65 protein-coding genes, 1 tRNA gene and 1 other annotated feature (2 of these 67 only partly in view) are annotated in these 57,065 nt (G+C 47.4%); of the genes, 7 read left to right on the top strand and 59 right to left on the bottom strand.

What is annotated here, in order from left to right; genetic code table 11:
• The 35 genes from HP401_RS02145 to HP401_RS29780 all read right to left on the bottom strand — a co-directional run.
• Nucleotides 1-495, bottom strand: partial view of a zf-HC2 domain-containing protein gene (locus HP401_RS02145; RefSeq protein WP_012686167.1) — the 5' portion only. Its footprint begins 156 nt before the window's first position; the window shows 495 of its 651 coding nt (coding positions 1-495); it begins with the start codon at nt 493-495; its stop codon lies off the left edge, out of view.
• On the bottom strand, nt 492-1,082 hold the full coding sequence (locus HP401_RS02140) for an RNA polymerase sigma factor (RefSeq protein WP_007716581.1): 591 nt from the start codon (nt 1,080-1,082) through the stop codon (nt 492-494). The genes HP401_RS02145 and HP401_RS02140 overlap by 4 nt, the downstream gene beginning before the upstream one ends.
• A 148-nt stretch (nt 1,083-1,230) precedes the next feature.
• On the bottom strand, nt 1,231-2,352 hold the full coding sequence (locus HP401_RS02135) for an amidohydrolase family protein (RefSeq protein WP_173603887.1): 1,122 nt from the start codon (nt 2,350-2,352) through the stop codon (nt 1,231-1,233).
• A 316-nt stretch (nt 2,353-2,668) separates the two neighbouring features.
• Nucleotides 2,669-3,949: a 3-phosphoshikimate 1-carboxyvinyltransferase gene (aroA, locus tag HP401_RS02130; protein WP_173603886.1), complete on the bottom strand. Its 1,281-nt coding sequence runs from the start codon at nt 3,947-3,949 to the stop codon at nt 2,669-2,671.
• A 90-nt stretch (nt 3,950-4,039) separates the two neighbouring features.
• Nucleotides 4,040-5,143: a prephenate dehydrogenase gene (locus HP401_RS02125; RefSeq protein WP_142496162.1), complete on the bottom strand. Its 1,104-nt coding sequence runs from the start codon at nt 5,141-5,143 to the stop codon at nt 4,040-4,042.
• 71 nt (nt 5,144-5,214) lie between these two features.
• Nucleotides 5,215-6,309 carry a histidinol-phosphate transaminase gene (gene hisC / locus HP401_RS02120; RefSeq protein ID WP_012686163.1) on the bottom strand — a complete coding sequence of 365 codons (1,095 nt, stop codon included), beginning with the start codon at nt 6,307-6,309 and terminating at the stop codon, nt 5,215-5,217.
• Nucleotides 6,310-6,338: 29 nt separating this feature from the next.
• Entirely contained in the window at nt 6,339-7,157 is an 819-nt protein-coding gene (gene trpA, locus HP401_RS02115; RefSeq protein WP_173603885.1) for a tryptophan synthase subunit alpha, read from the bottom strand.
• Between the two features lie 2 nt (nt 7,158-7,159).
• Nucleotides 7,160-8,380 (bottom strand): tryptophan synthase subunit beta, encoded by a 1,221-nt coding sequence (trpB, locus tag HP401_RS02110; protein ID WP_173603884.1) that lies wholly within the window; start codon nt 8,378-8,380, stop codon nt 7,160-7,162.
• Nucleotides 8,343-9,011: a phosphoribosylanthranilate isomerase gene (locus HP401_RS02105; protein ID WP_012686160.1), complete on the bottom strand. Its 669-nt coding sequence runs from the start codon at nt 9,009-9,011 to the stop codon at nt 8,343-8,345. Before HP401_RS02105 ends, trpB begins: the two co-directional genes overlap by 38 nt.
• Complete coding sequence (trpC, locus tag HP401_RS02100; protein ID WP_173603883.1) at nt 9,008-9,808, bottom strand: indole-3-glycerol phosphate synthase TrpC; 801 nt, start codon at nt 9,806-9,808, stop codon at nt 9,008-9,010. The genes HP401_RS02105 and trpC overlap by 4 nt, the downstream gene beginning before the upstream one ends.
• Nucleotides 9,798-10,823 (bottom strand): anthranilate phosphoribosyltransferase, encoded by a 1,026-nt coding sequence (gene trpD / locus HP401_RS02095; protein WP_173603882.1) that lies wholly within the window; start codon nt 10,821-10,823, stop codon nt 9,798-9,800. The genes trpC and trpD overlap by 11 nt, the downstream gene beginning before the upstream one ends.
• Nucleotides 10,817-12,331, bottom strand: coding sequence for an anthranilate synthase component I (gene trpE, locus HP401_RS02090; RefSeq protein WP_173603881.1), 1,515 nt, complete (start codon nt 12,329-12,331; stop codon nt 10,817-10,819). The genes trpD and trpE overlap by 7 nt, the downstream gene beginning before the upstream one ends.
• A 287-nt stretch (nt 12,332-12,618) precedes the next feature.
• Entirely contained in the window at nt 12,619-12,996 is a 378-nt protein-coding gene (aroH, locus tag HP401_RS02085) for a chorismate mutase (RefSeq protein ID WP_173603880.1), read from the bottom strand.
• 2 nt (nt 12,997-12,998) lie between these two features.
• Nucleotides 12,999-14,099: a 3-dehydroquinate synthase gene (gene aroB / locus HP401_RS02080; RefSeq protein WP_173603879.1), complete on the bottom strand. Its 1,101-nt coding sequence runs from the start codon at nt 14,097-14,099 to the stop codon at nt 12,999-13,001.
• Nucleotides 14,099-15,262 (bottom strand): chorismate synthase, encoded by a 1,164-nt coding sequence (aroC, locus tag HP401_RS02075; RefSeq protein WP_173603878.1) that lies wholly within the window; start codon nt 15,260-15,262, stop codon nt 14,099-14,101. The genes aroB and aroC overlap by 1 nt, the downstream gene beginning before the upstream one ends.
• A gap of 231 nt (nt 15,263-15,493) precedes the next feature.
• The gene (locus HP401_RS02070; protein ID WP_007716564.1) at nt 15,494-15,652 is read right to left on the bottom strand and encodes a hypothetical protein; all 159 of its coding nucleotides are present in this window, start codon (nt 15,650-15,652) and stop codon (nt 15,494-15,496) included.
• Nucleotides 15,653-15,728: 76 nt separating this feature from the next.
• Entirely contained in the window at nt 15,729-16,502 is a 774-nt protein-coding gene (locus HP401_RS02065) for a CheR family methyltransferase (RefSeq protein WP_012686153.1), read from the bottom strand.
• Nucleotides 16,503-16,629: 127 nt separating this feature from the next.
• Nucleotides 16,630-17,073: a nucleoside-diphosphate kinase gene (gene ndk / locus HP401_RS02060; protein WP_007716560.1), complete on the bottom strand. Its 444-nt coding sequence runs from the start codon at nt 17,071-17,073 to the stop codon at nt 16,630-16,632.
• 104 nt (nt 17,074-17,177) lie between these two features.
• Nucleotides 17,178-18,143, bottom strand: a complete 966-nt coding sequence (locus HP401_RS02055) for a polyprenyl synthetase family protein (RefSeq protein ID WP_012686152.1) — start codon at nt 18,141-18,143, stop codon at nt 17,178-17,180.
• A 9-nt stretch (nt 18,144-18,152) separates the two neighbouring features.
• A complete protein-coding gene (locus HP401_RS02050) occupies nt 18,153-19,016 on the bottom strand; it encodes a menaquinone biosynthesis protein (protein ID WP_173603877.1) in 864 nt (287 codons plus the stop codon).
• 4 nt (nt 19,017-19,020) lie between these two features.
• On the bottom strand, nt 19,021-19,617 hold the full coding sequence (locus HP401_RS02045) for a UbiX family flavin prenyltransferase (RefSeq protein ID WP_012686150.1): 597 nt from the start codon (nt 19,615-19,617) through the stop codon (nt 19,021-19,023).
• Complete coding sequence (locus HP401_RS02040; RefSeq protein WP_016740022.1) at nt 19,614-20,483, bottom strand: UbiA-like polyprenyltransferase; 870 nt, start codon at nt 20,481-20,483, stop codon at nt 19,614-19,616. Before HP401_RS02040 ends, HP401_RS02045 begins: the two co-directional genes overlap by 4 nt.
• Before the next feature lie 47 nt (nt 20,484-20,530).
• The gene (locus HP401_RS02035) at nt 20,531-21,250 is read right to left on the bottom strand and encodes a demethylmenaquinone methyltransferase (RefSeq protein ID WP_041749390.1); all 720 of its coding nucleotides are present in this window, start codon (nt 21,248-21,250) and stop codon (nt 20,531-20,533) included.
• Between the two features lie 4 nt (nt 21,251-21,254).
• The gene (locus tag HP401_RS02030) at nt 21,255-22,091 is read right to left on the bottom strand and encodes a heptaprenyl diphosphate synthase component 1 (protein ID WP_016740020.1); all 837 of its coding nucleotides are present in this window, start codon (nt 22,089-22,091) and stop codon (nt 21,255-21,257) included.
• Nucleotides 22,092-22,216: 125 nt separating this feature from the next.
• Nucleotides 22,217-22,732, bottom strand: coding sequence for a hypothetical protein (locus HP401_RS02025; RefSeq protein WP_016740019.1), 516 nt, complete (start codon nt 22,730-22,732; stop codon nt 22,217-22,219).
• 76 nt (nt 22,733-22,808) lie between these two features.
• Entirely contained in the window at nt 22,809-23,039 is a 231-nt protein-coding gene (gene mtrB / locus HP401_RS02020) for a trp RNA-binding attenuation protein MtrB (RefSeq protein ID WP_012686146.1), read from the bottom strand.
• Between the two features lie 37 nt (nt 23,040-23,076).
• Nucleotides 23,077-23,787, bottom strand: a complete 711-nt coding sequence (locus HP401_RS02015) for a lytic transglycosylase domain-containing protein (RefSeq protein WP_173603876.1) — start codon at nt 23,785-23,787, stop codon at nt 23,077-23,079.
• A 112-nt stretch (nt 23,788-23,899) separates the two neighbouring features.
• A tRNA-Pro gene (locus tag HP401_RS02010) sits at nt 23,900-23,976 on the bottom strand.
• Between the two features lie 69 nt (nt 23,977-24,045).
• The gene (gene folE / locus HP401_RS02005) at nt 24,046-24,609 is read right to left on the bottom strand and encodes a GTP cyclohydrolase I FolE (protein ID WP_012686144.1); all 564 of its coding nucleotides are present in this window, start codon (nt 24,607-24,609) and stop codon (nt 24,046-24,048) included.
• A gap of 236 nt (nt 24,610-24,845) precedes the next feature.
• Complete coding sequence (locus tag HP401_RS02000; RefSeq protein WP_005831316.1) at nt 24,846-25,118, bottom strand: HU family DNA-binding protein; 273 nt, start codon at nt 25,116-25,118, stop codon at nt 24,846-24,848.
• A 237-nt stretch (nt 25,119-25,355) separates the two neighbouring features.
• A complete protein-coding gene (gene spoIVA / locus HP401_RS01995; RefSeq protein WP_026133991.1) occupies nt 25,356-26,834 on the bottom strand; it encodes a stage IV sporulation protein A in 1,479 nt (492 codons plus the stop codon).
• A gap of 180 nt (nt 26,835-27,014) precedes the next feature.
• Nucleotides 27,015-27,743: a hypothetical protein gene (locus HP401_RS01990; protein WP_173603875.1), complete on the bottom strand. Its 729-nt coding sequence runs from the start codon at nt 27,741-27,743 to the stop codon at nt 27,015-27,017.
• A 16-nt stretch (nt 27,744-27,759) separates the two neighbouring features.
• The gene (locus tag HP401_RS01985) at nt 27,760-28,107 is read right to left on the bottom strand and encodes a 2Fe-2S iron-sulfur cluster-binding protein (RefSeq protein ID WP_173603874.1); all 348 of its coding nucleotides are present in this window, start codon (nt 28,105-28,107) and stop codon (nt 27,760-27,762) included.
• Nucleotides 28,108-28,123: 16 nt separating this feature from the next.
• Nucleotides 28,124-28,420 carry a 2Fe-2S iron-sulfur cluster-binding protein gene (locus HP401_RS01980; protein ID WP_012686140.1) on the bottom strand — a complete coding sequence of 99 codons (297 nt, stop codon included), beginning with the start codon at nt 28,418-28,420 and terminating at the stop codon, nt 28,124-28,126.
• A 12-nt stretch (nt 28,421-28,432) separates the two neighbouring features.
• Complete coding sequence (locus HP401_RS29780) at nt 28,433-28,597, bottom strand: DUF2768 family protein (protein ID WP_256435327.1); 165 nt, start codon at nt 28,595-28,597, stop codon at nt 28,433-28,435.
• Between the two features lie 158 nt (nt 28,598-28,755).
• On the opposite strand from HP401_RS29780, the gene HP401_RS01970 reads away from it, so the two are divergent.
• Nucleotides 28,756-29,241 carry a hypothetical protein gene (locus tag HP401_RS01970; RefSeq protein WP_173603873.1) on the top strand — a complete coding sequence of 162 codons (486 nt, stop codon included), beginning with the start codon at nt 28,756-28,758 and terminating at the stop codon, nt 29,239-29,241.
• Between the two features lie 120 nt (nt 29,242-29,361).
• Here HP401_RS01970 and HP401_RS01965 read toward each other — a convergent pair whose 3' ends face one another.
• The 17 genes from HP401_RS01965 to prsW form a co-directional block, all read right to left on the bottom strand.
• Nucleotides 29,362-29,628 carry a stage VI sporulation protein F gene (locus tag HP401_RS01965; RefSeq protein WP_007716506.1) on the bottom strand — a complete coding sequence of 89 codons (267 nt, stop codon included), beginning with the start codon at nt 29,626-29,628 and terminating at the stop codon, nt 29,362-29,364.
• 78 nt (nt 29,629-29,706) lie between these two features.
• Nucleotides 29,707-30,759: an NAD(P)H-dependent glycerol-3-phosphate dehydrogenase gene (locus HP401_RS01960; RefSeq protein WP_012686137.1), complete on the bottom strand. Its 1,053-nt coding sequence runs from the start codon at nt 30,757-30,759 to the stop codon at nt 29,707-29,709.
• Between the two features lie 13 nt (nt 30,760-30,772).
• A complete protein-coding gene (gene plsY / locus HP401_RS01955; RefSeq protein WP_142496175.1) occupies nt 30,773-31,375 on the bottom strand; it encodes a glycerol-3-phosphate 1-O-acyltransferase PlsY in 603 nt (200 codons plus the stop codon).
• A gap of 15 nt (nt 31,376-31,390) precedes the next feature.
• On the bottom strand, nt 31,391-32,704 hold the full coding sequence (gene der, locus HP401_RS01950; RefSeq protein WP_012686135.1) for a ribosome biogenesis GTPase Der: 1,314 nt from the start codon (nt 32,702-32,704) through the stop codon (nt 31,391-31,393).
• Nucleotides 32,705-32,757: 53 nt separating this feature from the next.
• Entirely contained in the window at nt 32,758-32,940 is a 183-nt protein-coding gene (locus HP401_RS01945; RefSeq protein ID WP_173603872.1) for a capping complex subunit for YIEGIA, read from the bottom strand.
• A 3-nt stretch (nt 32,941-32,943) separates the two neighbouring features.
• Nucleotides 32,944-33,849, bottom strand: coding sequence for a YIEGIA family protein (locus HP401_RS01940; protein WP_173603871.1), 906 nt, complete (start codon nt 33,847-33,849; stop codon nt 32,944-32,946).
• A gap of 7 nt (nt 33,850-33,856) precedes the next feature.
• Nucleotides 33,857-34,492 carry a YphA family membrane protein gene (locus HP401_RS01935; RefSeq protein ID WP_087348362.1) on the bottom strand — a complete coding sequence of 212 codons (636 nt, stop codon included), beginning with the start codon at nt 34,490-34,492 and terminating at the stop codon, nt 33,857-33,859.
• 83 nt (nt 34,493-34,575) lie between these two features.
• On the bottom strand, nt 34,576-35,628 hold the full coding sequence (fni, locus tag HP401_RS01930) for a type 2 isopentenyl-diphosphate Delta-isomerase (protein WP_173603870.1): 1,053 nt from the start codon (nt 35,626-35,628) through the stop codon (nt 34,576-34,578).
• 76 nt (nt 35,629-35,704) lie between these two features.
• On the bottom strand, nt 35,705-36,877 hold the full coding sequence (rpsA, locus tag HP401_RS01925) for a 30S ribosomal protein S1 (RefSeq protein ID WP_173603869.1): 1,173 nt from the start codon (nt 36,875-36,877) through the stop codon (nt 35,705-35,707).
• A gap of 185 nt (nt 36,878-37,062) precedes the next feature.
• Nucleotides 37,063-37,656: a lysophospholipid acyltransferase family protein gene (locus tag HP401_RS01920; RefSeq protein WP_173603868.1), complete on the bottom strand. Its 594-nt coding sequence runs from the start codon at nt 37,654-37,656 to the stop codon at nt 37,063-37,065.
• A complete protein-coding gene (gene cmk / locus HP401_RS01915) occupies nt 37,653-38,324 on the bottom strand; it encodes a (d)CMP kinase (RefSeq protein ID WP_012686128.1) in 672 nt (223 codons plus the stop codon). The genes HP401_RS01920 and cmk overlap by 4 nt, the downstream gene beginning before the upstream one ends.
• 158 nt (nt 38,325-38,482) lie before the next feature.
• Nucleotides 38,483-38,665: a hypothetical protein gene (locus HP401_RS01910; protein ID WP_173603867.1), complete on the bottom strand. Its 183-nt coding sequence runs from the start codon at nt 38,663-38,665 to the stop codon at nt 38,483-38,485.
• 25 nt (nt 38,666-38,690) lie between these two features.
• The gene (locus HP401_RS01905; protein WP_012686127.1) at nt 38,691-39,374 is read right to left on the bottom strand and encodes a flagellar brake protein; all 684 of its coding nucleotides are present in this window, start codon (nt 39,372-39,374) and stop codon (nt 38,691-38,693) included.
• 114 nt (nt 39,375-39,488) lie between these two features.
• Nucleotides 39,489-40,862 (bottom strand): germination protein YpeB, encoded by a 1,374-nt coding sequence (ypeB, locus tag HP401_RS01900; protein WP_173603866.1) that lies wholly within the window; start codon nt 40,860-40,862, stop codon nt 39,489-39,491.
• 32 nt (nt 40,863-40,894) lie between these two features.
• Entirely contained in the window at nt 40,895-41,554 is a 660-nt protein-coding gene (locus HP401_RS01895) for a cell wall hydrolase (RefSeq protein WP_173603865.1), read from the bottom strand.
• Between the two features lie 24 nt (nt 41,555-41,578).
• A complete protein-coding gene (locus HP401_RS01890; protein ID WP_012686124.1) occupies nt 41,579-41,737 on the bottom strand; it encodes a hypothetical protein in 159 nt (52 codons plus the stop codon).
• A gap of 20 nt (nt 41,738-41,757) precedes the next feature.
• On the bottom strand, nt 41,758-42,432 hold the full coding sequence (gene prsW, locus HP401_RS01885) for a glutamic-type intramembrane protease PrsW (RefSeq protein ID WP_173603864.1): 675 nt from the start codon (nt 42,430-42,432) through the stop codon (nt 41,758-41,760).
• Between the two features lie 82 nt (nt 42,433-42,514).
• Between prsW and HP401_RS01880 the strand changes: the two genes are divergently transcribed.
• Nucleotides 42,515-43,486, top strand: coding sequence for an asparaginase (locus tag HP401_RS01880; protein WP_016740002.1), 972 nt, complete (start codon nt 42,515-42,517; stop codon nt 43,484-43,486).
• Between the two features lie 636 nt (nt 43,487-44,122).
• On the opposite strand, the gene HP401_RS01875 is transcribed toward HP401_RS01880, so the two are convergent.
• On the bottom strand, nt 44,123-45,412 hold the full coding sequence (locus HP401_RS01875; RefSeq protein ID WP_007723992.1) for a Glu/Leu/Phe/Val family dehydrogenase: 1,290 nt from the start codon (nt 45,410-45,412) through the stop codon (nt 44,123-44,125).
• Nucleotides 45,413-45,722: 310 nt separating this feature from the next.
• Between HP401_RS01875 and HP401_RS01870 the strand changes: the two genes are divergently transcribed.
• Nucleotides 45,723-46,466 carry a PIG-L deacetylase family protein gene (locus HP401_RS01870; protein ID WP_173603863.1) on the top strand — a complete coding sequence of 248 codons (744 nt, stop codon included), beginning with the start codon at nt 45,723-45,725 and terminating at the stop codon, nt 46,464-46,466.
• Nucleotides 46,467-46,539: 73 nt separating this feature from the next.
• Here HP401_RS01870 and HP401_RS01865 read toward each other — a convergent pair whose 3' ends face one another.
• From HP401_RS01865 to HP401_RS01840, 6 genes are all read right to left on the bottom strand, one after another.
• Nucleotides 46,540-47,139 carry a genetic competence negative regulator gene (locus tag HP401_RS01865; protein ID WP_007723994.1) on the bottom strand — a complete coding sequence of 200 codons (600 nt, stop codon included), beginning with the start codon at nt 47,137-47,139 and terminating at the stop codon, nt 46,540-46,542.
• Nucleotides 47,140-47,484: 345 nt separating this feature from the next.
• A complete protein-coding gene (locus HP401_RS01860) occupies nt 47,485-48,393 on the bottom strand; it encodes an NAD(P)/FAD-dependent oxidoreductase (RefSeq protein ID WP_309145108.1) in 909 nt (302 codons plus the stop codon).
• Between the two features lie 56 nt (nt 48,394-48,449).
• Nucleotides 48,450-49,142 carry a LysM peptidoglycan-binding domain-containing protein gene (locus tag HP401_RS35585; protein ID WP_173603861.1) on the bottom strand — a complete coding sequence of 231 codons (693 nt, stop codon included), beginning with the start codon at nt 49,140-49,142 and terminating at the stop codon, nt 48,450-48,452.
• Nucleotides 49,139-49,717, bottom strand: a complete 579-nt coding sequence (locus tag HP401_RS01850) for a CPBP family intramembrane glutamic endopeptidase (RefSeq protein WP_173603860.1) — start codon at nt 49,715-49,717, stop codon at nt 49,139-49,141. The genes HP401_RS35585 and HP401_RS01850 overlap by 4 nt, the downstream gene beginning before the upstream one ends.
• Before the next feature lie 16 nt (nt 49,718-49,733).
• Nucleotides 49,734-51,245, bottom strand: coding sequence for a RecQ family ATP-dependent DNA helicase (locus tag HP401_RS01845; RefSeq protein ID WP_173603859.1), 1,512 nt, complete (start codon nt 51,243-51,245; stop codon nt 49,734-49,736).
• On the bottom strand, nt 51,242-52,357 hold the full coding sequence (locus HP401_RS01840; protein WP_173603858.1) for a YpbB family protein: 1,116 nt from the start codon (nt 52,355-52,357) through the stop codon (nt 51,242-51,244). Before HP401_RS01840 ends, HP401_RS01845 begins: the two co-directional genes overlap by 4 nt.
• A gap of 80 nt (nt 52,358-52,437) precedes the next feature.
• On the opposite strand from HP401_RS01840, the gene HP401_RS01835 reads away from it, so the two are divergent.
• The 4 genes from HP401_RS01835 to serA form a co-directional block, all read left to right on the top strand.
• Nucleotides 52,438-53,349: a hypothetical protein gene (locus HP401_RS01835; RefSeq protein ID WP_173603857.1), complete on the top strand. Its 912-nt coding sequence runs from the start codon at nt 52,438-52,440 to the stop codon at nt 53,347-53,349.
• A gap of 103 nt (nt 53,350-53,452) precedes the next feature.
• On the top strand, nt 53,453-53,659 hold the full coding sequence (locus tag HP401_RS01830; RefSeq protein WP_007724004.1) for a ferredoxin: 207 nt from the start codon (nt 53,453-53,455) through the stop codon (nt 53,657-53,659).
• A 369-nt stretch (nt 53,660-54,028) separates the two neighbouring features.
• Nucleotides 54,029-54,276 (top strand) — a binding site (T-box leader).
• A 70-nt stretch (nt 54,277-54,346) separates the two neighbouring features.
• Complete coding sequence (locus HP401_RS01825) at nt 54,347-55,501, top strand: pyridoxal-phosphate-dependent aminotransferase family protein (protein WP_012686111.1); 1,155 nt, start codon at nt 54,347-54,349, stop codon at nt 55,499-55,501.
• A protein-coding gene (gene serA / locus HP401_RS01820; RefSeq protein WP_173603856.1) for a phosphoglycerate dehydrogenase crosses the window boundary here: on the top strand, nt 55,494-57,065 show its 5' portion. 12 nt of this gene lie beyond the right edge of the window; 1,572 of the gene's 1,584 nt are visible here — the first part of the coding sequence; it begins with the start codon at nt 55,494-55,496; the stop codon falls past the right edge of the window. Before HP401_RS01825 ends, serA begins: the two co-directional genes overlap by 8 nt.

Below are 57,065 nucleotides of genomic sequence, written 5' to 3'. Positions count from 1 at the left end.
CGCCGTATACGGCTGGGCTTCTACCACATACGTACCGTCATCTGTTTGCATAGAAGAAGAAATGACTTGAGCCTTTGGCGTGTTAATTTCCATAACTTCTCCATTAATCACGAGCGAATTCGCTTGCTCCGTGGTACTTGAATTCACATATAAAGTGAAAGAAAAGACCATTAGCAACAAGACAGCTACACTCGCAGCCATGCGTCGCATTCTCGCTGTCACGCTGAAAATTTTCCTGCCAATCGGGATCGCCCATCGCTCTTCCGATAAAATACGGGCCATCACAGCGTCTACAATGGAACGGGATGGGGTTACAGAATGGTATTCTTCTTTATCCATTTCCATCCACTCATCACTGTCCGACCAAAGCTCATAGTCGGAACGACAGGCATAGCATGAAGCCATATGGTGATCAACCCGGCGTTGGGTCACCTCAGGCAACAGATTTTCGGCGTATTCAGGCAGAATTTCCTGAACTTCTTCACATCTCATCATCGATTCATCCCTTCAGCTTCATCCAAATGAGGGTCCAGGATGTAGTTTTCCAACTGTCCACGAATACTTTGCCGCGCTCGAAACAGTAGAGACTTCACAGAGCTCACTGTTAAATCCAGAATCGTTGCGATTTCTGTGTAATCCATTTGTTCGTACTCGCGTAATATCAGTGCTGAGCGTTGCTTCTCTGGCAAGCTGTTGATCGCCAGTCTTACCATGCTCTCCCGTTCATTCCGGAGCAAAACTTGCTCAGGCAGTGTCTTGGGAGATGCCATAGGCACTTGCAACGTATCATCCAGATACACGTCAGAATTGCGGCTTTTGCGCAATTCACTTAGTACGGAGTTGCGTGCAATCGTATAGAGCCAGGTGGAGAATGTAGCTTCTACATCTCGGAAAGAATGAATGCTCTTATACGCCTTGTAAAACGTCTCCTGACATATATCCTCCGCTATATGCTCTAAATGTGCCTGACGCAAAAGATGAGTAACAAATGAGAGGATCTTTTTTTCATATCGACGAATCAGTTCAGCATAGCATTCCAGATTACCTTCTTTAATCTCTCGGATAAGCTGGGAATCGGTCATGATCAGAGATTACCTCCTTGCGATTCCGATCCCTCAGCGGCCTTTTGCATAATTAGACTGCTGGGGATGTAAAAAGTTGCGCGACCTTACGATTCTTTTTCACGTCTGTCTACTGGAAACCATTCACGAAAAAACCCCCAAACCGGGGTTATATGACATAAGAGTAGGGCTTCGTGTCGAATAAGCACTTACCCATACCAATCAAAGGGATAAATCGCATATTTCGATATATCCATTTACCGTTCGACATAACAGATGTTGGAAGATGCATTTCACTAAAATTGAGAATAGTGGAAAGATCATTCTTTGTCAACCAGTTTTCCTTTTTCAGGAAAACGATATCAGCGTCTGCGCCAGTTGTCAAGCTTCCTTTTCGCGGATAAAGACCAATTGCTTTTGCAACATTTGTCGAAGCGAGCCTGACTAGCAAGCAAAGCAATTCTTCTTGCGTACACCAGTTCTTCCGTGTATCAATCCGTACATCGTGTATCGGAGAGGCTACTTGGCAACTCCCAAACCATTGACGATGTAAGTGACGTAGACCTTGGTCCGTCACTTCAGCCGGCAAACGAAAAATATGCAGGTACGGGTCATTTTCTTCAAAATGAAAGGCCGCTTGAGAATCTGTCATGACAGTACGCAACCGCCAATAACGAGTAGCCTCCATCCAAATCTGTCGAATAAGTTCCCGTTGTTCTTTTTTCAGAAACGGGTCATTTTGTACCTGCATATGCAGGATCGTTTGTTTAGACGTTTGAAGTTGCAAAAGCGTTTCCCATTTTATTGTGGAAATTTCTTCTGGATTTCGAATCGTGACATGAAACGAAGAATAGCCGTGGTTCATCCACTCGGCTAAGCGGTCACCGTAAAGATCGGCGACATCGATTTCCACATGCCAAACATAATCCAGCAAACTGTTGAAATGCTGGGTTTGTTGATAGTGAATCTGCGGTCTGCTCATCCAACGCTCTGGCCTGAAGACGTCCATCAGGCTTGTACATCCCATGCTGATGAGATTTCGCATGGCTTCTATATAGACATCAACATCTTTGATTTTATACAACGAATGTGTCAGGAGTGCGACAAAACCGGGCAAAAGATACATACCAGTAGCATCTATTTCTTCATATAAATCGTTGAAGGGGTTTTTCGTCAAGGTATCTTTAGCCATTCGTACAATTTTCCCATCACGGATCCAAATATCTGCTTCTTTCATTCCTCGTGCTGTGACAACCGTTCCCCCGCGTATGACCATCCCTTGCTCCAGCATAGCCCGTCCCCCTCCCACCTATCTTGCACACGCTACCCTTGTACGAGCATATGCACAAAAAAGGGGAAAAAGTACTCATTCGAGCCAATCCGCTTTTTAAACAAAAAAAGACCGTCGTTGATGTAAGCGCATTCAAACGACGGTAGCACACACGTGCTTTCTTATATTGGATAGGAGTGGAGAGAAACCATACTGTAGTTTTATAATAAACGGAATGTAAGCGCTTGTCAAATCATTTTTGCTAAAATTCGGAACGCTTTGTCTTTGCACAAAAAAAGAAGCCTGTTACCCTTTAAAGGAACAGACTTCTCTTTCATTATTGGCTGATTTTCACAAGCAAGTCATGAAATCCAGGGAACGATACATCAATCGCCTCATCGTTTTCGATTTTCGTCTCACCCTCGGCAATGAGACCTGCGATTGCCATCGCCATGCCAATTCGGTGATCCCCCATGCTATCGATGACAGCCGCAGTCAATCCTGTCTTTCCTTCGATGATCATTCCGTCATCGGTAGGTGTCACCTTAGCGCCGAATTTGGACAGTTGACCAACCACCGTGGCAATACGGTCTGTCTCCTTTACTTTCAGCTCTTCGGCATCACGGATCACGGTCTGTCCTTTCGCTTGCGTTGCCATGACCGCAATTACCGGAATTTCATCAATCAGACGTGGAATAATATCTCCGGCAATTTCAATCCCGTGCAGCTCCGAATGCGTCACAAGGAGGTCTGCAACCGGCTCTTCATTTACGATGCGCTCATTCAAAAGCTCCAGACTTCCCCCCATCGCCTTGACAACATCAATGATGCCCGTGCGACTTGGGTTGATTCCGACATTTTCAATGAGAAGCGAGCTGCCAGGTACAACCATAACTGCTGCAATCAAAAAGGCTGCGGAAGAAATGTCACCCGGAACAGAAATGGCACGGCCTTTTAGTTTTTGTCCGCCCTCTACGGAAACAGTCAAGCCATCACGCACGACTTGTACACCAAACGCTTGCAGCATACGCTCCGTATGATCGCGGGACAAATGCGGCTCTGTTACACTCGTCACGCCTTTTGCCTGCAACCCTGCCAGCATAATAGCTGACTTCACTTGTGCACTTGCCACTGGGGATTGATACGCGATCCCTTGAAGCTCCCCACCTCGAATGGATAACGGTGTGTATTCACCGTCTTTTCTTCCATCGATTTTGGCGCCCATTTGACGGAGCGGTCCGATTACACGGCGCATTGGTCTTTTGGCAATAGACTCATCGCCTTCCATCACCACATGGAAAGGCTGTGTCGCCATGATCCCTGCCATTAAGCGAATGGTCGTACCGGAGTTCCCTACATCCAAATGTTGAGATGGCTCCTGCAAGCCGTACCAGCCTTTTCCTTGTACGGTTACGGCATCTCCTTGTTGTTCAATCTCGATCCCCATCCGACGAAAGCAGCTAATCGTGCTCAAGCAATCGGCACCCGGCAAAAAGCCTTCAATGGTTGTCGTTCCTTCTGCTAGAGCTCCAAACATAACTGCACGATGGGAAATGGACTTATCTCCTGGCACGCGAACGGTACCTTTGATTTGTTTGGCTTGTTGTACGCGAAGCATTACTTCCACTCCTTTTCTCTCTCACGCTCTCCAGATCACCAGTCGCACTGTGAAGCGTCTTCGTTGTAAAGTGTGTTTGCATAAAAAAACTTATGTGCGCTTGTATACATTGTAATCGAAAAAGCGAAGAACTTCCTCTCCCTTTTCTAACTCTTGTTGCGAATGGAACGTAATGCGTAGCACCCCAAAAATGTCTTCTCGTGTCTCTCTGATTTGAAGATTCGTGATGTTGATATTTCTTGCTCCCAATAACGTCGTAATTCGTCCGATTTCGCCAGGGTGGTCCGGGATATCGATATACAAATCGTTCAAAGGAGGTAATGCACCCGTTTTGCGCTCAGGCAAGCTGTCGCGGAATTCTCGTGCCGTTTTGAAGAAGTGCTCGATTCCTTCTGGATCTCCCTGTTCTACGAGGTGAACGACATCTTCCAATGCATTTGCCCAATCTTTTGCGATTTTGAGGATCGGGTCACGGTTTTGCAACAAAATATCACGCCACATCTGGGGGTTGCTCGAAGCAATGCGTGTAATGTCACGGAAGCCACCAGCAGCAAGCGTGGTATGCCAAGCATTTTCCTCGTCGTACCCTGCCACCAGATTGACCAGAGCAGAAGCGAGGATGTGCGGGAAATGACTAACCGCACCTACGACCTGATCATGTGAAGCCGCGTCCATTTGCACGACTTTTGCACGAGTGAGTGTAAGTAGTTCAGACAATTGCTTTACTTTTTCTACAGATGTTCCCGGCGCTGGTGTCAAAACATAGTAGGCGTTTTCCATCAGACGGTCAGAAGCAGCTTCCACGCCTGATTTGTGCGAGCCCGCCATCGGATGTCCACCAATAAACGTAACATGATCGGGAATGACATCCGCAGCTTGTCTGACAATGCCTGCTTTTGTACTTCCAACATCCGTAATGATCACACCCGGCTGCAGCTCCATTTCCACTAACGAGCGAATGGTTGCAACGATTTGCTCTACAGGTGATGCGAGGAAGATGACATTCGCTTCTCGAACTGCGGTCTGCAAATCAGTTGTACCAGCGTGAATGACACCTAGAGTCAGTGCTTTATCCAAACAATCCTGACGTAAATCATAGCCGACTACCCGAATATTTGGATCGCGTCGCATCGAAAGCGCAATGGAACCGCCAATTAGCCCGACGCCGATTACAGTAATAGTGGTTTTTTTCATCTCCACTCTCTATCCTTCCTTATATCTCTCTTAGACAAAGATGCCGAGGCATGCCCGGCATCTTCGTCCTTTTATTTCAATGCCCCAGTCACGATTTCTTTTAAGACGGAAAGAATCTTATCATTTTGCTCTTTGGTCCCGATGGTAATACGTTGAAAACCCGGGAAGCCTAGCGCATTACCAGAGCGAACGATGATGCCTTGCGAGAGCAGCTTTTTGAATACCTCATCGGAATCCATTTTCAAATCAACCAAGATAAAGTTGGTCTGAGATGGATAGTAGGAAAGCCCCCACTCGTCAAAGGAATCGGTAAACTGCTTCATGCCTTCACGGTTACGATCGCGGCATGATTTCACAAATTCCTGGTCTTTCAACGCCGCACGTGCTGCTACTTGGCCAAGTGTGCCTGTATTGAACGGCTCACGCACATGTTCCAGAGAGGAAATGAGCTCTTCTGACGCGATCCCGTAGCCGATACGAAGAGCAGCCAGACCGTAAATTTTGGAGAACGTACGCAAAATAATCAGGTTCGGATACTCAGCGAGCATCGGTACTGTTTGTGGATATTCTGGATCAACCACATACTCGTAGTAAGCCTCATCCAAAACGACGAGCACATCTTTTGGAGTCTTTTTCATAAAAGCTTCCAACTCGGATGTTGTTACAATCGTGCCTGACGGATTGTTCGGGTTACATACCCATACGACCTTCGTTTGTTCGTTGATGGCAGCCGCCATCGCTTCGAGATCGTGAACGCCATCTTTCAACGGCACCTCAATCAAGTCTGCACCTTCAATAATCCCATTTGAGCGATATTGCGAGAACGTTTGCGTCGCCATGACTGCATTTGTTCCTTCGCTCAAAAAAGCACGAGAGATCATCAACAGAATTTCATCAGACCCGTTGCCGAAAAACAATTGGCTTGGTTTGACCCCGAGGAAGTCAGCAAGATCCCAGCGTAGATTAAGGCTTGCACCGTCAGGATAAAGGGCCAAATTGTCCAACTGTTCCGAAATAGCAGCTTTCGCCTTTGGTGAGGAACCAAAAGGATTTTCGTTGGACGCCAGTTTGATGACTTCGGTTAAACCAAATTCACGTTTCACGTCATCAATGGGCTTGCCAGGTTGATATACCGGGGCATTGAGTATGCGTTGTTTCGGTTGCATCCACGTTCACTCCAGTCACATTTTTCCCACTATTGTAGCGCACTGGCTAACTGATGTACAAAGGTTTTTATTTTTTCTACAGCTACTGGCATTTGTTTGATGTCTTTCAACTGCTCAGCATGCTCCTCGATTTGCTGTACAATGGCGCTTCCCACAATGACACCATCCGCATGGGGTGCTACTGCGCGTACTTGATCCGGCGTGGATATTCCGAAGCCTACCGCAGTAGGAACCGATGTGCTTGCCTTTACTCGTTCCAGAAAATCTGCCAAATCCTCTCGCAGGTCCGTGCGGGCACCCGTCACACCGAGCGACGATACACAATAAAGAAATCCGGTTGCTTGCGCGCCAATCGTATTGATTCTGGAACTGGAAGTTGGTGCCACGAGTGAAATGACATGAATGCCATTCTGTTTTGCTGCGGTTACTGCAGGACCGCTTTCCTCAATCGGCAAATCAGGAATGACAACACCGTCCGCCCCATAAGCAGCAAGATCGGCAAAAAAGCGCTCAATGCCATACTGCAAAACCGGATTGAAGTACGTGAACAGGACGATGCAAGCCTCCATACCTGATTCGCGTAGCCTTTTCACCAATTGCAAAGCATCCCCGATCGTCACGCCATTTTTCAGCGCGCGCTCTGATGCCCGTTGAATCGTTGGGCCGTCTGCCAATGGATCGGAGTAAGGGACGCCGAGCTCAATGAGATCTGCTCCTGCTTCGACCATCGCTTTTACGAGATGAAAGGTTGCTTCTATTGTAGGATCGCCTACGGTTAGAAATGGGATGAATCGTTTGCGATCACGATCCGCGAATAATTGATCGATTCTGTTAAGAGCTGTCTTCATGATTACTCTCCCCCTTCTGCTGTCAGCGCTTCTTGAATAGTCAGTACGTCCTTGTCGCCTCGACCGGATAAACAGATGACTACTAGTTTGTCTGAAGACATCTCTTTCGCACGTTTTATCGCTTCAGCTATGGCATGTGCGCTCTCCAACGCTGGAATGATGCCTTCCGTTTGGCAAAGCACTTGAACTGCCTCGAGTGCTTCTGCATCTGTTACCGAAGTATAGGTCACTCTTCCACTGTCTTTGAGATAGGCGTGCTCAGGTCCTACTCCTGGATAATCCAAGCCAGCCGAAATCGAATGCGCTTCTTGCACCTGACCGCTTTCATCTTGCAACAAGTAGGTTAAGGAACCGTGGATGACTCCCGGGCGCCCGAGTGTTAGTGTTGCCGCATGTTTTTCCGTATCCATTCCTTTTCCTGCGGCTTCTACCCCTCTGAGCGAGACAGACTCATCCTGGATGAACGGATAAAACATACCAATCGCATTACTGCCTCCACCAACACAAGCAACGACTTCATCCGGAAGCCTTCTGAGCATTTGCAGGACTTGACTGCGCGTCTCTTCTCCGATAATTTTTTGGAATTCGCGAACCATGTATGGGTATGGATGCGGGCCAACAACAGATCCGATGACATAAAACGTTTCTTCTACGTGAGAAACCCAATGACGAATCGCTTCGTTTGTCGCATCCTTAAGTGTACGAGAGCCGGATACCGCAGGGATGACTTCTGCTCCAAGCAGCTTCATGCGAAAAACATTCAACGACTGACGACGGATATCTTCTTCCCCCATGAATACCTTGCACGAGAGGCCAAGCTTTGCCGCAACGGTTGCACTTGCCACTCCGTGCTGACCAGCACCCGTTTCGGCAATAATTGATTTTTTGCCCATCCGTTTGGCAAGCAATGCTTGGCCCAAAGCATTGTTCAATTTATGTGCGCCCGTATGGTTGAGATCTTCTCTTTTCAAATAGATCTGGGCTCCGCCGACCGCTTTCGTCAAACGCTCTGCATAGGTGAGCGGGGTTGGGCGTCCAGCATACTCGCTGAGCAGTCCATTCAATTCCTGAACAAATGCCGAGTCACGACGCGCTTCTTCAAAAGCGATCTCGAGCTCTGTCACCGCATTCATCAAGGTTTCCGGAATAAACTTGCCTCCGAAGGCACCAAATCGTCCGTTTTCGTCAGGCACGACTCGCGTAGTTGTTTGAATGTTGTTCATGCGCCTTCACCCTCTCTACCAATGTTTTTATTTTTTGAGCGTCTTTTACGCCATCCGTCTCTACTCCACTAGACACATCGACTATCCCTGCTTGATACTGTCCCATTAATTCTCCGACATTCTCCGCATGAATCCCTCCAGCTATGATGCAGTCTGCTGCCTCACATGCTGCTTGCAATGCAGGAATTTGTTCCCACGAAAACTTTTTGCCTGTACCACCTGCTTGACCAGGGTCATACGTATCAAATAAAAAGGCACTGACAATACCCTGATAGGATTGAATTGCTAAAGCAGCATCCGCTTCTCCGCCCACAGCCAACGCCTTCCACACCGGAAGAGCGAACCGCTCCCGAACTTGCTGGCAAAATTGTGGCGTCTCCTGTCCATGCAACTGGATCACGGATAACGGTGCCTCGCTTAGTACTTCCTCCAGCTCTTCCATCGTCGGATTAACGAACACGCCAACAGCAGGAGGGTGACCCGGAACGGCTGCAAGCAATTGTCCAGCAGTCTGGGCATCAACTTGTCGCTTACTTGGGGCAAAAACAAGGCCTACGTAATCGACTTCCAGCTCTTTTAACAGTGCAAGTGTTTCCGTCCGCTTGATCCCACATATTTTCAAGCGAGTCATACACTCACCCCCGGTGCCGCTTCTCCCACGAGATCAATAACTGCGCGCTCGACGTCTGTTTGGCGCATGAAATGCTCTCCAACCAGCACAGCCCGGGCACCTGCACTTTGTACATTCACAATATCCGCCGGTGTCGAAATCCCACTTTCGCTCACGATCGTCAGTGACGCAGGCAGTTCTGCAATCAACTCATGCGTAACGGTTATATCCGTTTGAAACGTATTCAAGTTTCGATTGTTGATCCCAAGCAATTTCGGTTCCATTGCTTGAAAAACAAGCTCGCATTCACGTTTGTCATGGACCTCAACCAGTACATCCATGCCCAGCTCCTCGGCAGTTTGGTTCAGGTGGCGAAGCGTTTCCCGATCGAGAATCGCAGCAATGAGCAACACACAATCAGCACCTGCTGCTCTTGCTTCCACGACTTGAATTTCATCCAGAAGAAAATCTTTTCTGAGTAACGGGCGATCAACTGCCTCGTGAATTTGCCGTAGATAGCTTAAACTCCCTTGAAAAAAGGACTCGTCTGTCAAAACAGACAAACACTCTGCTTGAGCGGCCTGATAAGCCTTCGCGATGGTCACTGCCTGGAAATCAGGACGGATTAACCCTTTGGACGGGGATGCTTTTTTCACTTCGGCAATCACGCTTACAGGCCGTACACTTGTCTCCAATGCTTGACGAAATCCGCGTGGACGTTGGACTTCCTTCGTTGCATAAAGCAATGCTGAAACGGTTGTTTCTGTATAAAGACGTGCGATCTCCTCGCGTTTCTTTTCCACGATTTTACGAAGCATGAATCATACCTCCTGCGATGTGACGAACATGCTCCAGCTTCCGCATGACCAGTCCGCCGTCGATCAGTTCCGCTGCACGTATAACCCCAGTTTCAATTGAGCTAACCCGATCTGCGAGGTAGAGGATCGCTCCCGCATTCAGCAAAACGATGTCGCGTGCTGCCCCACGTGCTCCGGAAAACACGTCGTGAATGATCTTGGCATTCTCATTGGCATCACCGCCACGCAAAGCATCCTTCTCATGTCTGCGCAGACCGAACTGCTCTGGCTCGATTTCATATGTCAAAATACGCCCATCCCGCAACTCGGCAATATGACTCGTTCCGGTGACAGTCAATTCATCCAGTCCATCCGAGCCTGCTACAACGAGCGCTCTTTTCACATCGAGCTCGTGTAAGACTGCGGCTAAATTCGGAAGCAGCTTGGCATCATAGACGCCCATCAGCTGATGGCTGGCACCTGCTGGATTCGTCAATGGCCCAAGTAAATTAAACACCGTGCGAATCGCCAATTCTTTTCGCGGGCCAGCCGCATGCTTCATCGCTTGGTGGTACAGAGGAGCGAACAGGAAGCAGAGATTGGTAGCACGCAGGCAATCTGCGGCGTCCTTGGGAGATAAATTAACGGGGACTCCCAACGCTTCCAGCACATCAGCACTTCCACTTTTGCTGGAAACCGCACGATTTCCGTGCTTGGCGATGCGTACACCGTCAGCCGCTGCGACTACTGCACTCGCCGTCGAAATGTTAAAGGTATGACTTCCGTCTCCGCCTGTTCCGCAGGTGTCTACCAGACCTGGCAGCTCGATGGGAAAATTCATCACGCGCGCTCTCATGGCTTTGGCAAAACCGATAATCTCTTCCACCTGCTCGCCCTTCAAGCGGAGGCTCGCTAAAAATGCACCAATCTGAGCTGGAGTTGCCTTTCCGTCCATAATCTCGCCCATTGCCTCTTCTGCAACCGTCCGTGTTAAGTGCTTCCCAAGCAGAATTTGTTCCAGCGCGTATGTTAGCATGACAACTCCACCTTTCTGACAAATAGCTGTTCCGCTTTTTCCAACGCAGAGAGCATCGCTGCTGCTTTGTTCACCGTCTCTTGGTACTCACTCGCGGGGACCGAGTCCGCTACGATACCTGCACCTGCCTGCACATGTGCGTAACCATCCTGAAAGAACAACGTTCGAATCGTGATGCAGCTATCGAGTGAACCATCAAATGAAATGTAGCCGATTGCTCCCGCATACAGATGACGTGCGTCAGGCTCAAGCTCTGCAATAATTTCCATTGCCCGCAGCTTGGGAGAACCGGATACCGTACCAGCCGGAAAAGCACTCAGCAATGCATCGAAAGCGTGCAGTCCCTCACGAAGCTTGCCGGTCACATGCGAAACCATATGCATCACATGGGAGTAGTTTTCAATAACCAACGCTTCTTCCACTTTCACGCTTCCGTAAGTAGAGACCTTTCCTACATCGTTGCGCCCCAGATCCAGCAGCATGTAATGCTCGGCTCTCTCCTTTTTATCTGCCAAAAGATCAGCCGCCAACGCAGCATCTTCTTGTGGGGTTGCCCCTCTTTTCCGCGTTCCTGCAATCGGACGCATCTCTACTTTTTCATCTTCTACACGCACGAGTAGTTCTGGTGAAGTCCCGACGACTGTCTCGCCCTCGTATTCGAGATAGTACATGTATGGGGAAGGATTCAATGTACGCAGCAATCGATACACCGCAAAAGGATCGACATCCGTCTTTACGGAAAAACGTTGGGATAACACGACTTGAAAAATGTCGCCGGCTGCGATGTATTCTTTCGCCTGCACGACTAGCTGCTCGTATTGCTCCCGCGTCATATTTGGCTGTACTGTCAATGGCGCTGGCGTATCTGCTGCTACTTGAATGCGTTGATCCATTTCAAGCGGAGCCATAACCTTGGCAGCCAGCTCCTCGATTCGTTCGCAGACTTGCTTGTATTTTTCGCCAATTGTATCCGCTGTGTCTCCTGGCTCAACATGGAGATTCACAATCAATTGAATTTCCTGCTTCAAATGATCAAAGGCGATCATCTCATCGACAAACAGAAAGCGCATATCCGGCACTCGTACAGCTTCCTTGCGATGTGCTGGCAAATTTTCGAAGTAGCGCAGCGTATTGTAGCCAAAAAAGCCTACCGCACCACCACTGAGACGAGGCAGCCCGGGCAGCTTTGGGCTTTTGTAGCGATCGGTTTCTTCACGCAAAAAGGAAACGGGATTTCCTGTGTGGACATTCTTTTGGCCAGTGCGATAGGAAACCGTGATTTCTTCACCTTTTGCTTCTACGATTTGAAAAGGATTCATGCCAATGAACGAAAAACGCGCCCAGCGAGCACCACCCTCTACGCTCTCCAGCAAAAAGGAATCACTTTTGCGAATCTTCTGATACAAACGAATTGGAGTCTCTTGATCTGCCAACAGTTTCATGCTTACAGGGATAAGGGAATACGACGCCGAAAGGGTCTTGACCTCGGCAAGGGAAGGGAAATACATGGGCTCTCATCTCCTCAATTAGTGGGAGAGAAAAGGGAATGAGGCATCCACCTTTTCTACACCCGCTTCTAGAGCGAGAGGTAGGGGGAGAAATTTTAGTATACAAAAAAATCCAGACAAAGAGACCTGGATTGGGTGTCAATATGTACCCAGCCTTCTCTTCTCTCCTCAACCTAACTCATCTCAACTCTGCTCAACTCATTCTCTGCTCTCAGCCGGCTTTTGCTTATTACCGGAAAAACGAGACGCTCTCGTTTCACTTATGGTAAAAGAGAGCGCCCTAATTGTCAACCGCGATTTGTCAAATCCGGGCGCAGCTTGACTGCATCACGCAAAAAGACGTGATGAATTTCTTTTGCTGTCTTGTCCGTATTCACATGCATCATGACACGAATACAAAGCGGTAAGCCACCTGGCACCGGGATTTCTCTTGCGCACATGAGTGGGACGTATTGCCAAGCTTCCCCTTCAAGCAAGCGGGCCGCTTGAGCGGGGAAGGTCGCACAGAGGTCCTCTGTCGTGGTAATAATAATGCTGCCAATGTCTTCGGGGTTTACTTCGTTGCGGCTTACCATTTCCTCCAGCAACCATTTGGTAGCGGAGACAATCTCGTCGCGCGTATCGGCTTCCACTGTGACCGCGCCTCTGATTCCTCTCGTTCCCATCCTTATCCCTCCACTTCTTCTCTCATAACTCCCAGTATGAGTTCTTCTTCTATATTTTTGACGACTTCAACCTGCCCGATTGCCCTAGGCAACACCAAGGCCAGCTTTCCGCCTACTGTCTTTTTGTCTCGTTTCATGGCTTCCAGCACAGCTTCTGGCGAGAGATTGCCCGGCCACGCCGTTGGCAGGTGGAACAATTCCAGCATCCGTTTTGTGCGATTATATACACCTGTCTCGGCAAAACCAATCCGTTCCGCTACCTTTGCAGCCAAACACATCCCAATGGAGATAGCTTCCCCATGATTCAGGGTGGAGTAAGCAGACAGTGCTTCAAACGCATGACCAAACGTATGACCCAAATTAAGCAATGCACGCTGCCCTTGCTCTGTCTCGTCTTGAGAAACAATAGCCGCTTTGACTGCGCAACCTTTTTCAATGGCTTTCCCTAATAATTCTGAATCGAGCTGCCATAGCCGATCAGCGTTGTCTTCCAGCCAATCGACAAAGGCAGCGTCGGCGATAAGTCCATGCTTCACAACTTCTGCAAAGCCTGCTGCGACTTCCCGCTTCGGTAAGCTATGCAAGGCTTTCGTGTCATAAATGACAACTTTGGGCTGATGGAAAGCCCCGATGAGATTTTTTCCGAGTGGATGATTGATCGCTACTTTTCCGCCAACCGAGCTATCATGTGCGAGCAAGGTAGTCGGCATTTGAACGAAATCAATGCCGCGCATGTACGTAGCAGCCACAAATCCAGCCAAGTCACCGACGACTCCACCACCGAGAGCCAATATAGCAGACTTCCTGTCCAGTCCTGCATCTATTGCTTCTGTCATCAAACGCTCGTAGACAGTCAGGCTCTTCGATTGTTCTCCAGCAGCAATGACAGCTGAGTGGGCCTGATACCCATGCTGCTGCAAGACACCCAGCAAAGGCTCTAAGTAATGAACGGCTACATTCTCATCTGTGACAATCATCAGCTTGCTAGTAGAAGCAATTCCTGCCTCTACTAGCAACGCTGCTGCCTGGTGCAAAAGACCATCGCCAATAACTATTTCGTAAGAACGCTCACCCAGCTCAACAGTCAGCTTCTCCACGCTCATTAGAATTTCTCCGTGTACGCACGGTATTGACGTACGTTTTCTTCCATGTCGTCGAGAGAGTCAGAAGGGAATTTTTCGCACATGGCACTCGCGATCTCCCATGCTACCACTGCCTCCGCAACCACACTTGCCGCTGGAACAGCACAGCTGTCTGAACGCTCAATGCTCGCTGAGAATGGCTCTCTCGAATCAATATCCACACTCATCAGTGGCTTGTACAAGGTAGGGATCGGCTTCATGACACCGCGAACAACTACAGGCATTCCTGTCGTCATTCCGCCTTCGAGTCCTCCTGCACGATTCGTTTTACGGCTGTAGCCAGTTTCTTCGTTCCAAAGAATCTCGTCATGAACTTGCGAGCCTTTCAGACCGGCTGCTTCGAATCCGATACCGATTTCGACACCTTTGAAAGCCTGAATGCTCATTATCGCTTGTGCAAGACGCCCATCCAGCTTGCGGTCCCATTGCACATGGCTACCCAAGCCAATCGGCACGCCTTCAACGATTACTTCTACGGTACCACCGAGGGAATCCCCGTCTTCTTTTGCTTTGTCAATCGCTGCCATCATCAGCGGCTCCGCTTCTTTATCCAAGCAGCGCACTGGCGATTCTTCTGTGCGCGCAATGAGCTCGTCCAGGCTTACTTCTTGTCGCTTCGCCACGATCTCATTAATCTGGAGTACCTGTCCGCCAATACGGATACCAAATTGAGCCAGCAATTGGCGAGCGACTGCACCAACAGCTACGCGGACAGTAGTCTCACGAGCGCTGGAACGTTCCAGAATATTGCGCATATCGCGTTGATGATACTTAATCGCCCCGTTTAAATCAGCATGTCCAGGACGTGGACGGGATACACGACGCTTTTCTTCAGAGCCTTCCTCTACAGGCTCAGCACTCATGATGCCTTGCCAATGCGTCCAATCCTTATTTTCAACGACCAGTGTGATAGGAGCTCCGGTTGTATATCCATGACGGACACCAGAAAGAATTTTCACCTGATCCTTTTCAATCTGCATTCTTCTGCCGCGGCCATGGCCTTTCTGACGACGTGCCAACTGCTCATTAATTTCCTCAATGGAAATCGGCAGGTTGCTCGGTACGCCCTCAATGATAGCTGTTAATTGCGGCCCGTGGGATTCCCCTGCTGTCAAGTAACGCATCTCTATCCTTCCTCCATCCTCCTGGCAGCCTGTATCCCCTAAAGGCACTCTTTTCGGGGTGCTGTCCTTTATCACTTTTAAGCGCTATAATATCATACCTAGTACGCCGTGGAAATACAAAAGTGACAAACGTTTGCGAAAAACCTTTTGGTCTTACAGGAAAACGCCTCTCCGAATAAGGAGAAGCGCTCTCTTTACGCTATCGCGATCGAACGAAGCGTTTATATTTTCCTACACGTTGAAAAAAGGATTGGGACTCAGCGGTTTGCGAGTGTGATCCACGCGTATCAAATCATCTAGTTGTGTCCTCTCCGCCCCTAATATCTGACCACACTCCTGCAGCGTGATCAGCCCTCGACGGTATGCCTCGATGACCTTGTGTTTGTCCATCTGCTGCCTCCTCTTGCAAAGTAGGTATTCCTAGTCTAGGGAAAAAACAGCAGAGATATACCAAGGCCAACCTGAATCAACCCATTTTTCGATAGAAGAACGTATCCTCTGTCTCCAGTTGGTATTGCTGCGGCTGAAAAATTTGTTCTGTGCTGCCTACAAAGAGTACCCCACCAGGCTTTAGTGCCCGGCTAAACTTATGATACAACTCATGCTTTGCTTCTTCGGTAAAGTAAATCATCACGTTCCGGCAAATAATTAAATCAAATTGAGAATCAAATGAGTCCGCCAATAAATTATGTTTTTTGAACGTCACTTTTCTCTTCACTTCGTCCGTGATGCGATAGCTGAGTGTATCTTTTTCAAAATACTTCGTAACGAGGTCTTTCGGACAATCTTGCAGGGAACGGTCCGTGTATACCCCTTGCTTTGCTTTTGCCAGTGCCCCCTCATCAATATCGGAAGCGAGCACGGTCGCATCCAACTTCTGACGTAACAAAATAAGTGAAAGTGTGTACGGCTCCTCCCCTGTCGAGCATGCCGCACTCCAGCATTTCACCCGCGGGGATTGCTTTGCCAAGCGTGGCAAAATTTTATTCTCGAGAACTTCCCACCGGCCTGGATTACGGAAAAATTCCGATACGTTGATGGTCATCCGATCGAGGAACTCGTAGAAAAGCTCCTTGTCTTTAGCGATGGCATCGAAATACTGGGCAAATGTGGTGTACCCCCGCTTTTGTCTCAACGAGGTTAGACGGCGCTTCATCTGTGCTTCCTTGTAGAGGGCAAGATCAATTCCAGTCATTTTTTTCACACTAGCTATAAATTGGAGAAAGTCCTTATCTTCCATGCTGAATCGTACCCCCTTTGCAAACTCCCTATTTTCATTCGCTATATTTCGTCATAATCCTATCTGTTTTGACAAAGATTTTGACAAAAAAAAGAAAACCCCAATAATGGGGCTTTCTCGAACAGTCTTAGATCCAGCGTTGGATGGTTTTCTCGAAGGAGAGAACTTCTTCAGCGGAGAACCACAGGCCGATTTCACGCTCAGCGCTCTCAGGAGAGTCAGAACCGTGGATGATGTTCATGCCAACGGAAGTAGCGAAATCGCCACGGATCGTACCGGAAGCAGCGTCAACTGGGTTTGTTTTGCCCATCATAGCGCGAGCAGTTGTGATTACGTTGTTACCTTGCCATACCATTGCGAATACTGGACCGGAAGTGATGAAGTCAACCAGTTCACCGAAGAATGGGCGCTCTTTGTGCTCTGCATAATGCTCTTCAGCCAGTTCGCGGCTTACTGTCATCAGCTTAGCACCTACGAGTTGGTAGCCTTTTTTCTCAAAACGGGATACGATTTCCCCGATCAGGTTGCGTTGTACGCCATCTGGTTTTACCATAAGGAATGTTTTTTCCATTGTATGTATGCCTCCATTAGAGCTATGTATTGGTGTATAGGACACCAACGAAAATTTTATCAAAACTAGCGTGGTCAAGCAACAGGCAGACCGTCAAAATATCATTAAAATTTGCGATCGATGATATAATTGGCGATACCTGTCAGGGATGTCTTAGCTTGGTTGTTAGGCAAATCGGCGAGAATGGCATGCGCACGGGCGATATAGCGTTCGGCGAGGCGCTGCGAAAAGGCAATGCCCTCATCTTCTCGCACCATACGAACTGCTTCATCCGTATGATCCCAAAACGTATTTTTCGCGATCCATTCCTGGAATTGCGCACGTGCTTTTCCATGATGAGCCGAATAAAGCGCAGGCAACGTAATGTTTCCATGCACCAAATCACTTCCAGCCGGCTTCCCTAATTGCTTCTCCGTCCCTGTAAAGTCCAAAATGTCGTCGGTAATTTGAAAAGCCATCCCCACATTGTAGCCATACCAGTACATTTTGCGGATCATATCAGCTGACGCGCCGCTTGCCACTGCTCCTAATTGACAGCTAATCGCAATTAAAAGCGCAGTTTTTCGTTTAATTCTGCGTAAATAGGTACGGAAGTTTTGGTCCCAGTTATTCAAATCCTTTACTTGCTGGATTTCTCCCTTGCAAACCTCGACGATTGCATTCGAAAGAATTTGGTGCAATTGCGGGATCGGGAGCTGGGAGGCAATGGCCAATGCCCGTGCAAAAATATAGTCGCCGGCGTACATGGCTACTTTGTTATCCCACTTCATTCGAACCGTATCTTTCCCGCGGCGCTTATCCGCATCATCAATTACATCATCATGCACCAGGGAAGCCATGTGGATCAGTTCAAGAGGAACGGCCACATGCTTTAATTTTTTGACGTCGTAATTGCCCCACTTACCGCCAAGCAAAACAAAAACGGGTCGAATCCGCTTTCCTCCTGCCTTGAGCAAGTGAGTCGAGGATAGATACAGCTCTCGAACCGGCGTATCAATTGCTTTCTCCAGTTCATCTTCTATGTATTGGACATCTTTTTTCATCTTGAAGTAAATATCGACTAGATTCATCCGTTCCACCTATCTCGTCAACGTAGTATTGGTCTGTCGGCCGCCAGCTTGCCACAGATCGACGGTTGCAGGTGCCGATAGAAGTCCCAGCTCCGCTGCGCATCGGTAATAGTACTCCAGTCCAATCCGCTGAACGTCACCGAAATCGTGCTGTAATCCTTGGAAATAGTGGATCCATTGCTCTTTCTCTCCACCGAAATGCGTGTGAACGTAGTCAATCAATGGGGCTGTATTTGCCCTTGTCTTCCTTTTGCTCTCTAAAAAAGAGGCATGGACGTCCGCGATCAGGTCATGATGTTCAGCAATAACTGCTCTACGAAGAGCCCAAATGGCAAAGGTCATGGAATAGCCCGTAAATTGATGCCACAGCTCTCCTAGGTCGTAAACATGAAGGTCTTTGGCCGTTCGCTCAGCGGTAATGGCGTCATCCCCGATCAAGAGCGCTGCATCAGCATCCTCCAGCATTTCATACAAAATAGGTTCCTGTGTAACGTAGGAAATCTCATATTCGTAAAACTTATGGAGAATGATCTTTAAGAGATTCACTGTGGTAGCCGATGTGTTGGTCAAGGCTATTTTGGCACCGTTCACTTGTTCAATCGGCTTTTTGCTGAACAAGAAAAGGGAGCCTACTCTCCCTTTGGCACTGACAGACAGATCTGCCAATGCCACGTATTCGGAGGCATGCTCTGCATAGCTAAACGAAGAAATCGGTCCCAAATCAATCTCGCCTTTTGCCATTGCAGTATTTAACTGGGCAGGAACTTGGCGGATGAATTCGATTCGGTCTTCGAATTTAGCCTGATCAAAATAGAAGTAAACCGGCAATACATTGGTATACAAAATTTGTCCAACACGCAAAGACTTTTGCATGCGTTTATTCCCCCCAACGCCGGAATAGCGAATGTGGTACATCAATTGCATCCAAAGTTTTCCCTACCACAAAATTAATCAGATCATCCATGGTTTGCGGTTTCTGATAGTAGCCTGGCATGGCAGGCAGAATCTTGACTCCCAGACGGCTTAATTTGAGCATGTTCTCGAGCTGAATCGCATTGAGCGGCGTCTCTCTTGGAACAATGACCAATCGCCGACCTTCCTTGATCATGACATCAGCAACGCGCTCCAGCAAATTACCGGATGCGCCATGTGCGATGCCAGAAACAGTCCCCATCGAGCAAGGTACTACGATCATACCGTCACAGCGATAGGAACCACTGGCTGCGGGACAATTAAAATCTCGCAGTCCCCAATAATGTAGCTCACCCGAAAAGTCTTGTTGCAGTTTCTCCTGCAAAAGAGCTTCTCTATCATCCGTGTGCCAATCCAGTTCATCACGAAATACTTGCCAGCCTGCTTCTGTAATCATCAAATGAACGATATGTCCAGCACGCAAAAGCTCCTGGACGACTCGAACACCATAGATAGCACCACTTGCACCTGTTATCCCGACAGCCCACTTTTGGTTGTTCATGCAATCACCAAATCAATCATCGTAAAGGTAAACATCACGACACTCAAGATGCCGTTCATATTAAAGAATGCCATATCCAGCTTGGACAGGTCGGTTGGCTTCACCAGCGTGTGTTCATAGATCAAAATCGCACCAGAAATGAGCACACCTACCAGGAACCAAATCGACAAGTCTGCAACTACATACAACGACATCAGACCAACGAAAGTAAGAACGTGGCATATGCGGGCGATCAGAAGTGCATTGGCAATTCCGAAGCGGCTCGGCATGGAAAAAAGTCCTTCTTTTCGGTCAAAATCAGCGTCCTGGCATGCATAAATGATATCAAATCCTGCTGTCCAGAACATAACGGATGCAAACAATAGAAGGCCGATGCCATCTACTTGACCCGTTGTCGCTACCCAGCCCCCTAGCGGCCCAAACCCGATGGCAACCCCGAGAACAAAGTGACAAAGCCAAGTAAAGCGTTTCGTATAAGAATAAAGCACCAGAACGAACACAGCGAGCGGCAACAATTTCACAGCCAAATCATTTAACTGGAATGCAGCAATGAACAACACCGCAAAGGACACCACGATAAACAAAATGACTTCCACAATCGAAATGAGGCCAGCAGGAATCGCTCGTGTGACGGTCCGAGGATTTTTTGCATCAATTACCCGGTCGATGACACGATTTAAGGACATCGCAGCACTGCGAGCGCCCACCATCGCTACCGTCACCCAAAAAATTTCCGACCAAGTAGGCCATGCATGCTCTACCACAATGCTTCCCAAAACAGCTCCCATAAAAGCAAAAGGCAAGGCAAAAAGGGAGTGCTCGAATTTAATCATTTCCAAGATGATTTTTAATTTACGTAGACCCATTTATGACACTTCCTATCTAGTGAAGAAATACCGGTTTACTCCTCATATTATGGCTTTGTGCCAATATGCAAGGCTGATACGCCGCCCATAAACAATTTGACCTGAACCGGGTCCAAGCCTGCTTTCTGAAACATGCTTGCCAGCTCGCGGCTGTCCGGGAAATTGGTCAGGGATTGTGGCAGCCATGCATACTCTTCGTATTTGTTGACTGTCAGCTTCGCGATCAATGGCAAGATTTTGTAGAAATATAAGTAAAATAGCTTCCGGTACGGAATGAATGGTGGCTTGGACACTTCCAGAGAAACGACTTTGCCCCCTGGCTTCACTACACGTGCCATTTCATTCAACACCTGCTGGACATCCGGCACATTGCGCAGGGCAAATCCGATTGTCACGAAGTCGAATGTATCATCCTCGTAAGGCAGATTCATTGCATCTGCGTTCACTAGCTTTACATTGTTGCCAACACCTGCGTTCGCCACTTTATATGCTCCTACATCCAGCATATTCTGGCTAAAATCAAGGCCAACAACACTGCCTTCTTTTCCAACAGCCTTGGCCAATGCAATCGTCCAGTCTGCTGTACCACAAGCAACATCCAAAGCCGTATGCCCTGACTGGATATTCATCTGCTTCATCGTGTAATTACGCCAAGCAATATGACTGCCAAAGCTGATTACATGATTCATTTTGTCGTAATCGTTTGCAATGCTCTCGAAAACGGAGTGAACGTACTCTGCTTTCTCATTCATCTGTGTCTGGTTCACTTGGCTACATCTCCTCAATTACCTTCTTCAAGCGACTGATCCGATGGGAGTACCGTGCCGTAATGGATGCAAGCATGTTCCGCGTCTCTGCAGGATGCAGCGTACGCACCATTTGCTCACATAAACCGATTAATTCGAGGGCTTTCCCCTCAACGCCTGACAAAACTTGCGCGAGTGTAGCCCCGGGTTTTTGCAGCAAAAAACGGGCAAAACCAAAAGGGACTTGTTCTTGCCATTTGAGCTGCTCCCACTCACCGATCACACTCTCTACCTTGGCTGTTTGCTTCATCAGATCACTCCAGAAACGACGGCGATCAGCTGAATCAGCATACTCCTCTACAACAGCCACGTATAAGCCTGTATCAATCGTATTTCGCAGTTCCCAATACTCTTCATCTGATAAAGTCTTGCTATCTCGCCCAGCGATGTAGAGTCTCATTTTCGCTTCGTTCACTCGCTGAATAGCTGCCGACAACACTTGAATGGCTTGGATTTCACCCGCTGAAGCCAGAAGGTGATAATAACGACTGCTGTAATAATCACCTGCAAGTACGGTCAGCTGTCGGTTTCGCTCCGCGCTCTGTGAGGAGTCGTACTCATTTTTCACGAGCTCATGGGTGTCCAGTCCCAATTGGACTAGCCCAGTTGCTGTACATAAAACCGAAGCCTTTTCCTTCGGCATGCCTTGTTCCAGCAAAAAAAGGTACAACAGCTCTAGACGATTTTCCGCCATGGAAGGAACGTCAACATAATGTTCTACATAGGAATGGGTGATTCTCTTGTAGATTTGTTCGATAATGGACCGAACCTCTTCTACATTCGGGGAAAGTTCTTTGCTCATGCGTCCTCCTCCACAAGCTGCACAACCTAAAGATGTCTGCCTGTTCCGTACTGTTCCTTACTCTTCGGTCTTCCTCTGCCGTCCGGTCAAAAGGCCGTCTCTACTATCATACCATACTTCTTCCATCAGGGACTAATTCGCTCATAAAAATACGGCTCGATTCGAATAGGAAATGTACTGCTTACAAAAGTCTGAATATCCGAAGGATCGGTCAAAGGTTTGTCTTGTCCTGCAAGATTTCCAGTTGTCGATTGTATGGCAATCAATAATCTCGATTCTTTTGGTGGATCCGTCTCCTCCAACAAGCGATAGTACACGGGTCCGACATTGTCTGCATAGGTATACAAGTCGTATGTCAAACGGTAAAAATCTTGATAGACGGTGTTTAACTCTACTTTTTCGTCAGGTTTCACCACAAAATCGACATAGATCGATGGGTTTTCCCATTTTATACGCTTAATATTATAATGTGTCGACATCCTTGTAAACAAATCAAGGGCATTTTGCTCGCTTAAGTGAATGGCACGTGCTGACTGAAATGTCGGTATATCCGCTTGCATCCACTGATTTGTGGGAACGAGCGACAGCATCAGAGCCAAGAAAGTGGAAACAGCAATCGCCATCAACAATTGGCGCGGCATAGACATCCCTCCTCTCCTCCATTGTACAAACAAAAAAAGCAGGCTATGCCTGCTTCTTAGCAAAACGACTTGTTCTTTATTCGGTCGTATCCACGACGCCATGCTGCGAGTAAATCACTGCTTTTCCTCGCACTTTAATTGCAGAGGTGTGCTCCGTAAATTGAAAAATCATGACTTCGCCTTTATCGAGCTTCTCTGTATGATGAAAACGCGTATCAGTGCCTCTTGTTAATCCAATCACATGAACGCCATTTTCCTTCGCTTTGACTACGAAATAATCCTGATTAAATCCCGATGATTGTGCCAATGTGTTTCCTCCTGACCAATACGGTATGCGCGTACGTCTAGTATGATGCCCCTTCTGACTCCAGACGGCTCATGATCTTGTCTACATAGCGCTGTGTCTCTTGCGGCAATTGGTCAAACTTCGCTTCTAGCTCGTCATCACTGCTGATTCCCAGACGACTCATCCGACCTGGGCCAGCATTGTAAGCAGCAAGTGCTACTTTCACATCTCCATCATAACGATCCAAAAGCGATTTTAAATATTTTGTTCCACCTTCAAGGTTTTCATCAGGGTCGTATACATTGCGGACTTGCATGGCTTTTGCCGTATTGTCCATCAGCTGCATCAAGCCCTTTGCCCCTGCGTGAGATTCTACATTCGGATTGAAATTGGATTCGGCCCTGACGACCTCTCTCACCAGATCAACGTTCACTCCGATCGCTTTCGCTGTCTGATCAATCTTGTCCAAGATTTCCGGGGTAGGAACCGATGGCCCTTTGGTAAAAGACAAGGACTGCTCATTTTGAATCTGTGTAGGAATCTTCCAACTCCTGGATCCATCTAGCTTGGCCAAAATCTCCTGCGAACTGATTACCCGCTGGCCGGTTGTTGCTAACTGGGACTGCAAGATGTCCGAGAAGAGCCCCTCGTCTCCATACGAAAGCGAAGAGGCATCATAGTTTTGCGGTAATGTTTGCAAATATGGTTGAAGTGATACAGGCACCTTCATAGCATTGAACAACCCTTCCCTAGCTTGTCTACCTATCATTATAAAAAAGAAAGATCAGGAAGCCAATAGCAAATTGGTACTACTTGGGAGAGTAGCAATTATACACAAAAAAAGAAGCCTCTGTTCAAGGCTTCTGATTGTTATATGTAGATGGTCGGAATGCAGGGATTCGAACCCTGGACCTCACCCACCCCAAGGGTGCGCGCTACCGGGCTGCGCCACATCCCGACTGTACATCCGTACTATACAATATTTTACCTATAGAGTCAATATAATTTCCTTATTTTTGCATTCTGATTAGCGCATCAAACTAATGACTTCTGCACGCGCAGCCGCATCTTTCTCAAACATACCGCGAACAGCAGAGGTGATCGTTTTTGAGCCTGGCTTTTTCACGCCACGCATTGTCATGCACATATGCTCTGCCTCTACTACCACAACTACACCGTGCGGATCGAGCTTGCGCATAATCGAATCAGCTACTGTCGCTGTAATTCTTTCCTGCAACTGCGGACGTTTCGCCACGGTATCGACCGCACGCGCAAGCTTGCTCAGTCCTACTACGCGGCCTCCACGCGGTACGTAAGCGACATGCGCTTTTCCGAAGAAGGGAACCAAGTGATGCTCACACATAGAGTAAAACGGAATGTCCTTTACTAACACCATTTCCTCATGATCTTCGCTAAAGACAGTCTCGAAATACTGCTCTTCGTCTATATGCATGCCCTCAAATACTTCGGCGTACATTTTCGCAACTCGCTTAGGGGTATCCAGCACTCCTTCACGATCAGGATCATCCCCCACTGCCTCTAGGATCATGCGAACAGCTTGCTGTATTTTATCTAAGTCGACGTTCATCATTGTACCTCCTACGTAACGGCATACGCCTTGTTTCTCATCACTAAGGTCTGCCTGCTCCAAATCAGTGCCAGACTTAGTGCCTGCTCGCAATCAAAGCCAATCTTACCATATCGTTTAAAAAAAGACAAAAAGATATCCCAGAATTCTCATAGGCAAACTGTATGTAGATAGAAAAAAACCCACATTTTATCAATGTGGATTTTTTTATGTAAGTGCTTCGTTCTCAAAAGAAACAACTACTTGATGGAGTCTTTGAGTTGTTTACCTGGTTTAAACGCAGGTACTTTGCTGGAAGCGATTTCGATCTCTTCACCAGTTTGTGGGTTACGACCTTTACGAGCCGCACGTTCACGAACTTCGAAGTTACCAAAGCCGATCAGTTGGACTTTATCACCAGTTTTCAATGCATCTGCAATTGCGTCAAGAACTGCATCAACTGCTTTTGTTGCATCTTTCTTGGTGAGTTCTGTGGTTTCAGCCACTTTTGCAATCAGTTCTGTTTTGTTCATTATATTCACCTCCCCTCAAAGAACACCAAGTCCTAGCTATTATTTTTCTTAACCGAAACGAAGCGTTTTATACACGAATGGTTGTTTTTACCGATCTGACAAGCTTATAGTAATACACCGATTTCTTAAATTCAAGCCCCTCCTGTCGAAATTGAACGAAATACAAGAAAAAAAGGCATCTCGTCATGTCAGATGCCTTCCCTCTATTTGTTATTTATAGGACTTTAGAACTATTTATTAGAGTATGATCGCTATCAGGCCACCCGATCCCTCGTTGATGATTCGACCCAATGTCTCCTGTAATTTGTATCTGGCGTTGTCTGGCATCATGGTAATTTTCGCCTGAATTCCCTCTCTTACGATGGAATGGAGAGAGCGTCCAAAAATATCGGAGTTCCAGATGGAAAGCGGGTCTTTGTCAAAGTCTTGCATTAGATAGCGGACAAGCTCTTCACTCTGCTTCTCTGTACCGATAATTGGAGCAAATTCAGACTCGACATCCACCCGAATCATGTGAATAGATGGCGCTGTTGCTTTAAGTCTGACACCAAAGCGCGGTCCCTGGCGGATTAGTTCAGGTTCGTCCAAGGTCATTTCATGCAACGACGGGGCTGCTATACCGTAGCCCGTACTTCGGACCATGTGCAATGCTTCCGCTACCTGATCAAACTCGCGCTTGGCATGTGCGAACTCCTGCATGATTTTCAGCAAATGATCTTTGCCATTAATCTCTACTCCGACAATTTCCATCAAGATGCGGTCATACAGTTCATCTGGCGCGTAGAGGTCAATCTCTGCGATCCCTTGCCCCATGTGCATACCAGCAAGAGAGGCTCTCTCTACGAAGTCATAGTCATTGAAGAAGCCGACGACACGGTCCACATCGCGTAACCGGCGGATGTCCTGCACGGTCTCACGTACAGCTTCCTCGTAGTTCTGACGCAGCCAGTGCCCGTTTTCCAGCACCATTACCCAGCTCGGCAGATTGACATTTACTTCATGAACTGGGAATTCGAACAGGACTTCTCTCATGAGTAGCAAGATTTCCTGCTCGGTCATATGATCAACCGACAAAGCAACGACTGGTACATCGTATTTTTCTTGGAGTTGTACCCGAAGGTTTTGTGCTTCATCAGAGCGCGGACGCGTCGAGTTCACAACGATCACGAACGGTTTTCCGACTTCCTTCAGCTCGTTTACAACCCGCTCCTCTGCATCGATGTATCCTACACGCGGTATTTCCGCGATGCTGCCATCCGTTGTCACTACAATCCCGATGGTCGAGTGTTCCTGGATAACCTTGCGCGTTCCGACTTCGGCCGCTTCCTCAAATGGTACAGGCTCTTCATACCAAGGTGTATTTACCATTCTTGGGCCATTGTCGTCTTCAAAGCCCTTTGCCCCTTCTACCGTATAGCCAACGCAGTCAACGAGGCGGACATTGATGCTGAGTCCTTCTGTCACATGTACGTTAACGGCCTGATTCGGAACAAATTTGGGTTCTGTTGTCATGATTGTTCGTCCTGAAGCGCTCTGCGGCAACTCATCTGTCGCTCGTATCCGCTCCGCTTCAGAGTTGATATTCGGGATGACAACTTGCTCCATAAACCGCTTGATAAAGGTCGACTTTCCCGTACGAACAGGGCCTACCACTCCGAGGTAGATGTCTCCGCCCGTCCGCTCGGCAATGTCTTTAAAGATGTCGACTCGTTCCACCATCGATGACCTCCTTCTATTTGTCTATTTTTACACTATGACCGATTTTCCGAATTATCCCTGACCGCCAGTATTTTCGTAGGGAATCTCGTACTAGTTTTGTGGACAGTACAAATATATGTATTTTTGCGTTAACTAGAACAAAAAAAACGACCCTGATGCGAGTCGTTTTTCACGAAGTTAATTTAGTTTGAGAAGCTTCGGATCACCATCGACCATTTCATAGGGAAATGATTTCGCGGGTACGAACATGGAATTGCGCGCCAGCACATACCTCGGGTCTGTTTTTTCCGGCACGGTTACTTTTGTATCCCGAAGCAATTTCGCGATATCCGCAGCGTAATCAATTCCAACTTGTCCTTCAGCGTTCATGATTAGTGGCAATAAGTAAGTCCCCATTGTTGACGGTACTTGCCACGCTTTTAAACCGAGCCGCTCATGATCAATGGAATAGTATCCATTCCCCAAGTCAGCGAGTATCGGCAGCTTTTCGAAATGATTCTTGTAACGGTCTACTTCGCTTTGTACATCCCCCACTGTGCTGACAGCGGTCAAATGAATGAGCTTCACTGTGGGTTTTGTTTCCACATCAATCAGTACATACTTGTATACGCCGCCTTTTTCAAATGCATTCCCAGGTACATCCGGCATGTATTTCGGAATCATCTTGCGGAAATCAATCTCGTATTTTTCAAAAATAGGAGTATCAAGGGATTTCGTTTCGATTGGCAACACTGCTGTGTCTTTCTGGAATTGCTCAACCGCTTTTTGCGTTGCATCTACAAAAAAGGTACTAGGAATTTGATTCTCTGCTCTGCGCTCATCCGGATACAAGCATCCAGATAAAAGGGTAGTCAGAATCGTCAAACTGATCACAAGCTTGAACGATTTTCGCCACGATTGCCACATCTTATGTATACACCTCTTACATTCCATCTTCATTTTCTTTGCGTTGCCGCTCGAGTACAGCCGCTACCACTGATTTCAGCTTGCTTTCTGGAATCCTGACCGTACAATCCTTTTCTGTCGTTTTTGCCTGACAGGCCAAACGAATCCCATTCGCCAGATCCTTTTCAGGCAGCTTTCGCTTTTCCAGTGCCGTTGGCGGGCACAGCAGGCCATTCTCAACGACCACGCGGCACATCAGACAAGATGCGTGTCCACCGCATCTCTGCGGGATTACGACGCGAGCTGACGAAGCTACACCGACCAAGGTTTGCCCTGTCCGCGCCTTCACACTCTTCTTGCTCGGGAGAAAGGTTACTTTCCCCATTCCGTCACTTCCTTTACTAGTACGGCCGATGAGCTACCTTGACTGTTCCTGATGAAACAACCTTTGTCTGGCAGCCTAATCTGTAGCCGTCTGTGCGTTCAGCCTTTCGCAATCGCAGTTTTTCTTCTGGTGTCACTTCGTTTAAGTACTCTGCCCCTTCCAAAACTTGTGTACGGCATTGTGCACATACCCCTCTTTGGCATGCATGGCCCCACACAATGTTATTCTTTTTCGCAAGATCAACAATGGATTGATTCAACTCGATCGAGACTTCATGACTGCCTGCACGAGTAAGTAGTGTGATTGTTGACATCGTTTATCCTCCCTAGACAAAAATCACAATCAAAATCATGACAAGCACAACGAGTAATAGTAAGAATGCGATGGTCTTCACAAGGAACCGCAAGAACCCATTGGTTATTTTCCTGGCAAAGATCATAAGTAAATTGCAGACGAACATGAGCCCAATGGCGATTAAGGAAATGTTCATCTTTGTCATAGGATCAATATACATCGGGACTGCAGCATCCTTTGCATTTTTTGCTTTATTATACCATATTTCCCCCTCATCGTCTGACGCTTGCGAACCTAATACTAGACATTCGCATAGACTATCCTGATGAATTCGCCCATTGGAGGGATGAAACGTTGAGTAATAAAGTAAGTAATCGAAAATGGCGGAATCCATACGCGCCTATACCCAGCAAAAAATTAAGCGACCAAGTCGAAAATGTCTCCCTTTCTATTTCACCGAAAAAAATCCTGCCCGCGGTTGATTTGCGCACCTCTGTCTCGAAAATGCGCCATAATATCAAAGGGATCGGCAGCACGATTCGGCAGGTAGAAGACACGATGGATTCGTTGTACGGGGCGATGGAGATGATTGAGAACCTCGGAAAACGCACACCTGAGTCTGAAGTTGTTGCCGAAAAGCCTGCTACTGCTGGCAAACGCAAAGCTGCCCCAGAGCCACAAAAGGCAACAGAAACACCACCCCCGCAGGAATCAGGCTTAGGCAACCTTTTGGCCAATATAGATATCGGGCAATTACTGGGTCTCCTGCAATCCCCTTTGGTCCAGAACCTGATTACACAGGTAAGCGGCAACACCAAGGAACGAAAAAAAGAGGGATAAGATCCCTCTTTTTTTCTTGCAATCTGTAGGTCAGCCATGTCCCTGTAGAGCCATGATTGTTCCTAGTCTTACTGTATGACGGTTTTTGTTGCAGGTAACGGGCATAATCGCCCATTTCTCTTATTTGAGCAGCTTGGTCAAGGTCGACATGTCACCCAGATTGATTTCCTGATTGCGAAACATCTCAATGACCTTATCTTCCTTTTCAGGAGTTAATTGCTTGCCACTAAGAGTAGCGAGCGTGCGAATGATTTGACGCAGCTTGGTCTCGTCTTCAAAATCACTGCGCTTGACCTGACCGGCTAGTGAGCGAAGCTTTTCTTCATCGACATTTTCCGTTGCTTTCCCTTGCAAGCGCTCAAAAAGTCGTTTCGACATATTATTCATGTGAAATCTCCTCCTGCACATGGGCTTTCACCCTATGGTATGTGCAGAAGCCTAAATCGGTGATACTTCATTCATGACTTATTCGGCATCGGGATTGAGGTACGCCATTTCAAAGGTTTTTCCGCGCCCCATCAGTTCTTCCACGCCTTGACGAGCTTCTTTTCCTTCAAACAGCATGCCGTACAGAACCGTAGTGATTGGCATTTCAACCTGCTCGCGTTGCGATAACGAAAAGGCTGCATTTGTCGTGCGAACGCCTTCGACGACCATCCCCATCTGTGCCAGTACGTCATCGAGTTTTTTTCCTTGTCCGAGCATATAGCCTGCACGCCAATTTCGGCTGTGTTTACTCGTACATGTGGCAATCAAATCGCCAACACCAGCCAAACCTGAAAACGTAAGCGGCTTAGCACCGAGCTTGATGCCCAGACGGCTAATTTCCGCCAAGCCACGGGTCAACAGGGCTGCCTTCGCGTTGTCTCCATACCCTAAGCCATCCGACATCCCTGCACCAAGTGCAATGATGTTCTTCAACGCTCCGGCGATCTCAGCGCCAATCAGGTCCGGGTTGGTATACACACGAAAATTCGTATTCATCAGCAAATCCTGAGAACGCAGCATGCTTTCTTTCGATTCAGACGCCATCACAACTGTCGTTGGTTGCCGTTTGACTACTTCCTCGGCATGGCTCGGTCCTGATAACACTGCCAATCTGGACGCAATCTCTTTCGGCACCTCTTCCGAAATGACTTCTGACATTCGCTTCAAGCTTTGCAATTCAAAGCCTTTTGTCGCATGAATCAAAAGGACATCCGGTTCCAGGTGCGGAGCCACTTGCTGACAGATTTGGCGCATGGCATGGGAAGGAACAACGAGAAGAACAATGCGCTTCCCTACTACAGCCTCTTGAATGTTGGTCGTCGCCACTATGTTAGCTGATAGCTTTTCTCCCGGCAGGTACTTTTCATTCACATGCTTGCTGTTTATTTCTTCTGCCAGCCTGGTATCCCGTACCCAAAGCGTGACCTGATGACCGTTGTCCGCCAAGACTGTAGCAAGTGCCGTTCCCCAGCTTCCGGCACCAATCACCGTAACATTTTGAATCAATACGTCCCCCTCCACTTTTCTCATGTCCGTTCGTACATTATCCCAGCTTCCGGTTGGACTTTTCTCCTAGTTTCCGCTCGTTACCTGAAAGAAGATTGCGGATATTATTATAATGACGAATGTAAGCAAAGATTGCGATCGCCAAGCTCGCCCAAATAAAGGAAATGGGTTTGTCCAACAAATAAAGGGTAAATGGAATAACCGTTACGATAACCAATGACCCTAATGAAACAAAGCGAGTGATCGCAATGACTACGACAGCCATCACGGCAGCAATCAAAAATGCCAAGGGAGAAAACCCTAATACGACACCTAGCGTGGTCGCAATGCCTTTCCCTCCGCGAAATCCAAAAAAGATTGGCCAATTGTGACCCGCGATAACGAACAATCCTGCCACTGCGTACGCTGCCGGATCCCCCGTTATCAGGTGAGTCAGTCCCATTGCAGCTATTCCTTTTAATGCATCAAGAAGGAGAACGGCAATGCCGGGGCCTTTTCCTAACACCCTGAGGGTATTGGTTGCACCGGCATTTCCGCTGCCATGAGAACGAATGTCAATTCCTGCGACTTTTTTGGCGATAAGATAGCTAAAGCTAATAGAACCGATTAAATAGCTAAGCACCCAGGATAATAACACCATGGCGTTTTTCTCTCCCTACGTTTTTTTCCGTGTCCAGATTCTAACTGGTGTGCCTTCAAACACAAATGCTTCACGGATCTTGTTCTCTATGTAACGTTCATAGGAGAAGTGCATGAGTTCCGGATCGTTCACAAACAGAATGAACGTCGGCGGTTTCACCGTTGCTTGTGTCGCATAGTTGATCTTCAAGCGTTTGCCGCGATCAGATGGTGGAGGCGTACGGATCGTCGCATCTGTTACCAAATCATTGAGAACCGCGGTAGGAATGCGCATAGAATGTGCTTGAGCTACTTCATTGACCTTCGGTAGAATCGTATGGACACGTTGCTTCGATTTTGCAGACACATACAGGATCGGAGCATAATCCAGGTATTTAAACTCTTCGCGAATCAATTCTGTGAAGCGTTGCATCGTTTTGTCGTCTTTTTCAATCGCATCCCATTTGTTCACGATAATAATGACACCACGGCCAGCCTCATGTGCATAACCTGCGATTTTCTTGTCTTGCTCGATAATGCCCTCTTCCCCGTTAATAACAACAAGAACGACATCGGAATCTTCAATGGAACGCATCGCACGCATTACACTGTATTTTTCCGTTGTTTCATACACTTTTCCACGCTTGCGCATACCTGCCGTGTCTACAAGAACGTAGCTTTGGTCATCACGCTCAAATGGCGTGTCGATCGCATCACGGGTCGTTCCGGCAACCTCACTGACAATGACTCGCTCTTCACCGAGAATCGCATTCGTCAAGGAAGACTTCCCGACGTTTGGACGACCGATGATGGATACACGAATAACATCGTCTCTCTTCTCTTCGTCATCCTCTGCTGGGAAATGCTGACACACTTCTTCCAGCATATCTCCCAAGCCAAGACCATGGCTACCCGAGACAGGGAATGGCTCGCCTAAGCCCAGGGAATAAAAATCGTAAATATCCGCACGCATTTCCGGATTATCCGCTTTGTTCACTGCGAGTACGACAGGTTTTCCCGTCCGATTCAGCATCCGTGACAGTTCAACGTCCGCATCTGTCACACCTGTACGGCTATCTGCAATCATAATGATGACATCTGCTTCGTCAATCGCAAGCTCTGCCTGGTAACGCATCTGTGTAAGAATCTCGTCGGTCTCGCCAAACTCAATTCCACCGGTATCAATCACATGGAAAGTATGCGTTAACCATTCACCTTTCCCGTACAGGCGGTCACGGGTTACTCCCGGCATATCCTCCACGATCGCGACTCGTTCGCCAATCAATCTGTTAAAAATCGTGGATTTCCCCACGTTGGGTCTCCCCACAATGGCTACCACTGGTAATCCCATAATCAACAACACTCTCTCTCATTTACGTTTTGACTAGCTAATCATACCATACACTACTTATGCCGAACAATGATAAGGGTATCGGCGCTTACTTCATGCACCATCCCGTCTAGTATCTTTTCCAGCGTGAAAGCTGTTTGCTGCATCGTCTCAGTAGTAGACTCTATAAAAATCGGCACACCACCCGCTATCCTGTCTCTGTTCGTCGTAATCGTCGCCAAGATTACTCCTGTCATGGCCTACAGCTCCTTTTTCATCATTCTAGTCTTCGTTGGCATTCGGAAGACGCTTTCGAGAATCGGGACTGCACGAATGACGGATGTTGCACGTTCCACATCTTTTTCTTGCGGCAATAAAAATACACCCATTCTCCCCGACTTTATATCACGTTTTACCAAGGGTGTTAGTGATGGCTCTCCCGTATCGGTATATACGCCGAGTTGCGTTGCGGCATCGTGCAAAATCGCTTGCCGCTGTCCAGGGTGGGCAAGTGTGACCTTGGCATTGGCATCCCTCGGGGTCAGAATAAAACCCACGCCTTGCTCACGTATGATCTCTTGAGCATCTGCCAACCCGACGTTCATGATGTAAATGTCGTTCACATACAAGTCTCTTCCTTCCATTCTCACTTCCCCCGGCTCGATCTCTGCAATCAGCGATATTGTTTTTCCAGAGCGCAGCTTGCGAGAAATCAGCAAGGCGATGACACCTGCAATGACACCTCCCCACCAATGAAAGAGAATGGTAGCCGTCGTTGTCACCAAAGAGGTAAACATGACCATGTAATTGCGTCCTTCAAACACCATTGCGATTCCTTCGATATAGGGGCCACCACGGGGCACTAGCTCCTGTTTATCGATCTCATTAAGCGTAGTGCGTTCCATGTTCCTGACATCACGGAATTGTTGAGCAGCCAACGTCAAAAATGTGACTGCCGTGTAATTCTCCTTGAGCAGAGCAGGAATCGCTAACGCTCCGAGCGCGGATGCGATCACCCCAAGTGAAACGTGAATAATTTTTCCGTGGGGATAGGTTGGATATTGTCGATAATCTGTTCGCAAAAGATGAATCCGGCACAAAATGCCGAATAGGAACCCCAGAACTAACGGAAACACATAATCATATGCTAGCAATCCCTTCAACACCCTAGCGTCACCTACCCGTATCGGAATGGGAAGACTCTGTTTCTGTTCTACCAAGGATACGACGAATCGCAGACCAGACTATGCTGACGAGAGCCCATAGAGATAGGCTACTCCAAAGCAAATCTTGCGCATACTCGGATCCCCACTGACAGGAACCCGACAATTTCCAAAAATATAGCGAATGTATCGCATCTGCGAGAGGCAAGGAGAGCGTCAGCTGAAACAGCTGTCCCAGATGTGTTCTACTCATCAAAAAAATGGTACTGACTCCAACAGCAGGTACGATGATCCGCTCGTCCCAAAACAGCAAGATCGGATCGGTAAAAAACAGCCAGCGTAGCCAAAATAGCAAAAGAGCCGTTGCCAGCGCACTCAGCAAGTACAATCTGCGTATTTTAGACATGAGCTTGGTGTAAAGGACAATGCTTGCGATCAGTGGCAATATTGTTCCACTTAGACTAACTTGAATAGGGGCAAAATAGATTTTCCAGCTAACAAACGTACAAATTAAAAATGCGCTGATCACTGCGAGCACTCGTCTGCGTTCCATCTTCATGTTTCGCAGCTGCAAGTCAAAGCTTCCCATCCAGACAAGACACAGCAAAGACCACTGGATAAGGATCGCAACGGTTCCCTCGTTCATGTTCATCTCCTCAAAATGATGGTTGTCTCCCAAAAGTATGCCTCAACCAAGGAAATTTCATGAATCGAATGCTCGTCCACTACCTAACGTTGCGCCAGTCTCTCCAATTGCACGTGACGAAGCCTCGCTCTCTCTGCTGTTTTTCCCGTGATCATAACAGGCGTACAAACGGCGTCAGCCAGACCTTTCATTCCTAGTGCCGTCATCGCCACACGAATTTGATGATGCCATCTGTCGACGGTAGACAAGCAATCTTCCAGAGATTCACGTTGAACCAGACGCAGCATTGCCCCTGCCATCCCGATAGCGGACGCACCTAAAGAAGCGGCTTTGACTACATCGAGTCCATGACGAACACCACCTGTTGCTATGTATGACACTCCTGGATGACCGACAGCATTTGCTTCCAGCAAGCTCTCCACCGTCGTGAATCCCCAATCCTCGAACATGGCATTCGGCTGATCATTTCGCATATTTTCGACTTGAGCAAAATTTGTTCCGCCTCTTCCACCCACATCGATTGTTCTGATCCCGATTTCTATCAGCTTCTCGATCGATTCCTTTGCCATACCAAAGCCGACTTCTTTGACGATAACCGGCACATCCAGACTCTCCCTGATCGCTTGAATCCGCTCGAGATAGCCGCGAAAATCCCGATCCCCCTCAGGCATTAACAGCTCTTGCATGACATTCAGATGAATTTGCAATCCGTTCGCTTCCATCATCTCCACCGCTGCTATTGCCTGCTCCACTGTCGCTTCTGCCCCCACATTTGCAAACAAGATCCCCTGTGGATGTTCCCTTCTGACAATCCGATAGCTATCCGTAACATCTGGATCACGCAAAGCGGCCATTTGTGAGCCAACAGCCATCGCCAGATTTCGTTCCCTCGCAATGATCGCCAGTTTTTGATTGATCTGGGTAGTCCCACCGGCTCCACCCGTCATCGCATTAATCATGATCGGTGAGGAGAGTCGCAAGGATGCGATTTCGGTGTCCAGTGAGGTTTCTGCAAGTGCAGCATTCGGCAAGCTGTTCGGAACAAAGCTGACATCATCAAAACTATTTGCCCTATTTTCCCCGGTGATAAGAGCATTTCGAATATGGTCCAATTTTCTAATCGAACGACGATCCATTGTACCCCTCCTAGACTTTCGCTCTCAGAAAAAAGGGATACGCCAGAGCGTATCCCCATGAATCCTACTTTTTAACTTACTTGAACTTGTCTTTCAGATCACCGAACAACTCGCCCAATGTCACGCCCATTGGTTGGTTGTTTTCTTGCGTGAATTGTTGCTGTTCACGCTTGCTCGCACGTTCTGCCTGCTCCACACGGTCTTCTTCTACTGCACGGATACTGAGGCTAATGCGTTGTTCTTGTGGAACAACATCCAAAACCTTCACCTGTACCTCTTGACCCTCTTTCAACACCTCACTAGGTGTATTCACCCGACGATTTGCAATCTGGGAGATGTGTACGAGGCCTTCGATTCCAGGTGCCAGCTCAATAAATGCACCGAAGGACACCAGACGTTTTACCGTTCCATTCAAAATAGAGCCCGCTTTGAAATCTTCTGCAACGCTCGCCCATGGACCTGCTTGCGTTTCCTTGATGCTAAGGCCAATGCGCTCGTTTTCACGGTCAATTTTAAGGACTTTCACTTTTACCTTGTCGCCTTCTTTCACGACATCGGACGGCTTATCTACACGGTTCCAAGCAAGCTCAGATACGTGAACCAATCCATCAACACCACCGATATCCACGAATACGCCGAAATCGGTCATGCGCTGAACCGTTCCTTCCAATACTTGACCCACTTGGATTTTATCCAAAATGGATTGCTTTTGCACTTTTACTTCGTCTTCCAAAACCGCTTTGTGGGACAGGATGACTTTATTCTTTTCCTTATCCATTTCTACTACTTTCAAAGCCAATGTTTTGCCTTTGTAGTCGGAGAAATCTTCAACAAAATGACGCTCTACCATGGAAGCCGGAATGAAGCCGCGAACGCCTACATCAACAACAAGGCCGCCCTTCACTACTTCTTTCACAGCGGCTTCAATGATTTCACCCGCTTGCATTTTTTGCTCAAGATCAGACCAAGAGGATTCCATTGCTACTGCTTTCTTGGAAACAACGAGCTCTTCTTTCTCGTCGTTTAGCTTGATGACTTTTACTTCGAAAGTATCACCAACCGCTACTACATCAGATACCTTTTCAACATGCAGTGGAGACAGTTCGCTGATAGGAATCAGACCATCGTACTTGTAACCTAGATCTACAAGCGCTTGTTTGTCCTCAACTTTTGTTACGGTTGCCTTTACAACATCTCCTACGGAAATCGTTGTTGCATCCGTCAAGCTTACGTTCGTTTCTTCCATCATTCAAAAGACCTCCTTAATACCATCCAGTCCCAAACGTCTATGTACAGGTTGTGTACAACCTCACTACACGAAGCGGGAGCATGTATATTTTTAACTGTCGCCTGATGGCTGGCAGTTAGTACTGATGAAGCCAGTAAGTTCCAGCAGTTTTAGTATTCGTCCCTTTAGCAATTCTATACCGTTTGCTAAGAGAGATGCTGGTTTCGTAATTGCTTGATGTGCTCCATAATCAGATCGCTTGTTTCCTTCAACGTATCAGCGCTTGATTTGCCCTCGCGTAGTTGAGTCAGATCGATCGGTTTACCGTAAACGATCTTGATGGAACGAAACGGTCGATATGGCCCAATAATGGCTACCGGAATGACCACAGCTTCTGACTTGAGAGCGAACATCGCCACACCTGGCATCGCTTCCCCTGGTTCCCCTGTTTTGCTGCGGGTTCCCTCAGGAAAGATTCCAAAGATTTTTCCATCTTCCAGCAATTTGAGAGTCGTGCGAATGGCCGCACGATCTCCTGCACCCCGTTTAACCGGAAATGCACCGAATTTGGTAATGAGAAAGGATAAGACCGGAATTTTGAACAGCTCTTCTTTGGCCATGAAAAGAACCTGACGTTCGATGCCACCCCCGAGAAGAGGTGGATCCCATAAAGAAATGTGGTTGGCACAAAGGATCACTGGGCCTTCCTTAGGTATATGTTCACGCCCGATCACTTGCCAACGAAAGACAAGCGAAAAAATGATGCGAAAAAAACCTCTGAATAAACGATAGTAACTCAATGGGTTGACTCTCCCGTTCGCTCGCAGATTTGCAAGATGCGATCGACCACCTGATCAATGGTCATTCCTGTTGTGTCTACCAAAACGGCATCTTCCGCCTGACGCAACGGCGCGACTTCTCTCTGCATGTCCCGTCGATCTCGCTCTTCGATTTCTTTTTCCAGCTCAGCCAAGTCTGTCTGGGTACCTTTTGCGAGTAGTTCCTTCCAGCGGCGTTCTGCACGCTCTTGAATGGAGGCCGTCAGAAATATCTTCACGTCAGCGTCTGGCAAAACATGCGTACCGATATCTCTGCCGTCCATGACGACATTGCCTTGCGTCGCCAATCGTCGCTGGAGCACAAGCATTTGTTCACGTACAGAACCGTAGCTCGCTACAATGGAGGCGTACTGGCTCACTTCTGTGGAACGTATCCAGCTCGTGACATCGATTTCATTCCAGTATACATGTTGCTGTCCATTTTCCCGAACTAGTTGAACCTTGTTTTTTTGCAAAAGTTCGGAAACTGTAGACTCATCGCTGATAGGGAGCTGATGATGGTGGACTGCCCAAGCGAGGGCACGATACATGGCACCCGTGTCAATGTACACGTATTCCAGTTGACCCGCTACTTTTTGGGCGACAGTGCTTTTGCCTGCTCCCGCTGGTCCATCAATGGCAATGTTCATTACTTCTCACCTGCTATGTACGTTAGTTCGGATGGGAATAAAACAAGAAAAGCTTCTGTCGAAGCCCTTTCCCATTCTTTGTGTGATGAAAAAACGATCCAAGACCGTTTTCTATGTTATCTATAATAGTACCATAGTATGGAAGCATGCGCAAACCTTTAGGACTCTCTGGACACGCCTTCCAAGCGCTCTGTTTCGATTAATACTAATCTTGCGGGTACGTACTGAATGAGGACTTCGCCTATGGTCAATACAATCGCACATACGACAATTCCAATCATGATGCCTTTTTCTACCCGTTTGGAAAAGCTGCGAAAACGATCGTTGTACTGACTGGTCAATAGGGTCACTTCCTCTGATGAAGCGTCAATCCACAACGCCTTTTTTGCGAAGCTCTAGCTGTCTCTCGTAACACGCTCTAACCACTTTTGCTCGATCTTGCTCACTGATCTGGGTGAACTTACCCGAAATCCATTGGTGCAAACCTTTTTCTTCCGCCGGTTTTTGTCTGACGATTTCCATCACAACAAAAGCATGTTGAACCTGTCCATTTTTACTTGGAAGGGAAATCCAGACGTGCAAGTTGTCTTTTTCCTTTAAATGATAGCTTTCCTCACAGCTAAAAGACAGCCCACCACCACTGATATCTAACGTTCGTGCTAGAAAATGATAACGGCGAATTGGATCATCCAGTTTGACTGCGATGTCTACCGTGGTGTCAATTCTCAAGTAGTTTCGTCGCTGTGTGCGCACAATCTCCTCTTTAGCCGGCAATTGCAGAAGCAGAACAGGAATGTGATTGTTTTGTCTGCCGACAATCGCAGAGCGGAATTCATAGCGTGAGCCATCCTCACCAACATACCAAACCAAGCATTCTGTCCCTGGTTGAAACACCCCAGTCCGTCCAGTGTTTTCGCTGGTCGGCAACTCGATAGAAGCTACATCCTCCTTCAAATCTGCCACACGGCTTTTGAAGGTTTGCAGCTCCGTTTCTTCTGAGGAACTCGTGAAGTTTAGTCTTATTATTTGTCCTATTCGTGGAAGCATCATAAAGTAATTGTTCCTCCCCTTCCTATCACCCTTTCCATTATATACCCTTTTGTTTCGAATCAGCAAATAGGGAAAGCCGCTAAAAAACTAGCTTTCCCCCTAATTTTTTTAAGACTATTGTCCTTCGTTCTGTCCCGATCCCGATCCCGTTACCATTTTCACAACTTCTTCTTCTTCTCCATTCAAGGCATTGATGTAGACCATGTACGAATTCCCTTCAAAGCTGCCTGTCATTTCCCACGCCAGCACTTCTTTTCCATCGTTTTTCCCTTCGATTAGGGCAAGCCGCTGATCCGTCACTTTTACACTCGGATTGACTTTTTTCCTTGCTTCTTCTTTCGAGAGGCGGGGCTTGGAGAGAATTCTCTTTTTGTGATTAAACAGATACTCCGTCGAATTATAGGCAGTAACCTCTCCGTTGTCCAACGCAATCTCAACGACCACCCCGTCCGGATAAATTCTGACGCCATCCTGAACTGGCACAAACGTAAAGAGTGCGTTGCGGTCGTAGCTGTCAATCTCAGCGACCTGCATATTGTCAAATCCATGGTTCTGCAAGAACACTCGACCTTTTTCTTCCGCCTGCTTCATGTCCAGCTTTTCCTCGCCAATTCCACGCTCGTTCATCATCCAAACGACTTTCCCGCCGCGTTTGGTAACATCGAGGTTAATACCTGTCTTGTGCCCGTTTGGCGTGACATGTACGCTATACGCCGAGTATTCCTGCCCCTTGCCATTATCGTTTACTTCCACTTTCGCATCTCCTGGCTTCAACCCGAGAAACGACAGTGCAGTCTTCTCTGCTTCCTCTTTTGTAGCTGGTTTGCCATCGATCCCTTTGATTCGCTGCTGCTTTTTCTTATCGAGACTCTGTATTCCGACGCCCCAGTCTAAATCAGGGTATTCCTGCACTTTTTTCTCAATGGTTTGGAATCCGTCGATGATGGAATTGTCCTCTTTGTTTTTATTGGAGGCCAAAGCCGTCTCGACATCCATCCATCTCAATTGTTTGTCCATCGCGACGGTTTGTACCTTGCGCAGCTCATCCTGGATTTCCTTTGCTTGGGTGTGAAGGCTCTTCAATGTCTTGTATTCACTCTGACTCAATGGCTGCTTGTCGAGGTCACGCACAGCGACGCGATAGGAAAAATCCGCGACCCTCGACAGCATTTCTTCTGTTTTGTTAAATGCCATCAAGGTCAATGGCAGCTGTCCGACATCCGCTTGTGCCGCATAGGAAAGGCGCCAAACACTCGTCAAGATAGGGGTCATTTGTCTGCGCGAGTTGACCACCAGCGATTTGCCAAGCTCATCGTGCAGCTTGTCCACATGATAAGTGAGATCATGGAAAGCCCGTTGGTATGAGTTTTCCGCTTTGATCAAGACCGAGTTCTTCTCATTATGCTCCTGATATCCCCACACGCCAGCGCCTATTAAGGCAACTAGGGCAACGGGAAATAACACGCGTGCTGTTGCTCCATATACCATCCCTTGCCACTCCTCCTTTGATTATGCATCCATTATCTGCAAAAGATATGTTTCCCGATCTTTTTCACCTGCGGCCTGGTCCAAATCCAACCAGATGTTGCTGTATCCGGATTAAAATAGTACGTGCAGCCTCCCGTCGGATCCCAGCCGTTTAGTGCATTCTTCACTGCTTTCGTCGCACTTTCATTCGGTGTAAGCCATATTTGACCATCAGCAACTGCTGTAAAAGCACGTGGTTCGAAAATTACAGCCGAGGGCGTATCAGGAAACGTAGGGCTCTTGACGCGATTCAATATAACGGCAGCGACAGCAACTTGCCCTTCAAACGGCTCTCCTCTTGACTCCCCGTAAACAGCATTCGCCATGATTTTTAAATCATTGTCAGAGACTCGTGAAGGATGGAAGCTGGCTTTGGTTTTGACCGTCTTATCCTTTGCTGCAGGTGCAGCTATCTGCTCCTTTTGTACGGCAGCTACATTCTTTTCCTTCCAGACAGCCTTGTATCCACTTAAGCCCGCTGCCACCAACATCACCAACACACCTGCGATCCAGATTGTACGCACGGCTGAATCCTCCTTGGCATGTATTGAAATCTTTGCATAGTGTTGGTGGAGGAAGAGTGGATTATGCATGTAAATCTGGATATAGAAAAAGACCGATGCTCTTTGCATCGGCCCACATAGATTCGTCACACTTTTTAGTTGGGATGGAAAAGATCAGGACTCATCAATCCGAAAATGCTTGTCGTTATCACAAAGGCACTGCTTGAAACCTGTTTCTATTTGCCCTCCAGGTTCTCGATGACCACGCAGTGTAAACTTTTCTCCACATACATTGCATTGAATTGTCACTTTTGCTCGATCGGTTTTTAGCACGTACGTCTCCTCCTTACCGTCTATTGTGGACGTGAAGAGAGATTTTTAGAACCGAAATCGTGTGCTCTTTGTACCTTTTTTAAGCCCTGCCACCACAATACAAGCATGAATGGCACAATCACTACCAACCAGTTTTGGACCGCCAAAAAAATCAAGTTGTACAAAGCATGCAAGCCGATCGGCAAGGTAATCGACATCCATAAAAAAAGCCGTTCATGTTTGGCGTCCTTGGAAAACTTGGCCCGTCCGAGATAATAGCCCATCCACACCGCAAACAGCGCATGGCTGGATACCGGCAGTAAGGCACGCCAGATGGCGATATCTGTTCCATTGATAATGAGGTAAAACAAGTTCTCCAACGTAGCAAAACCAAGTGACACCGCAACCGCATAAACAATTCCATCGTATGGCTCATCAAATTCGAAATGTTTATAAACCGTAAAATAGATGACCATCCATTTAAAAAATTCTTCCACGACAGCGGATTGGAAAACTTCCGCGACAATGCCATCCCGCCAGTTCCATTCATTCTGCATGATGTACTGTAGTACCATAATCGGTACGACCAGCAGCATACCAAAGATAAACGACCGGATGACCATTGAAATCGGCTCCGGTTCGAGACTGTCACGCAGGTAAAAGTAACTTAAGATGGCGATACCGGGGGCAACTGCCGCGCCGATCAAAGCAATCATCTTTTATTACTCCTTTACACAAGACTATCATTCATCGTACCATGAATAATGGTTGATGAAAACCCGCTACAGGAGAGAGATCATGTCAAAAAAAATTTTGGTAGTGAACACAGGCGGTACAATTGCCATGTCTGTCGATGACTCAGAAGGCGTAAAGCCATTGGATGATCAAGCAGTCAACAAAATCCTTCCTTTTTTAGAAAAACACGCGGATGTCACCATGAAAAATGTACTCAACCTACCTAGCCCTCATATGACTCCTGCGATCATGAATCAGCTGCGTCTCGATATTGAGGAAGCCTTTGAACAAGATCATTATGATGGCATCGTCATTACCCATGGGACTGATACGTTGGAGGAGACCGCATACTTCCTGGATCTGACTTTGTCGGTCAACGTCCCGATTGTCGTAACCGGAGCCATGCGCAGCAGTAATGAGCTCGGAGCTGACGGTCCAGTCAATCTCATTTCTTCCGTTCGTGCAGCCGCAGATTCCGACAGTTTGAACAAAGGGGTTATCGTTGTTTTTAATGACGAAATTCACGCGGCACGTCACGTAACGAAAACACACACGAGCAATGTCGCTACCTTCCAGTCGCCACAATACGGACCGATTGGAACCATTGCGAAAAAAAGCGTGCAATACCACCACGCTCCATTGGATCGCGAGCATTATGCCATTACCCATGCTGATGCGAATGTCCCGTTGATCAAGGCAGTTGCTGGCATGGAGCCTTCTTGGCTACAGTTTTTATTGGAGCAGCAAATTGATGGACTCGTCGTAGAGGCGTTTGGATTGGGTAACCTTCCACCCGCTATCATCCCTACCCTGCAGCAATTACTGGACAAAGGCGTACCGATCGTCCTCGTCTCTCGCTGCTACAATGGCCAGGTGCAGGATATCTATGACTATGAAGGTGGAGGCCGCAAGCTAAAAGAGATGGGCATCATCTTCTCCAATGGCTTAAATGGGCAAAAGGCTCGTCTCAAGTTAATTGTAACACTGCAAAAAACACGGACTTTCAAAGAGCTGCAGCTGTTGTTCGACCAGTAAATCATATGACGTAAGCCTCCTGGTTCTTCAGGAGGTTTTTTTTTCCTTAAAAACATTACTTGAACGGTGCTGTTGTGGTGGGGAGGAAACAGGAGAAAACGCTCAGATTCTAGGGCCACCCCCTGTGGGATTGACTGCACGACTCCATGCAAAAAGCGAAACCGCGTCCAAAGTTGCCCCTTCAGGATGTGTTTCAGAGGTGGACGCTTAAAGGCGTGTTTCGCTTTTTGCATTGCGTCTCGGTCGGTGTCCCTAAGATCTTCGCTGTTTTCTCCTGTTTCCTCTACGAGCTTACCGTTTTAGGCAGGTTTTAAATGCCTTAAAAGATTGAAGAGTGTTACCTGTTACGCTAGAGAAGAATATTTCCAGGCGTAGCGACTTGTGGAGTCCTACCAAGCGGAGAAGGGATGAGCGGGCAAAAGAAACGCAACCGTGCTCCTACTTCGAAGCGGCTACCACTTTTGCGTTTCCCCGCGAATCCCTTCGGAGCGGACAGTCTAAACCCCCAGCAGGACGAAGCCTGGACCTAGCCTGGAAATATTCTTCTCTCCACCACAGCCACACGCGCCAATAAAAAAGGCCCCGCCAAAACGGCGGAGCCATGTTTTCTCAATATATGGAGGGTTGTTTGAAAAATTAAACCCAACCGCGGAAGCGAGAAGCCTCAGCCATCTTGCGGGCACCAACCATGTAAGCAGACAGACGCATGTCAATGCGACGAGTTTGAGACATGGAGTATACATTTTCAAACGAACGAACCATTACTTTTTCCAACTTCTCTTCTACTTCTTCTTCAGACCAGTAGTAGCCTTGGTTATTTTGTACCCACTCGAAGTAGGAAACAGTCACACCACCAGCACTAGCAAGTACGTCTGGAACCAGAAGAATTCCACGCTCAGTCAAAATCTTAGTTGCTTCCAAAGTAGTTGGGCCATTTGCCGCTTCTACTACGATTGACGCCTTGATGTTGTGAGCGTTTGCAGCTGTGATTTGGTTTTCGATTGCTGCCGGAACCAAAATGTCGCATTCCAGTTCAAGAAGCTCTTTGTTGGTAATCGTGTTGTTGAACAGTTTTGTAACTGTACCAAAGGAATCACGACGATCCAACAAGTAGTCGATATCCAAACCGTTTGGATCATGCAGCGCACCGTATGCATCAGAGATACCTACGACTTTAGCGCCTGCATCATGCATGAATTTTGCCAAGTAACTACCAGCGTTACCAAAGCCTTGTACAACTACGCGAGCACCTTTTACATCGATGTTACGACGCTTTGCTGCTTCACGGATGCAAATGGTTACACCTTTTGCAGTAGCTGTTTCGCGGCCATGGGAACCACCCAGCGCAATTGGTTTACCCGTAATGAAACCAGGCGAGTCAAATTCACGGATACGGCTATATTCGTCCATCATCCACGCCATGATCTGTGAGTTCGTAAAGACGTCCGGAGCCGGAATATCTTTAGTAGGGCCCACAAGTTGGCTGATTGCGCGAACGTAACCGCGGCTCAGTCTTTCCAGTTCGCGGAAGGACATTTCACGCGGGTCGCAAATGATACCGCCTTTACCACCGCCATATGGCAGATCGACGATACCTGCTTTGAGGCTCATCCAGATAGAAAGTGCTTTAACTTCATCCTCAGTAACTTCCGGGTGGAAACGAATGCCCCCCTTGGTCGGACCTACTGCATCGTTGTGCTGTGCACGATAGCCCGTAAATACCTTTACTTCGCCATTATCCATGCGAACCGGAATACGTACAGTCAAAACGCGTAGCGGTTCCTTCAAGAGTTCAAACATCGATTCTTGGTAACCTAGTTTCTCCAGTGCTTCCTTGATCACCGTTTGAGTTGAATGGAGCAAGTTCAATGATTCTTGCTTTTCTTTCCCTTCGGTGCTTTCGGTTACCACGTCTTGATTACCCATTACTTACCACCTCAAAAATGTTTTCGGTCAATGCCGCCTTTAGTATACACGCTTGTATCATTTATGAGAAGCTTAAAAATGTTTTTTTTCCATTTCGAAAACGTTTTCGTGCCTTGTTTTGCATAATCATTCAATTATTTACCATCCATTTTGAAATCGCTTTTACAAACATTATTTTGTACCAGTAGCTTCAAATGCACGTCCAGCCATGCTTCTATTGTCCCCAAACTTGTTTCTTTCATTACAGGATTAGTGAATTTATGCCATAATGGAAAAGGTAATGTGGAAGTTTATTCATGGAGGTGTTTTTATGAAAAAAAAGTCTATTTTGTTTATTTTTGCCCATCCCGATGACGAAACGTTTGCTTGTGGGATTTCCATTTCCAAATATAGTGAGACCAAAATGGCCAGCACACATCTATTATGCGCAACAAAAGGGCAAGCAGGAAAAGCTGGCGAACCACCGTTATGCACACCGGAAGAACTCCCCCGCTTTCGCGAGCAGGAGCTTCGCGACGCTTGTGCCATACTTGGATTCGATCAGGTAGACGTCTGGGAATATCAGGATAAGTTCCTAAACACAGTGCCCGTAGAAGAGCTCGTTACTCGTATCCACCAGGCTATTCACCAGATCCAACCGGAAATCGTCGTCACGTTTGCACCGCATGGCATCTCCGGACATCCTGACCATTTGGCGATTAGTCATGCTACCACCCAGGCTGTCCTTTCTTTAGGCCCAGAAACAAGTGTGCGAAAGCTTTATTATGCGACTCGCTCATCCGACGAAGGATTTGGTACGATGAAACCTCCCTTTACAGATCCAATCGAGAGCATTACGACGATCATTCACGCACCTGAATATATGCCGAAAGTAGCTGATGCCTTGCGGGCACACAGAACACAGCACTTATCAGTAGAACGCGTGTTTCCAGGTGTAACAAAAGGCGAGCACGATTCTGTTCCGCCAAACAATCATTACATCTTGGCTTGGCACAGCCTTCCGAACTATACCCTTCAAGGTAAAGAGGCTGATTTTTTTGACGGCCTAGTATAATCGATACAGACAGCAACAGCACCTAGTTGGTTGACTAGGTGCTGTTTTATATTCCCAGACATTTCTTTTTTGATTACGTGAAATGCCTGCATATTTCTTTTACAGCATCGTCGGCAACGATCACTTTCCCGTATTCTTCCAACACATAAATCGTTATCGGCGTCGCTTCTCCGTACTCAGAGAGGATCGCAATTAGCTTGTGATAACGCTCCTGATCCAAGTCGACTTCCTCCAGCACCAGATGATATTTTCCCTGGTAGAAGTAGGCAGCCCCGCCATTGGTCAATAGGGCGTTAATGCGGTGGGCGGCTTCAACCATATGCTCAAAGTCCCGGAAGGCATACATGATCAAATCGCTTTCTTCCAATGTTACCTCTAGCTCGTATACATCCTCGTCTTCGAATTCTTCCTCTTTTCCGTCCTTTGAGCCCGTCTTGCCACGCGTTACGATTACGACCATTCCCTGAGCTGGCAAGGCGAACACTTCAACTGCAACAGGCCCTGATACCTCAAACCCTAATTCGTGATAAGCCTGTTCCATCATGTCGTTGAACAGTTCATGAACTTTAGGAATGTCACGCCACATGTCTTCTTTTTCTATCCCGCGCTCTGAGAGGTCGTCAAAAGTTAAAAAGATTCGTATTTTATCTTGACCAAGGCGTTCAACACGCATGACTGTCCCTCCTCGCCATCCAGTCGTACTACAAAATATGATGGTAAGCCTGTAAGAGTTCTCCACATTCTCCGGCGAATACCTGTTGGCATTCATCCATTTTTTGATGGACTGGAAAATACGGGGTAGTCCTATCATATCACATTTAGTTACTGGAACAAAGCTACCATGACACCTACGCAGCATTCGCCTGCCGATGTCGAATCCACTCACTTCCTGCGCTTTCCCAGGAAAAGTTCCCCTTCATTGCTCTTCTTCTGTATTTATATTTGGTTCTGCTAGTTCGGGTTCCTTCTCGTTCATAAAGGTTTGTACATGAAAAAACGCCCAGAATCAGGCGTTTTTTTACATCTCCAAATCACGCAGCCGCTTTTGAATCCAAATAGCCGCCTGTGTCCCATCTCCCATGGCAATGGACACCTGCTGAGAATGCTCATTGATATCGCCAACAGCCCAGATGTTGGGATGATCCGTTTCTTTTGTTCGCGGGTTCGTTTGGATGTGGCCTTTTTCATGAATTTGCACGGAAAAACCACGTAAAAGCTCTGTCAATGCATGCGCACCAGGAAAAGCAAGAAATGCTCTTTCTACAGACAACCGTTCACCTGAAGATAGCTCGATTTCCTGCAATTGCCCCGCCGTATGATGAAGAGCACATACTTTTTCCTCCCGATACATGATCCCTCGTTTGTGCAGTTCAGAGACAGCCTGCGTATCCACCTGCACTTCTGCATGGTTAATGACTGTTAACCTGTTTGTATAATAAGTAAGTTCGTCTGCCATCGAAACAGCGTGTGGGCCCGCTCCAATGATTGCCGTGGCTTTGTCAATTGTTTCATAGCCGTCACAGTCGGGACACAAGAAAATCGATATCCCTACACATTCGGAGAAGCCAGGGATGGCTGGGAACGGATCACGCATGCCGGTTGCCAAAACCAGCGTTCGCGAAGTAAGTGTATGTATGCCACTTTTTGTACCTATCGAAAATAATCCGCTTGGGTCGGTAGAAAGCTTTGTTACCTCATCTGTTATGAAGATTGCGCCGTATTTTTGTGCTTGCTCCCTGCCCACATGACGCAAAAAATCGCCACTAACCCCTTCCGAAAATCCGAGGATATTTCGGTAGGCTTTGGCGATTGTTGATCGACCACCTGGCATGTCAATGACTGCAACGCGTCGAAGGCATCTTGCAAGTTGAATGGCAGTTTGAAGCCCTGCAATCCCGCCGCCGACAATGACTGTATCATACTCCACTTGCCTCCACCTACTTATTCTTTTCCCGATAGCATGACCAGTGGAGCACGATCTCATTACTGAACGAGTGGAACCAAAACAACTTTTCCTTCGACGAGCCCTGCTTCTGAATGAAGCCCGTTGTATTTTGCGATTCGTCTTACGTTCGTGTTATTTCCATAGTACTTTCGGGACAGCATAAACAACGTTTCCCCCTTCTTCACCACATGCTTGACGATCTTTGATTTTGTTCCAGGTGGTGTTGAAGCTGGTTTTCCCGGTGTAGCTACTGCGCTAGGAGAAGTACTTGTTATCTGGTTTGTCTTGCTTACAGTTGTACCAGTTGAAGTTTTCGCTGGAACTGGGCTCACAGCAGCTGTCTGTGCGCTTGTTGTCGGCTTCACCATCGGTTCAACCGGCTTTGATTCGATCGTTTTCGCTTTGTCAGGAGGGGTGGTCACACTTACATTGGAATCAAGCGTAGAAGGTAGAACGACGGATGCAGGCTCCTTTTCTCCTGCCTTGCTCCCTTGCGAGGTGGTAATCGTTTTGCTAACTTCCTTCCCTTCAGCATTTTTCACTTCTACACTACCAGAAGCTGCTGACTCATGTGGGATATTGGCCCTGTACAACTCAAAACCAATCAACCCGAAAAAGACGAATCCAAACAAGTACAATCCCGGTTGAATCCACTTTTTAAACGAGAACGACGCTTTAGGGCGAGTATGACGGGAGCGTCGGGGTGGTAATGGATTATGCTCAAGATTCACTCTTCCTCCCCCTTTTTCTTGATTGTTTTTTGTAGATAAAATGCTAACATGACGTCAATAAGGATATGAGCCACAATCGAGGGCCAAAGGGACTGATAATGAGAAAACAAGAGCCCCAAGATCAAGCTTGTACCAAATACACTTATGATCATGAGCGGTTTTTTCAAATAACGTACGTGGATCAGTGTAAAAATAAGGCTGCTCCAAAAGTTCCCGGCAAGCGATTGAATAACTCCACGGAATAGCCATTCCTCTCCAACCCCTACTACCATACAGACGAGAATCGTGGTGGATGGTAACATGGCGCCAAAAACTTTTTCATTGATACTGTCATCATCCTGCCATCGCTTCGGCAAGTAACGATCCATCACTATACTCGCGATGATAATACCTGCGGCTACAAACACGGCCCACAGTACGGCATTCCAGCCTGGCAAAGTAAACAAGGACAGAGTAGCATCCCAGCCCAGCACGAATAAGCTACCGGCAGCAGCCACTCCTATCACGATTCCTTGTGTCAACCATAGATTCAGCCGAAGAGTGGCTTCATCCACCTCTAGCCGATCTTCCTTCACTCGATGTTTCTCTCCTTTATTTGTTCGGCAAAAGAGTGTCTAACGCCTGCCGCAAATTCCATTTGATTTGTTCATTCTTTGCGATTGTATGGTCATTCGTTTGGAAATACACATCCATAGTTAAGCCACAATTCTTACAGCAGTACAGATCAAATTGATGATCCTTTTCTTTAAAATACGTATTAATGCTCACACGCAAACAGTTTTCTCCTCTTACGTAAGATACCATTTCTGCCAGCTTTTTTTGCTTAAAGCTTTTTCTCTTTTCGGTTTCCTGCCAAATGATATGAGCCTTTGGATAGGACTCTCCCGCAGCAGCAGCTTCGTTTAAGCCCAGCACTCTTTCCGTATAAAAGGCAAGGAGAGCGCCCATCTCTTCGGATATATCCATCATCGCCAAGGCCTCGTTCGTCAAAGGTACTCCAGTATTGCACAACTGCTCGTATTTTTGAACTTGGACTTGTGTCGGGTACTCCTTCTCCAGCATGTGCTGATGAATCTGCAAATCGTCCCACGAAAATAAAAGCAGCGCATACCCGGGCTTGCCGTCACGGCCGATCCGCCCGATTTCTTGTGCGTATGCCTCTAAACTGGCTGGCATTTGATAATGGATGACGTAGCGAATATCTGGCTTGTCGATTCCCATACCAAATGCATTGGTTGCAATAATAACATCCAGCTCTCCTGCAAGAAATTGGGATTGGATCAGCATTCGCTCCATGCTGTTCATGCCCCCGTGGTAACCGTGAACGCGTTTTTTTCCTTCAAGTTGATAAGAGGCTGCCAACACATCTACTGCTTGTCGCGTGCTGCAGTAAACGATTCCAGGCCCCTGCAAACGATCGATCTGATCAAATACATACGAACGCCTGTCTGTTTCCTCCCCAACTTCAACCAGATCATAGGCGATATTTGCCCGATTAAGGGACTGCAACACAATATCTTCCTTTTTAATGGAAAATAAGTTGCAAATTTCCTCACGAACAGACGCCGTCGCAGTCGCCGTCACAGCCAAAACAGGAGGTGCTCCCAATTGTTTCACGACTTCAGGCAATCGCAAGTAATCTGTGCGAAAGTCATGTCCCCATTGCGAGATGCAATGCGCTTCATCAATTGCGATCAGGGACACCCTTGCTCGCTTTAACACTTGTTGGACATAGGTCTGTTGAAGCTTTTCAGGAGAAATATACAGAAGCTTGTACGAACCTTCCGAGAGCCCTTTCAAAATTTCGCGGGACTCTGTCGGATCTTGCATGCTGTTCAAATAGGTAGCCGGAATTTTTTTTCGCGCTCGAAGCTGCTGCACCTGATCGACCATCAAGGAGATCAATGGGGAAACCACGACGGTCAGACCCGGCAAAAGCATTGCTGGCAGCTGATACGTCACTGATTTCCCACCACCTGTTGCTAATAGCCCGAGAACACTTCGTCCATGTAGTAGACGTTCAATAATAGGCTCCTGACCGGGGCGGAACGAGTCATATCCAAAATGCAGCTTTAATCTGTCGTACATGAGCTGTTTATTCATTTTGCCCCCCTCGTCGCTCGTGCCAATGCCAATCGGATCTGCAAATACGTCACTGTTGCTTCCAATTGATCCTTGATGAGCCGGAGTCTGCTTGTATCGAGTCGCTCACTCGTCTCCACGATCTCTTTTGCCAGCTCATTCGGTAAATACGTTGTCATGTCCCATTCCGGACAGCGCAGGGCAATCTCTACCAAATGATCTTCTATTGTACTTTCTTTCATTTGTCGTCTCTTCGCTATTTCCTTTTTGTCACAGCCAGTCTGAAGCATTGCGTACGTTCGGGCAGCACTTTCGGTGAGACGTGGATCAAGCTTGTGGGATTCTGTAACCAGTTTTGATAAAAGAGGATAATGATTGCTCTCTGCAAGCAACGTCTGAATCGACGCGGCTAGCCCATATCGAAATTGCAGCATGAGATAGCTACGACTCGTTTGGCGAATCTCTGCTACTTGCCCCATGGTCTTGCCAACTTGTCCTACTCCTGACAGTTGACAAAACAAAAGCTCCTGCACACCTTCATCCAGGGGCTCCCATAATCGATATAGCTCGTCAGACAGTTGCTGTTTCCAAGCATTTCGCAATGTCCCATCAGATAATTGGTTTTTTACCCAACGCTGTGCTGGCTTGTCCGAAACGACCGGAATGAAACCGAGATCACCCTGATGCATTTGCGAGATCGTCTGCACCATAAGATGAAGTCTGTTCCAAAATGGTTCGATTCGCTCCGCCAAATCAGACTGGGTAAAAGGTGCGAACCATACATCAAACCGATATTTTTGGTACATGTGTTTGGCATGCTGCAATCCTGTATCAGAAAAGGTAAAGGTCGGTTTCGAGTTTGTTCCAACTGCATCAACAGGTAAAATCCAGCCCGCCTGAAATAAAGTTGAAACTATTTTCTCCCAATCCTCTCTTGGAAAACGGGAAAACATCCGATAATACGGATAAAGGGTATACAAATGCACATCTTGCAGTGTCTGATTGGCTTTTCTGCCACGCAGTATGTAGTAGGCTGATTGCAGCGTTCGTTCATTGGCCAGAGGTAACATGGCATTCAAGGCGACCGCACATAAGAGGTCCTGCTCCTCTGCCGCACTGTTCCGACTGTTCATTGGTACTCCTTACATCATTCTATATTTTTCAAAGCTCAAAGTAAGCGAAGTAAACTGCATCATTGTATTTGGAGGATAGTATGACAAAACGATTGAAAAGAACTGAATTTATGATGGCGTATATGATCATCATAACACTTGCATGCACAGTTGGTGGATTTTTTTTCGGGGCCCATTATATGAAGACACAATTGGAGTCGGAACAAGCCGCCGTACTCGAAGCTGAGAAAAAGGAAGCCGAAAAAGACAAAATGCTACGTGAGCAAAAGCTGTACAACGAACAGGACTTTATCCGATTTTACTATGCCGTTTATGCACCGCTGCTTGATCTGAAGCAAGCACATTTTGATACAATGGATAAGTGGAATCAAATGAACGAAAGTGAACGGACCGAAGGCTTGAAGCAGCTCAGCAATTTAGCTGACCAGACAAGGAAAGAGCTGGAGAAAAACGTTCCCTTGCCGACGTCACCCATGCTGAGACAAGCTCACGCCACCTTTACGAACAGTGTACGGGCGTATTTGGATAGTATGGAGCAGATTCGTTCCGATCAAAATAAGGCTACGCCTGATTCCATTGGAGCTAGCCTGACGCTTTTCCAAAATAACTGGCTAACCGCACAGGAAATGGTGTATCACTCCATCGCGTCTTGGGAATCGGCTTATGTGGTGAAGCAAGGCATGCCGAAGCAATTGCCTGGAACCGTTAACACCGCACAGTGGAAGCAGTATCCGTTCCATTACCGTACCTATCTCGCTGCTGTCGCCATGTCAAAAAGCAATCAATGGAGCAGCTATAGTCCTGAAGACTTGACTGCAAGACTTGATTTGCTCATTGCATCCAACGAAGTTCAGGCACTAGGAATCAAGGATTTAGCCGCTGCCGTGAAGATTTTGAACGCGACAGATGCAGTATCTGCGGGAGATTTTAAACGCTTGAATACACAGCTCTACTCCGTGCTAAGGGCACCTGAAATCCCTCTTTATAAGTAGTCGTACATTTTTAGACTGATTCAATCTTGAAATCTTGTCACCAAGAGCATACAATGATCTATGATAGTGGACGTACCACTTCGGTATGGGAGGTGAAACCACGATGACTACATGGGTAGATAAAGATACTTGTATTGCTTGCGGTGCTTGTGGCGCCACGGCTCCTGACGTCTTTGATTACGACGATGAGGGCCTTGCGTTCAACAAGTTGGATGACAATGCTAACAGCGTTGAAATCCCGGATATCCTGCATGACGATGTTCGTGATGCTGCTGAAGGATGCCCGACCGACTCTATTAAAGTGGAATAGTATTCCATCTACTAATGGAAGAAACCTCTTACGTACTTCGGTATGTAAGAGGTTTTTCATTATGCCCTCCTATCCTCCACTGAACGAATGATCGACAACTTCCCGTTCTTTCTTTTGTCATTTTTCGATAAGATAATAGCAGCAGCAAAATCCGAACATTAAAATGCGTTTTTTCCATTTTTTGTGATGTAAACATCTTAACGTTCGTGTTTTGGTTGTTTTCGTAGTGTTTCTAGCATGAAATTGAGTATTATTCACGAACGATAACCGATATAAAATAATTAATGTTCATTTTTTCTTGTTTTTCTTCTTGACGGTGTTATTTTGACGTGATATCGTAAGTACAAATCTTACGAAACACCTTATAAAACAACAGCGATGACGAAGAAACGCTGTGATTGAGAAATCCCCAGAGAGCCGATGGTTGCTGCGAATCGGCGATTTCTCCCACGGTTAAGCACTTCTGAGCTGCTGCGTTGAAAATGGATTCACCATCCAAGTAGACGCAAACGGTAGAACCGTTATCTCTTTTAGGTCATGTACCTACCAAGGCTCTTTTTTGAGAAAAAAGGAGCGAATGAGGGTGGCACCGCGAAGCAAAGCCTCTCGTCCCTCACTGTTCTGTAATAGGAGCAGTGTGAGAACGGGAGGTTTTTTTGATATGCACTTATTTAGGAGGAGAGAACCATGTTTGCAGACAAAATGATTTTGAGAATCCCTGGCCCTACCCCTATTCCACCACGTGTCCAAACGGCGATGAACCAACCGATGATTGGACACCGCAGCGGCAAATTTTCCGCTCTTTTTGCCCGTACTGCTGAAAGACTGAAGCCTTACTTTGGCACCAAGCAGGACGTATACATCTTGGCAGGTAGCGGAACGAGTGCACTGGAGATGGGCGTCGTAAACACTCTTCAACCAGGCGATGAAGCTGCCGTCCTCGTCAGCGGTGCATTTGGTGAGCGCTTTGCAAAAATTTGTGAGCGCTACGGCATCATCGCCCATCGCGTGGAAGTGCCTTGGGGCAAGGCGGTTACACCTGAGCTGATTGAAACATTCCTGCAAAAAAAGCCACAAATAAAAGCCGTATTTGCTACGTACTGTGAAACATCCACTGGGGTAGAAAATCCGATTGCTGACTTGGCGAAAGCAATCCGCACTCATTCGGACGCCCTCTTCATTGTGGATGCGGTAAGTAACCTTGGTGCGGTTCCATGCGAAATGGACGCTTGGGGTGTCGATATCGTAGTAACTGGCTCGCAAAAAGCTTTCATGTTGCCAACAGGCCTTGCCTTCCTCGCTGCGAGTGAACGCGCATGGCAAGTGATTGAGCAAAACAAATCGCTCGCCTTCTATTTGGACCTGAAAGCATACCGCAAGAGCTTGGCCGAGCAAACAACACCGTATACGCCTGCTGTATCCCTCATTTTCGGTCTCGCCGAGGTATTGGATATCATGGAGGAAGAAGGCTTGCCAGCTATCGTAAAGCGCCATGAACTAATGAGAGACATGACTCGCGCAGCGATGAGGGCATTAAACATAAAACTGATGGCAGAAGATCAGTACGCATCTACGACCGTTACTTCTTGCGATCCTGAGGGTACCTTTCATGCCGAAGCTCTCCGCAAAATGTTAACGCAGCAATTCAATATCACAATTGCTGGCGGCCAGCAGCATCTGAAAGGCAAGATCTTCCGCATCGGGCACATGGGTTATTGTGAGCCATTGGATGTCCTGCAAGTCATTTCTGCGATTGAATTGTCGCTTCACCAAATCGGTGCTCCAGTTGAACTGGGTGCTGGTGTAAAAGCTGCTCAGGAGGTGCTCATCGCACATGTATAAAGTACTCATTACTGACCCACTTAGCGAATTTGGAATTCAACAGCTCTTGGACGCTTCTGATGTAGAAGTTGTTCGTCAAACAAACCTCTCCCCTGCCGAACTAATCGATGTGATTGTCGACTACGATGCACTCCTCGTACGCAGCCAGACCCAAGTAACAGCAGAAGTACTTTCTGCCGGCAAAAGGCTGAAGGCTGTCGGTCGCGCGGGTGTTGGGGTCGATAACATTGATATCAACGCTGCCACCCAAGCAGGTATTCCGGTCATCAACGCTCCGGACGGCAACACCATCTCCACCGCAGAGCATTCGTTTGCCATGCTGATGGCTGTCGCTCGTAACATCCCTCAAGCTCACAAGAAGCTAGTAGACGGTACATGGGATCGCAAAAGCTTCCAAGGGGTTGAGTTGAACAACAAAGTACTCGGAGTCATCGGTATGGGGCGTATCGGTTCTGAGGTTGCGAAACGTGCGAAAGCATTTGGCATGACCGTCATGGGCTTCGATCCTTTCATGACCGAGGAACGTGCGCAAAAAATGGGTGTAACTAACGCAACTGTGGATGAAATTTGCCGCAAAGCAGATTTCATTACGGTCCATACTCCGCTGACAAAAGAAACCCACCATATCATCAGCACGCGTGAATTCGCGAAAATGAAAGATGGCGTTCGCTTGATCAACTGCGCTCGCGGGGGAATCATTGACGAGAAGGCTCTCTACGAGGCGATTACCACTGGAAAAGTCGCGGGTGCAGCTCTGGATGTTTTCGAAGAAGAACCACCTGTAGACAACCCTCTCGTCGGTCTGCCTCAAGTGGTAACGACTCCACATCTGGGAGCTTCGACCATTGAAGCACAGGAAAACGTGGCCGTAGACGTATCGGAAGAAATCCTGAAGGTTCTTCGTAACGAGCCATTCAAAAACGCCGTGAATTTGCCTTCGATTCCTGCACACGTGATGGAAAAAGTCCAACCGTACTTTACGTTGGGTGAAAAGCTGGGCCATTTCCTTGCCCAAGTGACAGTAGGTTCCATTTCGGAAATTTCCATTAAATATAGCGGTGAATTGACGGATGTAGACACGTCCCCGCTGACTCGCACAGTCCTCAAAGGTGTACTGTCCTTCCGTCTAGGCGAGGAAGTCAACTATGTGAACGCCCCGATTCTAGCAAAGGTGCGTGACATCACCGTAACGGAGCAAAAGACAGCACAAAACAAGGGCTTTACGAACTTACTGACTGTTAGCTTAAAAACGACGCAAGAGACACGCACAGTGGCTGGAACGCGACTCAATGGTTACGGTGCACGTATTGTGAAAATTGACGACTTTGCGATTGACGTAGCGCCTGAGGGCTATCTGCTCTACATTCACCATAATGACCGTCCAGGTGTGATCGGACGTGTCGGTTCCATCTTGGGTGAAAACAGCGTGAACATCGCAACGATGCAGGTAGGACGCCGTGATATCGGTGGAGACGCGATCATGATGCTCTCTGTCGACAAACCATTGACGCCAGAGCTTCTCGATACGATGGGCGAGCTGGCGGAAGTGAAAAGCGTTACACAA

The sequence above is a fragment of the Brevibacillus sp. HB2.2 genome (genome assembly GCF_013284275.1).
Classification (GTDB): Bacteria; Bacillota; Bacilli; order Brevibacillales; family Brevibacillaceae; genus Brevibacillus; species Brevibacillus brevis_D.
Note: the sequence above shows the minus strand (reverse complement) of the source record. Positions and strands in the feature narration are given on the sequence as shown.

Excerpts from the sequence above, each read along its gene's own strand:
- HP401_RS02140 (WP_007716581.1), bottom strand. The coding sequence starts at position 1,082 with ATGACCGATTCCCAGCTTATCCGAGAGATTAAAGAAGGTAATCTGGAA.
- HP401_RS02135 (WP_173603887.1), bottom strand. The coding sequence starts at position 2,352 with ATGCTGGAGCAAGGGATGGTCATACGCGGGGGAACGGTTGTCACAGCA.
- aroA (WP_173603886.1), bottom strand. The coding sequence starts at position 3,949 with ATGCTTCGCGTACAACAAGCCAAACAAATCAAAGGTACCGTTCGCGTG.
- HP401_RS02125 (WP_142496162.1), bottom strand. The coding sequence starts at position 5,143 with ATGAAAAAAACCACTATTACTGTAATCGGCGTCGGGCTAATTGGCGGT.
- hisC (WP_012686163.1), bottom strand. The coding sequence starts at position 6,309 with ATGCAACCGAAACAACGCATACTCAATGCCCCGGTATATCAACCTGGC.
- trpA (WP_173603885.1), bottom strand. The coding sequence starts at position 7,157 with ATGAAGACAGCTCTTAACAGAATCGATCAATTATTCGCGGATCGTGAT.
- trpB (WP_173603884.1), bottom strand. The coding sequence starts at position 8,380 with ATGAACAACATTCAAACAACTACGCGAGTCGTGCCTGACGAAAACGGA.
- HP401_RS02105 (WP_012686160.1), bottom strand. The coding sequence starts at position 9,011 with ATGACTCGCTTGAAAATATGTGGGATCAAGCGGACGGAAACACTTGCA.
- trpC (WP_173603883.1), bottom strand. The coding sequence starts at position 9,808 with ATGCTTCGTAAAATCGTGGAAAAGAAACGCGAGGAGATCGCACGTCTT.
- trpD (WP_173603882.1), bottom strand. The coding sequence starts at position 10,823 with ATGCTAACATACGCGCTGGAACAAATTCTGCTTGGGAAGCACTTAACA.
- trpE (WP_173603881.1), bottom strand. The coding sequence starts at position 12,331 with ATGTATTTCCCTTCCCTTGCCGAGGTCAAGACCCTTTCGGCGTCGTAT.
- aroH (WP_173603880.1), bottom strand. The coding sequence starts at position 12,996 with ATGGGAACGAGAGGAATCAGAGGCGCGGTCACAGTGGAAGCCGATACG.
- aroB (WP_173603879.1), bottom strand. The coding sequence starts at position 14,099 with ATGAGCGTGGAGAAGCTGACTGTTGAGCTGGGTGAGCGTTCTTACGAA.
- aroC (WP_173603878.1), bottom strand. The coding sequence starts at position 15,262 with ATGCGTTACTTGACAGCAGGGGAATCCCACGGGCCGCAATTAACAGCT.
- HP401_RS02070 (WP_007716564.1), bottom strand. The coding sequence starts at position 15,652 with ATGGACAAACACAAGGTCATCGAGGCATACCGTCGAGGGCTGATCACG.
- HP401_RS02065 (WP_012686153.1), bottom strand. The coding sequence starts at position 16,502 with ATGGAAGATAAGGACTTTCTCCAATTTATAGCTAGTGTGAAAAAAATG.
- ndk (WP_007716560.1), bottom strand. The coding sequence starts at position 17,073 with ATGGAAAAAACATTCCTTATGGTAAAACCAGATGGCGTACAACGCAAC.
- HP401_RS02055 (WP_012686152.1), bottom strand. The coding sequence starts at position 18,143 with ATGAATCTAGTCGATATTTACTTCAAGATGAAAAAAGATGTCCAATAC.
- HP401_RS02050 (WP_173603877.1), bottom strand. The coding sequence starts at position 19,016 with ATGCAAAAGTCTTTGCGTGTTGGACAAATTTTGTATACCAATGTATTG.
- HP401_RS02045 (WP_012686150.1), bottom strand. The coding sequence starts at position 19,617 with ATGAACAACCAAAAGTGGGCTGTCGGGATAACAGGTGCAAGTGGTGCT.
- HP401_RS02040 (WP_016740022.1), bottom strand. The coding sequence starts at position 20,483 with ATGGGTCTACGTAAATTAAAAATCATCTTGGAAATGATTAAATTCGAG.
- HP401_RS02030 (WP_016740020.1), bottom strand. The coding sequence starts at position 22,091 with ATGAGCAAAGAACTTTCCCCGAATGTAGAAGAGGTTCGGTCCATTATC.
- HP401_RS02025 (WP_016740019.1), bottom strand. The coding sequence starts at position 22,732 with ATGCCGCGCCAATTGTTGATGGCGATTGCTGTTTCCACTTTCTTGGCT.
- HP401_RS02015 (WP_173603876.1), bottom strand. The coding sequence starts at position 23,787 with ATGATAGGTAGACAAGCTAGGGAAGGGTTGTTCAATGCTATGAAGGTG.
- folE (WP_012686144.1), bottom strand. The coding sequence starts at position 24,609 with ATGATGAACGTCGACTTAGATAAAATACAGCAAGCTGTTCGCATGATC.
- HP401_RS02000 (WP_005831316.1), bottom strand. The coding sequence starts at position 25,118 with ATGAACAAAACAGAACTGATTGCAAAAGTGGCTGAAACCACAGAACTC.
- HP401_RS01990 (WP_173603875.1), bottom strand. The coding sequence starts at position 27,743 with ATGTGGCAATCGTGGCGAAAATCGTTCAAGCTTGTGATCAGTTTGACG.
- HP401_RS01985 (WP_173603874.1), bottom strand. The coding sequence starts at position 28,107 with ATGGGGAAAGTAACCTTTCTCCCGAGCAAGAAGAGTGTGAAGGCGCGG.
- HP401_RS01980 (WP_012686140.1), bottom strand. The coding sequence starts at position 28,420 with ATGTCAACAATCACACTACTTACTCGTGCAGGCAGTCATGAAGTCTCG.
- HP401_RS29780 (WP_256435327.1), bottom strand. The coding sequence starts at position 28,597 with ATGAACATTTCCTTAATCGCCATTGGGCTCATGTTCGTCTGCAATTTA.
- HP401_RS01965 (WP_007716506.1), bottom strand. The coding sequence starts at position 29,628 with ATGAATAATATGTCGAAACGACTTTTTGAGCGCTTGCAAGGGAAAGCA.
- HP401_RS01960 (WP_012686137.1), bottom strand. The coding sequence starts at position 30,759 with ATGAGAAAAGTGGAGGGGGACGTATTGATTCAAAATGTTACGGTGATT.
- plsY (WP_142496175.1), bottom strand. The coding sequence starts at position 31,375 with ATGGTGTTATTATCCTGGGTGCTTAGCTATTTAATCGGTTCTATTAGC.
- der (WP_012686135.1), bottom strand. The coding sequence starts at position 32,704 with ATGGGATTACCAGTGGTAGCCATTGTGGGGAGACCCAACGTGGGGAAA.
- HP401_RS01945 (WP_173603872.1), bottom strand. The coding sequence starts at position 32,940 with ATGACAGGAGTAATCTTGGCGACGATTACGACGAACAGAGACAGGATA.
- HP401_RS01935 (WP_087348362.1), bottom strand. The coding sequence starts at position 34,492 with ATGAACGAGGGAACCGTTGCGATCCTTATCCAGTGGTCTTTGCTGTGT.
- fni (WP_173603870.1), bottom strand. The coding sequence starts at position 35,628 with ATGGATCGTCGTTCGATTAGAAAATTGGACCATATTCGAAATGCTCTT.
- rpsA (WP_173603869.1), bottom strand. The coding sequence starts at position 36,877 with ATGATGGAAGAAACGAACGTAAGCTTGACGGATGCAACAACGATTTCC.
- cmk (WP_012686128.1), bottom strand. The coding sequence starts at position 38,324 with ATGAACATTGCCATTGATGGACCAGCGGGAGCAGGCAAAAGCACTGTC.
- HP401_RS01905 (WP_012686127.1), bottom strand. The coding sequence starts at position 39,374 with ATGATGCTTCCACGAATAGGACAAATAATAAGACTAAACTTCACGAGT.
- ypeB (WP_173603866.1), bottom strand. The coding sequence starts at position 40,862 with ATGGTATATGGAGCAACAGCACGCGTGTTATTTCCCGTTGCCCTAGTT.
- prsW (WP_173603864.1), bottom strand. The coding sequence starts at position 42,432 with ATGATTGCTTTGATCGGCGCGGCAGTTGCCCCCGGTATCGCCATCTTA.
- HP401_RS01880 (WP_016740002.1), top strand. The coding sequence starts at position 42,515 with ATGTCAAAAAAAATTTTGGTAGTGAACACAGGCGGTACAATTGCCATG.
- HP401_RS01875 (WP_007723992.1), bottom strand. The coding sequence starts at position 45,412 with ATGGGTAATCAAGACGTGGTAACCGAAAGCACCGAAGGGAAAGAAAAG.
- HP401_RS01870 (WP_173603863.1), top strand. The coding sequence starts at position 45,723 with ATGAAAAAAAAGTCTATTTTGTTTATTTTTGCCCATCCCGATGACGAA.
- HP401_RS01865 (WP_007723994.1), bottom strand. The coding sequence starts at position 47,139 with ATGCGTGTTGAACGCCTTGGTCAAGATAAAATACGAATCTTTTTAACT.
- HP401_RS01845 (WP_173603859.1), bottom strand. The coding sequence starts at position 51,245 with ATGAATAAACAGCTCATGTACGACAGATTAAAGCTGCATTTTGGATAT.
- HP401_RS01840 (WP_173603858.1), bottom strand. The coding sequence starts at position 52,357 with ATGAACAGTCGGAACAGTGCGGCAGAGGAGCAGGACCTCTTATGTGCG.
- HP401_RS01835 (WP_173603857.1), top strand. The coding sequence starts at position 52,438 with ATGACAAAACGATTGAAAAGAACTGAATTTATGATGGCGTATATGATC.
- HP401_RS01830 (WP_007724004.1), top strand. The coding sequence starts at position 53,453 with ATGACTACATGGGTAGATAAAGATACTTGTATTGCTTGCGGTGCTTGT.
- HP401_RS01825 (WP_012686111.1), top strand. The coding sequence starts at position 54,347 with ATGTTTGCAGACAAAATGATTTTGAGAATCCCTGGCCCTACCCCTATT.